The organism is Stenotrophomonas sp. 22692, from assembly GCF_052045015.1.
In the GTDB taxonomy this organism is placed as follows: domain Bacteria; phylum Pseudomonadota; class Gammaproteobacteria; order Xanthomonadales; family Xanthomonadaceae; genus Stenotrophomonas; species Stenotrophomonas geniculata.
Genome location: NZ_JBQEMR010000030.1, coordinates 1 through 46049 on the forward strand (window position 1 = coordinate 1; position 46049 = coordinate 46049).

General features: G+C 67.8%; 44 protein-coding genes. 15 read left to right on the plus strand and 29 right to left on the minus strand.

Annotated features, from left to right (window positions below):
- Positions 1-105: 105 nt before the first annotated feature.
- The 10 genes from ACTJJM_RS16420 to ACTJJM_RS16465 all read right to left on the minus strand — a co-directional run bounded on the left by ACTJJM_RS16420 (position 106) and on the right by ACTJJM_RS16465 (position 8621).
- The gene (locus tag ACTJJM_RS16420; protein WP_010486949.1) at positions 106-642 is read right to left on the minus strand and encodes a cytochrome b; all 537 of its coding nucleotides are present in this window, start codon (positions 640-642) and stop codon (positions 106-108) included.
- Positions 639-1742, minus strand: a complete 1104-nt coding sequence (locus tag ACTJJM_RS16425; protein ID WP_440865820.1) for a catalase family peroxidase — start codon at positions 1740-1742, stop codon at positions 639-641. Before ACTJJM_RS16425 ends, ACTJJM_RS16420 begins: the two co-directional genes overlap by 4 nt.
- Before the next feature lie 135 nt (positions 1743-1877).
- Positions 1878-3245 carry a leucyl aminopeptidase family protein gene (locus ACTJJM_RS16430; RefSeq protein WP_053442392.1) on the minus strand — a complete coding sequence of 456 codons (1368 nt, stop codon included), beginning with the start codon at positions 3243-3245 and terminating at the stop codon, positions 1878-1880.
- A 3-nt stretch (positions 3246-3248) separates the two neighbouring features.
- Positions 3249-3968, minus strand: coding sequence for an HAD family hydrolase (locus tag ACTJJM_RS16435; protein ID WP_029550770.1), 720 nt, complete (start codon positions 3966-3968; stop codon positions 3249-3251).
- A 73-nt stretch (positions 3969-4041) separates the two neighbouring features.
- Positions 4042-4509, minus strand: a complete 468-nt coding sequence (locus ACTJJM_RS16440; RefSeq protein WP_010486940.1) for a hypothetical protein — start codon at positions 4507-4509, stop codon at positions 4042-4044.
- Between the two features lie 91 nt (positions 4510-4600).
- Complete coding sequence (locus ACTJJM_RS16445; RefSeq protein ID WP_440865821.1) at positions 4601-5710, minus strand: AI-2E family transporter; 1110 nt, start codon at positions 5708-5710, stop codon at positions 4601-4603.
- Positions 5711-5777: 67 nt separating this feature from the next.
- On the minus strand, positions 5778-6245 hold the full coding sequence (locus tag ACTJJM_RS16450; protein ID WP_019337636.1) for a hypothetical protein: 468 nt from the start codon (positions 6243-6245) through the stop codon (positions 5778-5780).
- On the minus strand, positions 6242-6712 hold the full coding sequence (locus ACTJJM_RS16455) for a phage holin family protein (RefSeq protein WP_010486934.1): 471 nt from the start codon (positions 6710-6712) through the stop codon (positions 6242-6244). Before ACTJJM_RS16455 ends, ACTJJM_RS16450 begins: the two co-directional genes overlap by 4 nt.
- An 8-nt stretch (positions 6713-6720) precedes the next feature.
- Positions 6721-7086, minus strand: coding sequence for a hypothetical protein (locus ACTJJM_RS16460; protein WP_010486932.1), 366 nt, complete (start codon positions 7084-7086; stop codon positions 6721-6723).
- A 101-nt stretch (positions 7087-7187) separates the two neighbouring features.
- Positions 7188-8621 (minus strand): Do family serine endopeptidase, encoded by a 1434-nt coding sequence (locus tag ACTJJM_RS16465; protein WP_049455509.1) that lies wholly within the window; start codon positions 8619-8621, stop codon positions 7188-7190.
- A 490-nt stretch (positions 8622-9111) separates the two neighbouring features.
- Here ACTJJM_RS16465 and ACTJJM_RS16470 point away from each other — a divergent pair, with 490 nt between their 5' ends.
- Positions 9112-10005: a hypothetical protein gene (locus ACTJJM_RS16470; protein ID WP_049435203.1), complete on the plus strand. Its 894-nt coding sequence runs from the start codon at positions 9112-9114 to the stop codon at positions 10003-10005.
- Between the two features lie 107 nt (positions 10006-10112).
- Complete coding sequence (locus tag ACTJJM_RS16475) at positions 10113-10805, plus strand: hypothetical protein (RefSeq protein ID WP_010486925.1); 693 nt, start codon at positions 10113-10115, stop codon at positions 10803-10805.
- Between the two features lie 15 nt (positions 10806-10820).
- Here the strand turns inward: ACTJJM_RS16475 and ACTJJM_RS16480 are convergent, their stop codons facing one another.
- Both ACTJJM_RS16480 and ACTJJM_RS16485 read right to left on the minus strand, forming a co-directional pair.
- Positions 10821-11180 (minus strand): DUF1428 domain-containing protein, encoded by a 360-nt coding sequence (locus ACTJJM_RS16480; RefSeq protein WP_049455507.1) that lies wholly within the window; start codon positions 11178-11180, stop codon positions 10821-10823.
- 91 nt (positions 11181-11271) lie between these two features.
- Positions 11272-13674: a DPP IV N-terminal domain-containing protein gene (locus ACTJJM_RS16485; RefSeq protein WP_440865822.1), complete on the minus strand. Its 2403-nt coding sequence runs from the start codon at positions 13672-13674 to the stop codon at positions 11272-11274.
- A 211-nt stretch (positions 13675-13885) separates the two neighbouring features.
- Between ACTJJM_RS16485 and ACTJJM_RS16490 the strand changes: the two genes are divergently transcribed.
- Both ACTJJM_RS16490 and ACTJJM_RS16495 read left to right on the plus strand, forming a co-directional pair.
- Complete coding sequence (locus ACTJJM_RS16490) at positions 13886-14458, plus strand: OmpO family porin (protein WP_010486919.1); 573 nt, start codon at positions 13886-13888, stop codon at positions 14456-14458.
- Positions 14459-14648: 190 nt separating this feature from the next.
- On the plus strand, positions 14649-15338 hold the full coding sequence (locus ACTJJM_RS16495; protein ID WP_019337639.1) for a response regulator transcription factor: 690 nt from the start codon (positions 14649-14651) through the stop codon (positions 15336-15338).
- Positions 15339-15344: 6 nt separating this feature from the next.
- On the opposite strand, the gene ACTJJM_RS16500 is transcribed toward ACTJJM_RS16495, so the two are convergent.
- Entirely contained in the window at positions 15345-15782 is a 438-nt protein-coding gene (locus tag ACTJJM_RS16500) for a DUF6165 family protein (protein WP_049403467.1), read from the minus strand.
- A gap of 130 nt (positions 15783-15912) precedes the next feature.
- On the opposite strand from ACTJJM_RS16500, the gene ACTJJM_RS16505 reads away from it, so the two are divergent.
- Positions 15913-16611, plus strand: a complete 699-nt coding sequence (locus tag ACTJJM_RS16505; protein WP_053443780.1) for a TorF family putative porin — start codon at positions 15913-15915, stop codon at positions 16609-16611.
- Here ACTJJM_RS16505 and ACTJJM_RS16510 read toward each other — a convergent pair.
- Positions 16608-17756 carry an MFS transporter gene (locus ACTJJM_RS16510; RefSeq protein ID WP_265330720.1) on the minus strand — a complete coding sequence of 383 codons (1149 nt, stop codon included), beginning with the start codon at positions 17754-17756 and terminating at the stop codon, positions 16608-16610. The genes ACTJJM_RS16505 and ACTJJM_RS16510 overlap by 4 nt on opposite strands.
- 144 nt (positions 17757-17900) lie before the next feature.
- Here ACTJJM_RS16510 and ACTJJM_RS16515 point away from each other — a divergent pair, with 144 nt between their 5' ends.
- Positions 17901-18788 (plus strand): LysR family transcriptional regulator, encoded by an 888-nt coding sequence (locus ACTJJM_RS16515; RefSeq protein WP_053442395.1) that lies wholly within the window; start codon positions 17901-17903, stop codon positions 18786-18788.
- Here ACTJJM_RS16515 and ACTJJM_RS16520 read toward each other — a convergent pair.
- Complete coding sequence (locus ACTJJM_RS16520) at positions 18757-19224, minus strand: DUF1456 family protein (protein WP_005411992.1); 468 nt, start codon at positions 19222-19224, stop codon at positions 18757-18759. The genes ACTJJM_RS16515 and ACTJJM_RS16520 overlap by 32 nt on opposite strands.
- 84 nt (positions 19225-19308) lie before the next feature.
- Here ACTJJM_RS16520 and ACTJJM_RS16525 point away from each other — a divergent pair, with 84 nt between their 5' ends.
- Both ACTJJM_RS16525 and ACTJJM_RS16530 read left to right on the plus strand, forming a co-directional pair.
- Positions 19309-19797 (plus strand): hypothetical protein, encoded by a 489-nt coding sequence (locus tag ACTJJM_RS16525; RefSeq protein ID WP_019337644.1) that lies wholly within the window; start codon positions 19309-19311, stop codon positions 19795-19797.
- 100 nt (positions 19798-19897) lie between these two features.
- Positions 19898-20650: an SDR family NAD(P)-dependent oxidoreductase gene (locus ACTJJM_RS16530; protein WP_010486904.1), complete on the plus strand. Its 753-nt coding sequence runs from the start codon at positions 19898-19900 to the stop codon at positions 20648-20650.
- A 62-nt stretch (positions 20651-20712) separates the two neighbouring features.
- On the opposite strand, the gene ACTJJM_RS16535 is transcribed toward ACTJJM_RS16530, so the two are convergent.
- The 4 genes from ACTJJM_RS16535 to ACTJJM_RS16550 all read right to left on the minus strand — a co-directional run bounded on the left by ACTJJM_RS16535 (position 20713) and on the right by ACTJJM_RS16550 (position 24841).
- A complete protein-coding gene (locus ACTJJM_RS16535) occupies positions 20713-21615 on the minus strand; it encodes an SPOR domain-containing protein (protein WP_010486901.1) in 903 nt (300 codons plus the stop codon).
- 21 nt (positions 21616-21636) lie between these two features.
- On the minus strand, positions 21637-23325 hold the full coding sequence (gene argS, locus ACTJJM_RS16540; protein ID WP_010486900.1) for an arginine--tRNA ligase: 1689 nt from the start codon (positions 23323-23325) through the stop codon (positions 21637-21639).
- Positions 23326-23439: 114 nt separating this feature from the next.
- Positions 23440-24144: a RadC family protein gene (gene radC / locus ACTJJM_RS16545; RefSeq protein WP_049480365.1), complete on the minus strand. Its 705-nt coding sequence runs from the start codon at positions 24142-24144 to the stop codon at positions 23440-23442.
- A 70-nt stretch (positions 24145-24214) separates the two neighbouring features.
- Positions 24215-24841, minus strand: a complete 627-nt coding sequence (locus ACTJJM_RS16550; protein WP_019338987.1) for a response regulator transcription factor — start codon at positions 24839-24841, stop codon at positions 24215-24217.
- A 228-nt stretch (positions 24842-25069) separates the two neighbouring features.
- Between ACTJJM_RS16550 and coaBC the strand changes: the two genes are divergently transcribed.
- Genes coaBC through ACTJJM_RS16565 form a run of 3 tightly spaced genes read left to right on the plus strand, consistent with a single transcriptional unit; the run spans position 25070 to position 29160 of the window.
- Positions 25070-26332 (plus strand): bifunctional phosphopantothenoylcysteine decarboxylase/phosphopantothenate--cysteine ligase CoaBC, encoded by a 1263-nt coding sequence (gene coaBC / locus ACTJJM_RS16555; RefSeq protein WP_010486895.1) that lies wholly within the window; start codon positions 25070-25072, stop codon positions 26330-26332.
- Complete coding sequence (gene dut, locus ACTJJM_RS16560; RefSeq protein WP_021204751.1) at positions 26329-26802, plus strand: dUTP diphosphatase; 474 nt, start codon at positions 26329-26331, stop codon at positions 26800-26802. The genes coaBC and dut overlap by 4 nt, the downstream gene beginning before the upstream one ends.
- A 12-nt stretch (positions 26803-26814) precedes the next feature.
- On the plus strand, positions 26815-29160 hold the full coding sequence (locus tag ACTJJM_RS16565; RefSeq protein ID WP_171954716.1) for a phosphomannomutase/phosphoglucomutase: 2346 nt from the start codon (positions 26815-26817) through the stop codon (positions 29158-29160).
- A 291-nt stretch (positions 29161-29451) separates the two neighbouring features.
- On the opposite strand, the gene ACTJJM_RS16570 is transcribed toward ACTJJM_RS16565, so the two are convergent.
- From ACTJJM_RS16570 to pyrE, 8 genes are all read right to left on the minus strand, one after another.
- A complete protein-coding gene (locus ACTJJM_RS16570; RefSeq protein WP_019338804.1) occupies positions 29452-30165 on the minus strand; it encodes a response regulator transcription factor in 714 nt (237 codons plus the stop codon).
- Positions 30146-32806 carry a sensor histidine kinase gene (locus ACTJJM_RS16575; RefSeq protein ID WP_010486887.1) on the minus strand — a complete coding sequence of 887 codons (2661 nt, stop codon included), beginning with the start codon at positions 32804-32806 and terminating at the stop codon, positions 30146-30148. The genes ACTJJM_RS16570 and ACTJJM_RS16575 overlap by 20 nt, the downstream gene beginning before the upstream one ends.
- 51 nt (positions 32807-32857) lie before the next feature.
- Positions 32858-33508 (minus strand): potassium-transporting ATPase subunit KdpC, encoded by a 651-nt coding sequence (gene kdpC, locus ACTJJM_RS16580; protein WP_049412120.1) that lies wholly within the window; start codon positions 33506-33508, stop codon positions 32858-32860.
- Positions 33505-35562, minus strand: a complete 2058-nt coding sequence (gene kdpB / locus ACTJJM_RS16585) for a potassium-transporting ATPase subunit KdpB (protein WP_049412117.1) — start codon at positions 35560-35562, stop codon at positions 33505-33507. The genes kdpC and kdpB overlap by 4 nt, the downstream gene beginning before the upstream one ends.
- A 10-nt stretch (positions 35563-35572) precedes the next feature.
- Positions 35573-37282, minus strand: coding sequence for a potassium-transporting ATPase subunit KdpA (kdpA, locus tag ACTJJM_RS16590; RefSeq protein WP_440865823.1), 1710 nt, complete (start codon positions 37280-37282; stop codon positions 35573-35575).
- A 12-nt stretch (positions 37283-37294) separates the two neighbouring features.
- Entirely contained in the window at positions 37295-37387 is a 93-nt protein-coding gene (locus ACTJJM_RS16595; protein ID WP_005407770.1) for a potassium-transporting ATPase subunit F, read from the minus strand.
- A gap of 174 nt (positions 37388-37561) precedes the next feature.
- Positions 37562-38224: a hypothetical protein gene (locus ACTJJM_RS16600; protein WP_049480354.1), complete on the minus strand. Its 663-nt coding sequence runs from the start codon at positions 38222-38224 to the stop codon at positions 37562-37564.
- 18 nt (positions 38225-38242) lie between these two features.
- Entirely contained in the window at positions 38243-38902 is a 660-nt protein-coding gene (gene pyrE / locus ACTJJM_RS16605; protein ID WP_010486876.1) for an orotate phosphoribosyltransferase, read from the minus strand.
- Between the two features lie 162 nt (positions 38903-39064).
- On the opposite strand from pyrE, the gene ACTJJM_RS16610 reads away from it, so the two are divergent.
- From ACTJJM_RS16610 to ACTJJM_RS16620, 3 genes are all read left to right on the plus strand, one after another.
- Entirely contained in the window at positions 39065-39865 is an 801-nt protein-coding gene (locus ACTJJM_RS16610) for an exodeoxyribonuclease III (RefSeq protein ID WP_005412008.1), read from the plus strand.
- Positions 39862-41235: an AmpG family muropeptide MFS transporter gene (locus ACTJJM_RS16615; RefSeq protein ID WP_032128445.1), complete on the plus strand. Its 1374-nt coding sequence runs from the start codon at positions 39862-39864 to the stop codon at positions 41233-41235. Before ACTJJM_RS16610 ends, ACTJJM_RS16615 begins: the two co-directional genes overlap by 4 nt.
- 78 nt (positions 41236-41313) lie before the next feature.
- Complete coding sequence (locus tag ACTJJM_RS16620; protein WP_005420465.1) at positions 41314-41544, plus strand: hypothetical protein; 231 nt, start codon at positions 41314-41316, stop codon at positions 41542-41544.
- A gap of 118 nt (positions 41545-41662) precedes the next feature.
- On the opposite strand, the gene ACTJJM_RS16625 is transcribed toward ACTJJM_RS16620, so the two are convergent.
- Both ACTJJM_RS16625 and ACTJJM_RS16630 read right to left on the minus strand, forming a co-directional pair.
- Entirely contained in the window at positions 41663-42790 is a 1128-nt protein-coding gene (locus ACTJJM_RS16625) for an anhydro-N-acetylmuramic acid kinase (protein ID WP_100050039.1), read from the minus strand.
- A gap of 65 nt (positions 42791-42855) precedes the next feature.
- The gene (locus tag ACTJJM_RS16630; RefSeq protein ID WP_440865824.1) at positions 42856-44328 is read right to left on the minus strand and encodes a peptidoglycan DD-metalloendopeptidase family protein; all 1473 of its coding nucleotides are present in this window, start codon (positions 44326-44328) and stop codon (positions 42856-42858) included.
- A gap of 167 nt (positions 44329-44495) precedes the next feature.
- On the opposite strand from ACTJJM_RS16630, the gene tyrS reads away from it, so the two are divergent.
- Positions 44496-45707 (plus strand): tyrosine--tRNA ligase, encoded by a 1212-nt coding sequence (gene tyrS / locus ACTJJM_RS16635; protein ID WP_440865825.1) that lies wholly within the window; start codon positions 44496-44498, stop codon positions 45705-45707.
- Positions 45708-46049: the final 342 nt, after the last annotated feature.

The window sequence follows — 46049 nt, forward strand, 5'->3', positions numbered from 1 at the left end:
CTGGCGGCGCGTTTCTTTTGGTTACTTTTCTTTTCGCGCGAAAAGAAAAGTGACACCCCACCGCAGTCGCGGAAATGATCCGCCGGGAACGCCCGGCGAACCCGATCAATCCTTTCCGCGCGCCATCGCCTGGAACACGCCATCGCGCCGCACCCACAGGTGGAACAGCGCCGCACCCACGTGCATCAGCACCGTGGCGAACAACACATACGCCAGCAGGCTGTGCGCATTGCGCAACGCGGCATACAGCGCCGGAGTGTGCGGCACGATCGGCGGCAGGTGCAGGCCACCCCACAGCACGATCGGGTAGCCGCCGGCCGACAGCATCGCCCAGCCGATCAGCGGCATCGCCAGCATCAGCGCGTACAACATCCAGTGCGAGGCCTTTGCTGCCAGCACCTGCCAGGCGGGCAGGTCGGAAGGCAGCGGCGGCGGGCGGTGGCGCAGGCGGTTGTACAGGCGCAGCAGCACCAGTACGCCGATGGTGATACCCAGTGGGCGGTGCAGATCGATCAGCATCGGCCGCAGATGCAACGAGGCGACCATGGTCACGCCGACGAACAGCATGGCGATGATCATCAGCGCCATGGACCAGTGCAGCACCCGCGCCAGCAGGTTGAAGTGGCCGTTGCCGGTGTTCATCGTGCGGCCTCCTTCGGTTGCTCGACATTGCCGCTGGCGCGCTCGCGTTCGCGACGGTTGAAGGACTGCGAATACACCGCCGAGCGGGCGGCCAGGATCGGATCATCACTGCCGCGCACGCCACTGGGCAGGATCAGCGGATCGAAGTTGATCTGGCCGCACGCACCTTGTTCCTGCGACTGCATGCGGTCCAGGCTGAGTACGCCGGCCACCACCTGATCACGCGACTCGGGCCACGGCACCGACGGATCATCAATGGCATCACCGGGCTCGGCGGTGGTCACGACCAGGTTCCAGCGTACCGGGCCGCTGGCCAGGCGCTGCTGCAGTTCCTGGCTGAGGAAATCGACACTGGCCTGCTTGCGCGTTTCCGCATCCATCTCCACCACCGGCGCCTGTGGCTGCCAGCGCCAGCGCACGGCACGCTTCTGGCCCTGCGCGTTGGTGAACCAGAAGCTGTTGACGCTGTTGAAGGTGGTGTCGGCCCAGCTGCTGGTCCACGGTGCCGTCTTGGCCCACTGCTGGAACGCCTGTGCACTGGGGTACTTCGCCAGCACTGCAGCCATTTTCTGCGGGTTGGGCTTGCCGGTGGCCGGGTCGGGAATGGAAGCACGGGTCTGTTCGAAGAAGGCTTCGGCGTTGGGCACGGCGAAGAACCGGAAGCTGTTCATCGCCATCCGCCATTCCTGGCCGTCATCGCTGACCATCTGCACCGCCAGGCTGCGCACGCGTGCGGTGTTGTCGGCGCCGTAGGGGTCGCCGCCGCCGATCGACAGGCGGCCCATCACCGGTACGCGGCGCTGCGAGAACACGCGGGCGCTGGACAGGGTAGGGGCCTGCGCGCTCGGTTCGAACCAGCCGCTCACGCAGACGCCCTTGCTGTGCGCGCGTCGGAAGCCTGGATGGGCCGGGCCGGTGGCCTCGATGGTGTCGGTGAAGCGCTGCGCGGTCAGGCGGTTGCCGATCCAGCCGGCCAGCCAGGCGAAGGCCAGCGCGACCGCACCCAGAATGAGTGCGATCAGTGCGATCCAGGGCAGGGGGGAATGCTTGCGTGGTGCGCCCGGCGTCTGGCCAGCGCGGGTGTAGCGGAAGAGCGACATGGTCGGAGTCCTGCCTTCACGGAGCGTGTGGGTGGTCGACCCACACATCCTCGCAGAACCCTTCCAGGCCCGGTATTCAAATTTTCGTCAAGTTTGCCGGGGACGGCGTGCCGACCAAGGTCGGCACCCACCCGATCAGCTGTAACGCGCCTTCAGCATCGCCCATGCCGAGCGCAGCGCCAGCGCTTCGCCGCCGGCCGGGCGGCCCGGGCGCTCACCGTCGTTCCAGGCATACACATCCAGATGCGCCCAGCGCTGGCCGTCTTCCAGGAAGCGCTCCAGGTACAGCGCGGCGGTGACCGAGCCGGCCATGCGCGAGCCGGCGTTGGCCAGATCGGCGATGCCGCTGGTCAGGTAACGCAGGTAGGGGCGCCACAGCGGCATGCGCCAGACCGGGTCGCGGGTCGCATCACCGGCCTGCAGCCACTGCTGCGCCACGTTGTCGTCATTGCTGAAGAGCGCCGGCAGATCCGGGCCCAGCGCGATGCGCGCGGCGCCGGTGAGGGTGGCAAAGTCCAGCACCAGGTCGGGTTTCTGTTCGCTGGCGAAGGTCAGTGCATCGCACAGGATCACGCGGCCTTCGGCGTCGGTGTTGTCGATCTCCACGCTCAGGCCCTTGCGGGTGGCGATCACTTCGCCCGGGCGGAATGCATCCGGGCCGATCGCGTTTTCCACCGCCGGCACCAGCAGGGTCAGGCGTACCGGCAGCCCGCGTGCCATCACCAGGCCGGCCAGGGCCAGTGCGTGCGCGGCGCCGCCCATGTCCTTCTTCATGTTGCGCATGCCGTCGGCCGGCTTGATGTCCAGGCCGCCGGTATCGAAGCACACGCCCTTGCCGACCAGCACCAGTGCCGGATCGGTGTCCTTGCCCCAGCGCAGCACGACCAGGCGCGGTGAGCGGTGCGAGGCGCGGCCCACCGCGTGGATGGCCGGGAAGTTCTGCTTCAGCAGTTCGTCGCCGGTAATCGCCTCGACCTGCGCGCCGTGCGCGTCGGCCAGCGCGCGCGCGGCGTCTTCCAGCTGCTGCGGACCCATGTCTTCGGTCGGGGTGTTGACCCAGTCACGCACGCGCAGGCTGGCGGCGATCAGGTCAGCCACTTCGCCGGTCGGCTCGGCCACCAGGCGCGCCGGCGCACGGTGGCGCTTGCGATAGCGGTCGAAGCGGTAGCTGCCCAGGCCCCAGCCCAGCTGCAGCAGCGCCAGTTCGGCGGCCGGCAGTTCGCTGGCCAGCTGCCACACGCTGCCTTCCGGCAGGGCATGCGGGGCATGCGAATAGCTGTAGGCATCGGCACGATCACCGACACCGATCACCGCTCCGGCCAGGCCATCGGCGCCGGGCAGCAACGCCGTGGTGAAGGCACCGGCGGTGAAGCCCTGCGACGCCAGCCATGCCTGGGTGGCAGCCGACTGGCCGTCCTTCCAGGCCGCGAACTGCTCGCGGTCCAGCACGTACAGCGGCAGTGCTGCGGCGGTGTCGGCAGTGAAACCAGTGATCTCGCTCATGCGTCAGGTACTCCGGGATGCGGCAGCGTCGAGGTTGGCGTCCAACCAGTCGGCCAGGCCGGTAAGGGTGTCGAACTGCAGGTCCGGCTGCAGCTGCGGATGGGTCCAGGTGGCTGCGTCGCGGTTGATCCAGCAGCCGCGCAGGCCGGCGGCGATCGCCCCGGCCACGTCCATGTCGGCGTGGTCGCCGACGTGCAGTACCTGTGCCGGTGCCACACCCAGTCGGGTGCAGGCGGCGTGGAAGATGCTCGCCTCCGGCTTGGCCGCGCCGTGCTCGCGCGCGCCCAGCTGGAAGGCGAAATGATGGGCCAGGCCGATCCGCTCCAGATCGGCATTGCCGTTGCTCAGCGCTGCGACCGGTACCCGCGCGGCAATCCGCGCCAGCGCGTCGATCGCATCGGGGTAGCACTCGACCTGGTTGCGCGCGGCGAAGAACACTTCATACGCCGGCTCCAGCAGATCCAGGCTGGCGCCACTGGTGTGCAGCGCTTCGTGCAGGGTCAGCCGGCGCAGTGCGCTCAGGTCGTGATGGAGGTGCGGATGGGCGTGGTACAGGCGCTCGCGCAGTTCGCGCATTGCCGCCACCGGATACATCTCGGCCGTGGCGGGGCTGTTTTCACGCATCCACTCGTGCAGGACCAGGTCGATGCGGGCGCCGATCGGAGCGAACGGCCACAGCGTGTCGTCAAGGTCGAGGGTGATGGCTTGGACGGGGAAATTCACCCCGCCATTCTACCCCTGCCCGCGCGGGCTTTCATGCGGCGCGGCGGGCGGGGGGCGCTGGGGCAGGACGGGGTCAGCGCAGGTTGTACGAGCAGGCAATGGTGGTCTGGCCGTCGAACTGCTGCACGTCCAGGTTGTGCCGGCCCACTTCCTTCGTATAGGTGCCCGCCACCGGGTCGGACATCTTCGCCAGTGCCGCGATCTGTTCGACGCTCGCTGAGCTGAAGTACGCAGTGAAACTGTCGATGCCGTCCTCGCCGCTGTCGCCGTCATACGACTGCAGACGGTTCACGGGCTGGCCCAGCACCATCAGCGGCGTGGTCAACCGGAACTCGCCGCTGGATTCGCCGTTCTGCGCCCGCGCCGGGGCCGGTGCCAGCAGCCGGGCCATGGCGTCGAACTGCTTGGGCGTGAGGTGCCGCTTGCAGGTCACCGCGTCGGCAAGCTGGGTGCGTGCCTGGTCGGCAGTCGGGGGTGCAGCGGCGAGCGCGGGAGCGGCAAGGCAGGCCAGGGCAACGCAACGGGTGGCGAAAGAGATCATCCGAACGGATCCATCCGAAAAGGGGGCCATAGTCTGCCACTTCATTCCTGTTTCGGGTTCCGCCATCGGCGTCCTTCATTTACTGATGCCGTTATTCCAGCAGCCGTGCCCAGCCCTGCATGCCGTCCAGGCGTGCCAGCACCAGCTTGATGCAGACCAGCAACGGCACCGCCAGCAGCAGCCCGATCATGCCCCAGGCCCAGCCGAACACCATCAGCGCCAGGATCAGTACCAGTGGCGACAGCTTCATGCGACGGCCCAGCACGATCGGGGTCACCATCTGCCCTTCCAGGGTGTGCAGGCCCAGGTAGCCGGCGGCCGGCAGCAGGGCCTGCAGTGGGTCGCGGAACTCGACGAAGCCCATCAGCAGCATCAGCGCCACGCCGATCAGCGGGCCCACGTAGGGGGCGAAATTCAGCAGTGCGGCCACCGTGCCCCACAGCAACGCCTCCTGCAGGCCGATGCCGAGCAGCATCAGCACGCCAGCGAACACCAGGCCCACCAGCGTGTTGATCACGCTGATGGTCAGCACATAGCGCGAAACCTCGCGCTCGATCGAGCGCAGGATGTCACTGGTGAATCGCTGCTGCTGGCGGTTCGGGAACAGGGCGATGGCCGCGCGCTGCAGGCTCTGCCCATAGATCATGAAGAACAGCGTGAGCAGCACCACCGCCAGCACCGAGGCGGCCAGCCGCGGCGCGCGGGTCAGCATGCGATAGGGGTCGTCCATCTGGGTGCGGATCACCTGCACCTTGTGGTTGCTGTCACCACCGGCCACGCGGGCGAAGTTTTCCGCCGCCTGGTTGGCCTGCTGCACCGGTTTGGTCAGGTCCTGCACCTGGCGGGCGACCTTGCGCAGCTGCTGCGGTGCTTCCTGCGCCCATTCCATGGCCGGGCCGATCAGCTGCACCGCCAGCGAACCGGTCACGCCCAGGCCGGCGCCGAGGATCAGCAGTGCGCCGAGTGCGCGTGGAATCCACAGCTTCTGCAGCAGGCGCAGGATCGGATTGCCGACCAGCGCGAAGAACATCGCCAGCAGCACCGGCAGGATGATGTCCTGTGCCGCCCACAGGGTGTAGCCCACCGCCAGGGTGGCCAGCACCACCAGCGACATCGGTCCGCGCGGGCGCGATGCGGGCGGCAGCGGAACGTCGGGCTGTTCGGGGCCGGCCGGTGACGGGGACAGGAGGGACTCGCTCATCGACGCACCAACCGGGAAGGGGAGCGCATTATCCGCCGGCCGCGATCGGCGCGGCGGATTCCATGGTTCAACGTTCGGACAGCTCGGTGGCCGCTTCGGCCGGACGCGGTCCGCGCAGGTCCGGTTCCGGTCCTGGCTCCGGCACGGAGCGTGGTGCCGGTGCCGGCCGTGCTTCGGCAGCGGAGGCCGCCGCCTGTGCCTGTTCGCTGGCCTCGTCGGCTTCTTCGGCCGCGTCGTCAGCGGTGGCTGCGGCCTGCGCCGCCATCGCCGTGGCGAACGCCGCCTGTGCACTGGCGAACAGGTTCGAGACCGAGCCCACCATCTGCAGCCAGCGGGCACCGTTGACCTTGCCCGGCACTTCCAGCTTGCCGGCGATGAAGCCACCGGCCAGGCCGACCACCACGATGCGCAGCGGCGACCAGCCTTTTCGCCAGACGTCGCTGAGCGTGGACCAGTGGTCCTGGGTCTCGCCCAGACGCACGGTCACCACCTGTTCGCAGCGTTTCACCCGCCGTTGCAGCGCGCCGAACTTCATGGCTTGCCCTCGGGCAGCTGCACCTCGGCATCGGGATCGTCTTCGCTGGGTTCGTCGAACAGGCCCAGACGTGACAGCTGGCGCCGGGTAGCGTGCATGCCGGTGTGGTGGAAGAAGTAGGACACCCGCCAGATCGCATAACCGGTGACGGCCAGGCTCAGCAGCGAGGTGATCAGCAGGGCCTGCAGCCAGCTCAGGCCCCAGCTCTGCAGCAGGGCGATGAGGGTGGCGGCCATCAGCAGCCAGGCCGAGGCACCGAACACGATCGCCACGCCGGCCCAGGCCAGTGCACGACCGAACGCACTGCGTGCCATCGCGAAGTCGGCCGAGGCCAACCGGCGCAGCGAGCGCAGCGTGTGCTTGGCCGAATCGGCAGCGGCACGACCGGCCGCACCGACCTGGCGGATGCTCTCATCCAGCGGCGGGGTGGCCGCTGGATCAGGGGCTTGCGCGTTGTCTTCGCTCACGCCGCGGCTTACTTGTCGCTGCTGCCGCGGGCCAGCTTGGCGATGATCCAGCCGGCAGCGAAGGCAACACCGAACGAGGCCAGCGGACGTTCACGGATCAGCTCCGCGGCGCTGTCGATCAGGTCCTTGCCCTTGTCCATCAGCGCATCCACCTGCTCCTTGGCGGCGGCACCACCGAACTCGGCGGCGGCCAGGCCAGACAGTGCGCTGTCGGACAGTTCAGCCTTGACGTTGGCCTTGCCGATGCGAAGCTCGTCGGTCGCTGCGCCGGTTGCACCCTTGATTGCACCGCCGGCGGCCGACGCGGCCTGCTTCAGGTGGGAACCGGCTTCACCCAGGTGTTCCTTCAGGTTCTCGGTATTGGTGGGGCTCATCGAATCACTCCTGTTGCGATGGGGGAACGGGTGTCGGCGGTGCCGACCTGGACTGACAGCAATAGCATTGCCGGGGTATAGGGGGTGTTACGGCAGGGCGATCAGCGCATCACGAGCTGGCCCTGCTGCTGGCCATTGTTGCGCAGCACGCGTATCACCAGGGTCGGCGGGCGCTGCTGGAAGTTGGCGCGCCAGCTGGCCAGGTCGGCGAATTCGCCCACCGTGGCATCGGTGATGATGTCGCCCTGCTGCAGGCCGTTGCTGGCTGCGCGGCTGCCGCGCTTGACCTCGCTGACCAGCACGCCGCCGACACCGGACTGGCGCAATGACTCGGGCAGGTCGACGAAGGTGGCCCCGGTCAGGCGCGGGTCCAGGCTCTCGCCGGTGACCGCGCGCGCCTGTTCCTTCAACGTTGCCTTGATCTGCAGCGGCTTGCCCTCGCGGCGCACGTCCAGCGTCAATGCGCTGCCGACCGCGGCCAGGCCTTCCACGTTGTGCAGGGCTTCGGCGCTGTCCACGCGTTGGCCGTTGGCCGAGACCACCACGTCGCCCGGCTTCAGCCCGGCTGCGGCGGCGGCCGAACCGGCCAGCACGCGCGTGATCAGTGCGCCACGGGTTTCGCCCAGGCCCAGGCCCTGCGCGATCTGCGCGGTCAGGTTCTGGCTTTCCACGCCCAGCGTGCCGCGCACCACCACGCCGTGCTTGACCAGCTGGTCGACCACGCTGCGTGCCAGGTTGGAGGGAATCGCCAGGCCCAGGCCGATGTTGCCGGCCATGCTGCCCTGCGGGTTGAAGCTGGCGGTATTGATGCCGATCAACTGGCCCTGCAGATCGACCAGTGCGCCACCCGAGTTGCCCGGGTTGATCGACGCATCGGTCTGGATGAAGTTCTGGTAGCCCAGCCCGCGGATACCGCTGCGGCCCACCGCCGAGACGATGCCCGAGGTGACCGTCTGGCTGAAGCCGAACGGATTGCCGATGGCCACCACGAAGTCGCCCACGCGCAGCTGGTCGCTGTTGCCGAGCTTGATGTCGGTCAGGTTCTGCGCCGGAATGCGGATCAGCGCGATGTCGGTATCGCGGTCCGAACCGAGGAATTCGGCCTTGACCGTGCGCCCGTCGGCCAGTGTCACCTGTACGTCATCGGCGTTGTCGATGACATGGTGATTGGTCAGCACCAGGCCTTCCTTGGCGTCGATGATCACGCCCGAGCCCAGCGATTCGTTGATGCGTTCCTGCGGGATGTCCGGGAACAGGCGGCGGAAGAACGGGTCGTTGAAGAAGGGGTTGCGCACGCGCACCACCTGCTTGGTGTTGACGCTGACCACTGCCGGCATCGCCTTCTCCAGCATCGGTGCCAGCGACGGCACCGCCTGTCCGGCTACCGAGGCGGGCAATGCCGCCGTGGTCGGCAGCACCGCTGGCAGCGGCGCGGCATCGGCACGGTTGTCCAGGTGGGCATTGATGCCGGTGGCAACGAAGCCACCGAAGGCGGCGGCGATTGCGAGCGTGAGCAGGGTGGGAAGCGGTCGCATGGGAGTCGGTTCGCTGGCGTGGGTGGGGGCGGTTCGGCCCTACGGTAAAACAAGCTGAATGAGTGTGTCGCGATCTGGATAAATGCGCCATGAAAACCGGCGCCCGGAACGTGGGTCGGCATCGCCATCTGTGGGGCGGTACCGACAGAATAGGGCGTGCTTCTCAACGTGCCGACGTCTGCCGAAGCGCATGTGGATACAGGCCGATACTTGCGCAGTTCTGCGCATCCTGGTGCCGCGATGCGCCATATCGCACGCCTTTCGCTGTATTCGGACTGGTGCACGCAGGCAGCACCTGCCGCTACCCGGATCGTGCGGCGCAGCACTGAAAAAAAGGGGTTTCCTGTCAACCCACTGTGCTCGCGAGGGCGCCCGGCTACACCATTGCCGTCGCATCAGATGCGATTGCTCGCGCGCGCCCCGTTCCACGATCGTCAATGTCGGTATAGCATCGCCCCGTTTTGATACTTAAGGCCCCCAGGAGGGCAACATGAGCAACGGTAATGGTGTGTCGGTCGTGACCGACGCCGTCGAGAACGTCAAAGAAACCGCCACCAACGTTGGCGAGACCATCGCCCACGCTGCCGAAGACGCAGTGAAGTCGGTCAAGAAGACCGTCAAGCGCGCCACCAAGGCTGCCGGTACCCGCGTTGCCAAGGCCAAGAAGGCCGTGGCCAAGGTCGAGAAGACCGTTGCCAAGAAGGCCGAGAAGGCTGCCAAGTCGGTCGGCAAGACTGTTGCCAACGCCAAGAAGAAGCTGGAAGCCGCCAAGAAGAACGCCAAGGCCGAAGCCGCTGCCCTGAAGAAGGAAGTGGCCAAGAAGAAGGCAGCTGCAGGCAAGGCTGTGACCAAGAAGGCCGCCGCTGCCAAGAAGACCACCAAGGCCGCCACCAAGGCTGCCGGCAAGAAGGTCGCTACCGTGAAGAAGGCCGCCACCAAGAAGGCTGCCGTCGCGAAGAAGACCGTTGCCAAGAAGACCGCGGCCGCCAAGAAGGTTGTCGGCAAGAAGGTCGCTACCGCCAAGAAGGCCGTGGCCAAGAAGACCGTCGCCGCCAAGAAGGTCGCTGGCAAGAAGGCCGTGGCTGCGAAGAAGGTTGTCGGCAAGAAGGTTGCCGCCACCAAGAAGGTCGCCACCAGGAAGACCGCTGCCGCCAAGAAGGTTGTGGGCAAGAAGGCTGCTGTCGCCAAGAAGGCCGTCGGCAAGAAGACCGCCGCTGCCAAGAAGGTTGTCGGCAAGAAGACCGCCGTTGCCAAGAAGGCAGTTGGCAAGAAGGTTGCCGCCACCCGCAAGACGGTCGCCAAGAAGGCTGCGCCGCTGAAGAAGGTCGCCGCCAAGAAGGCTCCGGCCAAGAAGGCCGTGCGCAAGGTCGCCAAGCGCAAGTAATCGCGCCGTGACCGAAGGCCCTGCCACCCCCCGGGTGGTGGGGCCTTTCGCGTTTCTGGGACGCGGTCTGGGGCAAGATGCAGGTTGTTCCCGCCGGAGCCCCGGGCATGCGTGGTATCGACTTCAGTTCCTGGCAGGGCGTGCTGTCCACCTTGGCCGGCCTGGTCCTGATCACCCTGCTCGGCGTGGGCATCCGCCTGCTGGTGATGCAGACCCTGCAACAGCGCCGCGAGCGCGAGAACCGGCAGATCAACGAACGGCTGCGCACGCTGATGGCGGCCTACAAGACCCTGGGCGGTTCGTTCACCGGCGAACTGGGTGTGGATCCCAGCCATCGCCGTGACCTGCGCCAGCGCGAGGATGCCGAGGGCATCGCCGAGCCCCGTTCGGATCGCGCGCGCCGCATCCGTGATGCCGTTGAAGCGGCGTTGTCGGACATCCTGCTGCTGGGCACCGACGAACAGGTGCGGCTGGCCGCGCGTGCCGCCAATGAACTGGCACAGGGGCGGCCGGTACATACCCACGAACTGGTGGTCTCGCTGCGCGACTTCGTGCGCGAAGCGCTGGATCTGGCGCCGATTCCGGCCGACCTGCAGATACCGCCGCAGGGGCCGACCCGGCCGGGTGGCGCCAGTGGCGGCGGCAAGGGCCGCAACGAGGGCGATGCCAAGGGCGGTCGTGCGGGTGGAGGAGGTGGCGGTGGCGGAATGGGCGCTGGCATGGGGGGTGTCGGCCTCGGCGCCGGCGCCGCTCTGGGCGCCGGCCATGCGTCTGCCAGCGATGAAACGGACGCGCGCTGAGCACGTCCGCCCGGTTCAGCGCGTCAGCTCGTAGAGCGGCACGAAGCCGCCGTAGATCATCCGCGCGCCGTCGAACGGCATCGGATTCTTCGCAGGATCAAACCGCGGGTCTTCCATCATCTTCTTCATGCCGGCGTCGCGGGTCGGCTTGTCCGGCCATTCGATCCAGGAAAACACCACCGTCTCGTCCGGCGTGGCTTTCACTGCGCCGAAGAAGTCGGTGGTCTTGCCGTGCGGCACGTCATCGCCCCAGCACTCGACCACGCGCAGCGCGCCGTATTCGATGAAAACGGGATCTCCTGTGCGTGCGTGGGCGAGGAACTTCTCCTTGTTGGCGGTGGGCACCGCCAGGACGAAACCATCGATGTAGCTCATTGCCTGCCTCCGGATGGACCGTGCCGCATGCACGGCCTTCAAGTACCCGACGAACCAGGGCGTCGTGGATCGACACCCTGTGTGCGCCTGTTCAGCCCGGGCCACCGGGCAGCGGCGCCAGCACCGTATCCGGTGGCTGCTGGCCGGCCAGGTGGCGCACGAAGTAGTCCCACATGCGGTGCGTGTAGGTGGCGTCGTTGCGGAACAGTTCGTGGTCCTGCCGGGCCAGGTACAGCAGGTCGTAGCTGCGCTGGGCCTTGTTCAGGGCGGCGGCCAGCTGCAGGGTCAGCGCCGGTGGCGCGTTCTCGTCCAGTTCGCCATAGACCAGCAGCAGATGCCCGCGCAGGTTGCCGGCCAGTGCCGCATTGTCGAGCCCGGCAAAGGGCGCCGGCACGCCTTCGGCAGTGGGCGTGGCCGGCAGCACCCCACCGAACAGCCGGTCCATGCCGTGCAGGGCGCCGCCGTACATACCCTGGAAATTGTGGCTGCCAGCCGAGGCCACGCCCACCTTGTAGAACGTGGGATAGCGCAGCAGGGCGCGCGCTGCACTATAGCCGCCGAACGAATGCCCGTAGATGCCGACCCGCTCCAGGTCGATGCCCGGGTAGCGTTCGCCCAGCTGGCGCAGCGCAGCCACATGGTCATCCAGCTGTACATCGGCGGCGCCCAGGAAGCTGCTGTCATGGAACGCCTTGTCGCGGCCACCGGTGCCGCGCGCATCGATGCTGACCACCATGAAGCCGAGTTCGGCCAGGCTGGCGCGGGATACCGGATTCAGGGCAGACACCGCCTCGGCGTAGGTCACCGGCGCATTGCTGATGAAGGAACCACCGTACATCGCGTCGATCACCGGGAAGCTGCCATCATCGCGATAGTCGCGGGGCAGGTAGACGGTGGCGAAGATCGGCGTGCGTCCATCGGCGGCCAGCAGCCGTTCGCGCCGTGGTGCGCGCCAGCCGGCAGCAATGATCGCGCTGTCATCGGCTGTTTCCAGCACCATCACTTCACGTCCGTCATCGCTGGCCCGCAGCACGGTGCGTGGTGGCTGGTCGAGACGGGAAACGGTATCCACCAGATACCCACCGCCAGGCGACAGCGCCTGGGGAGCGCGCCCCCCGAACAGCGCGCCGGTACCGGCATCGGCCATGTGGTCGTTGCCATCGGCGGCCAGGCGCTGGATCGGACCGCCCTGCAGCGATACCCGGTACAGGCCGCGCACGTAGGGGTCGCCACCGTCGACGCCACCGGCGCTGAAGTACGCCCAGCCACCCGCAGCGTCCACACCCAGCAGGTCACGCACCACCCATTTGCCGCGGGTGAGCTGGCGCAGCACCTTGCCATCGGACAGGCGCACCCGGTACAGATGGCCCCAGCCATCGCGCTGCGAGAACCACACGGCGGTGTCCTGCCCGGGCAGGATGGCCACCGCTGGCCGGTTGTAGGAATACACGTTGAGCTGGAGGCGAGTGTCGCTGGCTTCTTCCACAACCGTGCGCAATGCACCGCTGTTGGCATCGATCTCCACCAGGCGCAGCCTGCGCGGCGTGCCGAAGTGCGCGATCACGGCATACAACCGATCGCCGTCCCAACCCAGGATGCCGGCCTCACTGAGCGTGTTCCAGCCCTCGGGCAGCGCGATGTCATGCTGCCTGCCGCTGGGGATATCGATCACATACAGGCTGTCGCATACCTGCTGTGCATCGCCCAGTACCCCCAGCTTCACGGTATGCACGCGCGGCCGCGCGCTGTGGGTCGGGCTGCTTTCCAGATAGGGATAGTCCTGCAGCGCGCGCTCGTCGTAGCGGATGCCGGCTGCGTAACGGCCATCGGGTGACCAGCTCACCGCAAACGGTCGTGCCGGCATCCGGCCCTGACGGCGTGGAATGCCGCGCAGGGTGAAGTCCGGCAGTACGCCATAGCCATGCCCAGCTTCACCGCCCTGGGTCAGTCGCTGCGGCGCCGCTCCAGAGCGCTGCAGCCACAGGTTGTGGTCGCGTATCTGCAGCCAGGCATCACCGCCGGGCGACGGCAGTGCATCAGCCGGCGGCAACGCCTGTTGTGCGGCCGTGCACTGCAGGCGTGGCCATTGGCAGTTGATCTCCGCCTCGCCGTTGAACTGCAGGCGCAGGCCATCATCCAGTACCTGCACGTTGTTCAAGCGCAGGCGTGGCCCGCTGGCACCCAGAGGTGCAACTGCGGCGTCCAGCGCATGGGGTTCGAACAGGATCTGGCGCGTAGCCTGGATTGGATCGACCAGTATCGCCTGGCGCCGGCCCTGTGTGTCTTCGCGTTCGTACCAGAAGCGCCCATCGGCCAGCCACTGGGGCAGGACCGATGCATTGCGCAGCGCACCGCGCAGATGACTGTCATGCACGCGTTCGGCGCGCTGGTAGTCAGCCGCCTGCAGCGCGTGCGCAGCATGGATCGGAAACAGGGAAGCGCAGGCCAGGAGGGCGGCGCGAACAGGCATCAGCAGCGGATCGGAAACGTGCAAGGCAACCTCCTGTTGCAGTCGGTGACGAACCACAAATGCACGCGCGCCGCGCGCGTATGCCAGAGACAGCCTGAATCAAGCCAAAAAATTCAGCAATGCGAAGAACGCTGTTTTCAGGGAGCGTTGTGGCGAATAACGGAGAATTTACATTCCCGATGCGATGGCGCCCTGGCGCTGCTGCACACCATAAGAAAGTAAAAGGTGTACCCCCATGAAGAATTCGCTGATTGCTCTGGCCCTGGCCGCTGCCCTGCCGTTCACCGCCTCGGCTGCTGAGAACCTGTCGTACAACTACGCCGAAGCCGACTACGCCAAGACCGATATCGACGCGTTCAAGGCCGACGGCTGGGGCGTGAAGGGTTCGTACGGCTTCCTGCCGAACTTCCACGCTTTCGGTGAGTACAGCCGCCAGGAAATCGACCACACCAACATCAAGCTGGACCAGTGGAAGATCGGCGCCGGCTACAACGTTGAAATCGCCCCGACCACCGACTTCGTTGCCCGCGTTGCTTACCAGAAGCGCGACCAGAAGCACGGCCTGGACTTCAACGGCTACAGCGCTGAAGCGGGTATCCGCACCGCCTTCGGTGCCCACGCCGAAGTCTACGGCATGGTCGGCTACGAAGATTTCTCGAAGAAGCACGGCATCAATCCGGAAGGCCAGTGGTACGGTCGCCTGGGTGGCCAGGTCAAGCTGAACCAGAACTGGGGCATCAATGGCGAGCTGAAGATGAACCGCGACGGCGACAAGGAATACACCGTCGGCCCGCGTTTCAGCTGGTAATAGCTTCCTCGGCGCGCCTGCGCGCTGAAGATGCCTCGACAGGCCCGGCTCATGCCGGGCCTGTTGCGTTGTGACGACCCGAAACCGCAGCTGAGCATGTTCCGGGGCCGCTGCTGCGTTGCAATAAATTGGATTCCGCTGCTCCCGGCGCGGGCCTACGGTGGGCACTTCGTACCGTCGGATCCATGTGATGCCGCCTGCCGTTCCCGCTCTGCCCCTCGATCGGCCCCTCGATCGGCCCCGCCGCCTGGCAATGCTGGCGCCGCATCCCGTGCTGCGCCTGGGGGTGGAGGTGGTGCTTTGCCAGCACGGTGGCGTGCAGGTCTGTGGCAGCTTCACCCGCGAAGGTGATCTGCTCGATCTGCTGCAGCGCCAGCCGGATGGCATCGACCTGTTGCTGATCGACCTGCTGGCGCCGTGCGGACCCGAACAGGGCCTGGCCCTGTTGCGGCTGTTGTCGCGGCGCTGGCCGCTGCTGCCGGTGCTGGTGCTGTCTGCGCACTGCAATGCCAGCACGGTGACCATGGCGATGCAGGCCGGCGCGCGCGGCTTTCTGTCCAAGGGAACCACGCCGGAGATGTTGCGGCGCGCAGTTGACGTACTGGCGCGTGGCGGCCGCTTCGTGCCCCCGGAGTTGCGCACGCAGTTGAGCCGATCGCGCATGCGGCGCACACCGGCGCCGGTGCTCACGCCCTTGAGCCGACGCGAGCGCGAGGTGCTCCGGCTGGTCCTGCAGGGCTGCACCACCGGGGAGGTGGCGCGGCGCTTCGGGCGCACGGCCAGTACGGTCAGCACGCAGAAGCGGACCGCCTACGAGAAGCTGGGCATCCACAGCGATGGTGAGCTGTTCCGCATCCGGCACCTGCTCGAATGCGGATGAGCGGACTTACTCGCCCTGGTACTGTTTCTCTTCCACCAGCGCCGAACCGGCCACGCGGTTGATCTCGTTCTTCACCTGCACGCGCTCACCATTGGTGCCATAGACACCGCGTGCCAGCTGGATGAAGGCATCGTCGAATACCTGGGCCGCTTCCTTGTCGCGCAGCTGGTCCTGGATGTCCCACATGCGCTCGTTGATCGCCTTCAGCTGCTGCTGCAGCGCGGCCAGGGCCGGCTGTGCCTGCAGCTGCTGCTGCAACAAGGGCAGCAGGCCGTCCAGTTCGGTGCGCACGTTGGCCAGCTTGGCCGCATCGTCGATGCGCTCGGCCTTGATCTGGAGAATGGTGATCTTGTCGATCAGCTCGCCGATCGATACCGGGGTCAGGATGGCGTCCACGCGGTTGGTTCCTGGAAACAGGGCGCCATGATACCGCGCTGCTGGCATGTGGCCCCGATCCGCGGGATTTACGCCGAATTTGCGCCACGGGCCCGGCAGCACCCTCGATCCGTTACGGCCACCGCCTCGACACTGCGTTCCCGGCGGCGTGACCGCCTTCGACGAGGAACACAGTGCAGTGAACAGCAAGGGGATGATGGCGGCGGTGGTGGCCGCCCTGGCAGGGCTGCTCGGAATCGGCAGCGCGCAGGCACAGGTACAGGTCAGTGGCAGTGCGGCGTTGACCAGTGACTACGTGTGGCGTGGCAGCTCGCAGAGCGACGGCGACCCGGCGGTGCAGGCGGGCGCGAAGGTTTCGATCCCATCGGGTTGGTACGCCAGCGTGTGGGGCTCCAACGTTTCGTTCAAGCCGGACAACGGCGCGCGCAGCGAGTTCGACCTGGTGGCGGGCTGGTCCGGTGCGCTGGCCCCGGACTGGACACTGGATGCCAACCTGACCCGCTACATGTACCCGGGCACCGGCCGCGCGCTGGACTGGACCGAACTCAATACCACCGTGACCTGGAAGCAGCGCGCCTGGTTGCAGGTCGCCCATTCCAGCGATGCATTGGCCGGCGGCCATCGCGGCACCTATGCCCAGTTGGGCGTGCGGGTACCGCTGCACGAGCGGTTCCGCCTGGAGGCGGCGGTGGGCCAGTATTGGCTGGCCACCGCGCAGGGTCCGGATTACCTGCATGGCCAGCTCAGTGCCATCGCCTCGCTGACCCAGGCATGGGAGCTGCGTGCCACCGTGCATGACACTGACAGCGCGGCCAAGCGCCTGTTCCCGGGCAATGCCGGGGGGCGTTGGGAGCTGGCGCTGCAGGGCAGCTTCTAGTTCGACGACACCGCCTGGCGCGCACGCAGCGCGCCGGGCAGCCACAGCAGCAGGGCCAGCACGGCCACCGTGGCACCGGCCACGCAGACGCCGGTCCAGCCGAAGCGCTGGTAGACCTGCGCCGACAACAGCGAACCCAGCGAACCGCCGATGAAGTAGCCGGTCATGTAGCCTGCATTGAGGCGGTTGCGCGCTGCCGGTTGCAGTGCATAGATCAGGTTCTGGTTACTGACGTGCAGCAGCTGCGCGGCCAGGTCCAGCACCACCACGCCGATCAGCAGCGCCAGCAGCGAGTGTGCCGACAGCCCCAGCGGCAGCCACGAGAGCAGCAACAGCACCAGTGCGATGGCGGTGGCGCGGCCGGTCTGCCCGCGGTCGGACATGCGGCCGGCCAGGCCAGCCGCCAGCGTGCCGGCGGCGCCGACCAGTCCGAACAGGCCGATGGTGGCGTCGCTGTAGGCGTAGGGCGGTTGTGCCAGCAGGAACGCCAGTGGCGTCCAGAAGATCGCGAACATGGCGAAGCTGCAGGCGCCCAGCAGCGTGCGCTGGCGCAGCACCGGTTCCTGTACGAACAGCACGCCGATCGAGCGCAGCAACGCGAAGTAGCCAAGGCCGGCGCTGTGGTGGAAGCGCGGCAGGCCGCGCTGCAGTGCCAGTGCGGTCAGCACCAGGGTGCCGGCGGCGATCGCGTACACCAGCCGCCAGTCGCCAAGGCTTGACAGCAGTCCCGCCACGGTGCGTGCCAGCAGGATGCCCAGCAGCAGGCCGCTCATCAACGTGCCGACCACGCGACCGCGATGTTCCGGCGCGGCCAGCGTAGCGGCGAACGGCACCAGCACCTGGGCCACCACCGAGAACAGGCCGGTGATCGCGGTGCCCACCAGCAGCCAGGTCAGCGACGGCGCACAGGCACTGATCACCAACCCGCCCGCCGACAGCAGGCTCATCACCACGATCAGGCGGCGGCGTTCGAACAGGTCTCCCAGCGGCACCAGCAGGATCAGTCCGGCGGCATAGCTCAGCTGTGCGGCAGTAACCACCATGCCAACCTGGCCGAACGGCACACCGAAGGCATCGGCAATGGTGTGCAGCAGCGGCTGCGCATAGTAGTTGCTGGCCACGGCCACGCCGGTGGCCACCGACATCAGCAGCACCTGCCATCGGTGCAGAGGGGGGAGGGACGGACTCACGCGGTGTTCCAGAGAAGCGGGGTGCACAGTGTCCGCCTGCTGCAGCGATGATGGAAATGAATCATCATCATCCCTGTCATCTGGAAACGAGATAGCAGGGTGAACCTCAAGCAGCTCGAGTTTGCCGTCGCCCTGGCCGAGGAAGGCAACTTCACCCGCGCCGCCGAACGCTGCCATGTGGTGCAGTCCGCACTCAGCCACCAGATCGCCGCACTGGAGCAGGAACTGGGCACGCCGCTGTTTGAACGCCTGCCGCGCCAGGTGCGGGCGACGGCAGCGGGTGAGGCGCTGTTGGTGCACGCACGCCAGGTGCTGGTCAGCCTGCGTCACCTGCGCGCCGACGTGGCCGCGGTCAGTGGTGAGGTGCGTGGTCTGCTGGCGATCGGGCAGATCTCCTCGCTGACCGATATCGATGTAGTGGCGATGCTGGCAGCTTTTCAGCAGGCGCACCCGCAGGTGGAATTCCAATTGCGGGTGGACAAGAGCGAGGACCTGATCGCGCAGGTGCAGTCGCGCGACCTGGATGTGGCGCTGGTCGGGTTGTCACCCTCGGCCGGCCTGGACGGGGTCTGCCACCAGATGCTGCAGGAAGAAGACCTGGTGGCGGTGCTGGCGCCGTCGCACCGCTTGGCCCGGCGCAAGCGGCTGCCATTGACCGAATTGCAGGACGAGGCGCTGGTCGACTTCCCGCGCGGCACTGGTGCGCGGCGGCAGACCGACGATGCCTTCGCCGCCGCTGGCCTGTCGCATGCGGTGCGCTTCGAGGTCAATCTGATGGAACTGATCGAGCGCTTCGTCCGCCATGGGCTGGCGGTTGGCATCGTGCCGACGTTGATTGCCGAAGGCTTTGAAGGCGTGGTGCGGATTCCGCTGCAGCCGACCCCGACCCGCCGCGTGCACCTGGTCTGGCAGCGGCTGCCGACACCGGCGGCGCGGGTGTTCGTCGAGGCCGTGCTCAGCCGCGCAGGCGCAGGCTCAGGCCCTTGAGGAAATTGCGCAGCATCTGGTCCAGGCAACGCCGGTAGTTGGTGTGGCCGGGCTGGCGGAACAGCGCGCCCACTTCCGACTTGGACACGTTGAAACCGGCGCTGGCGAAGATCTCCATCAGATCGACGTCGCGCAGCTGGAACGCCACGCGCAGCTTCTTCAGCACCAGGTTGTTGTCGATGCGGGTTTCCACCGCACGCTGCGGCTGGCTCTCGTCGCGACCGCGCAGGTGCACGATCAGGCCATCGAGGAAGTGCGCCAGCGCGCTGTCGCTCATCGCCTCGAAACCGGCTTCGTCCTCGCGGCGCAGCCAGGCCTTGACCTGCTCGGGATCCACGGCGAAGGCCGGGTCGGCCATCTGGCACAGGGTCACCACGTGGTGGTCGCCCAGGTCCAGGGAGTAGCGCACGCTGCGCAGGACATCGTTGTTGATCATGGCCCAATTGTAGCGGCCCCTGGCGTGTCACCGGATTGTCATCGAACTGCAGCATCGTGGGCACTCGTTCGCTGGGACCCTTGCATGCGCCGGTATCTGTTTTCCGCACTGCTGCTCGCCAGCAGCTTCGCTGCCTTCGCCCAGGACCGCTTCGTACCCGTCGAGCGGCGCCTCAGTGCATCCCAACTGGCCGAGGTCGGGCTCAGTCCGGCGCAGTTGCAGGCACTGAACCGGGTACTGCGCGAGGCCGAGCGCGCGGCCACCGGGCCGACGGCAGCGGTGGCCCCCGCCGCTGCGCCGCTGCCTGCCAATGTGCCGGCACCGGCAGCAATGCACTTGGGCCTGGAAGAAGGACCGGTCAATGCACGCGTGGTCGGAGAGGTCGCAGGCTGGCAGCCCGGCACGCTGTTCACCCTTGATAACGGCCAGCAATGGCAGGTGATGAAGGGGCAGATGAAGCTGCGCAAGGTGCTGCAGTCGCCGCAGATCGCCGTTGTTCCAGGAATTTCCGGGCGCTGGTTCTTGCAGGTCGACGAAGACCTGCCCAAGGCCCGGGTATTCCGCGTGCGCTGAGCCGCGCACGCCTCGGGCGTGGTCAGCCGGCATCGGCAACGCAGGGGCCGGCCGACGGTGCCAGAATGGGCGTCCGGTTTTCCCCCCCTGGAGTTGCCTGATGACCCGCACTGTCCTGATTACCGGCGCCACGTCCGGCTTCGGCGCCGCCGCCGTCCACCGCTTCGCCCAGGCGGGCTGGAAGGTGATCGCCACCGGCCGCCGCGGTGAACGCCTGCAGCCGCTGGTCGAGCGCTACGGCAAGGACGTGGTGCACGCGGCTGCCTTCGACATCCGCGATCCGGTGGCGATGGAAGCCGCGTTGCTGGCACTGCCGCCGGCCTTCGGCGAGATCGATCTGCTGGTCAACAATGCCGGCCTGGCGCAGGGCACCGCGCCGGCACAGAGCGCCAGGCTGTCGGACTGGATCACGATGATCGACACCAACATCACCGCGCTGGTGACCCTGACCCATCGCCTGCTGCCGCAGCTGGTGGAGCGCAAGGGCGCGATCATCAACATTTCCTCGGTGGCCGGCGTCTACCCGTATCCGGGCGGCAACGCCTACGGTGGCACCAAGGCCTTCGTCAGCCAGTTCTCGCTGGGCCTGCGTTCGGACCTGCATGGCACCGGCGTGCGCGTGACCACGATCGAGCCGGGCATGGCCGAAACCGAGTTCACGGTGGTGCGTACCCATGGCGACCAGGCGGCGTCGGACAAGCTCTATACCGGCGCCAACCCGATGACCGCCGAAGACATCGCCGAACAGATCTTCTGGGTAGCCAGCCTGCCGCCGCACCTGAACATCAATCGCCTTGAACTGATGCCGGTCAGCCAGTCCTTCGCCGGTTTCCAGGTCGCCCGCGAAGGCTGACCTGCTTCGCGGGTCCTGTAGAGCCGAGCCTATGCTCGGCTTTTTCGTTCACAGCGGCAGGCTTACTGCGCCTTGATCGCCATCGCCTGCAGGCCGGTGCCGTCCAGCTTCTGCTTGGCTTCGGACAACTCGCCGGCACTGCCATACGGCCCCATGCGCACGCGGTACACGGTCTTGCCGTTGATCTGCGCCGATTCCACGCGTGCCGCCAGGCCCATCATCGCCAGCTTGGCCTTGGTCGCTTCGGCATCGCCGGAGGCACCGAACGCACCCGCCTGCAGGATGTAGCGGGCGTTGTCGGCGGCGGCCGGCGCAGCAGCGGCCGGGGTACTGGCCGCGGTCGGCGGGGTTTCCGCGCGCGCTGCCGGAGTGGCGGCGGCGGCGCTGGTCGACGCCGTCGGCGTGCTGGCCGGAGGCGTTGCCGCAGCCGGGCGTTCGCTCAGCGGTGCCGGCAGCGGACGGCTGGTGGCGGTTACCGGTGCGGTGCTGGCCACGCTGGCGGTTGCTGTCGGTGCCGGTGCAGCGGCGGCGGCCGGAACCGGCTTGCCTTCCAAAGCCGCCTGCGCGCGCTGCGCTTCGGCCTTGGCCCGGCGCTGGTCTTCGGCACGCGCGCTGGCGGCCAGTTCGGCGTCGGACATTTCAACTTCCTTGCCCGGCAGCAGGGTGTAGAAGTCGTACTGGGTGGCGGCCGGCTTCTCCGGTTCGGCCGGCTTCGGCGTGGCCGGCTGCGCGGCCGGCTGGGCGCCAACATCGCTGTCGGCATCCGCGACCGGGGCCGGCTGCGCGTTTGGGTTCGGCTGCGGACCGGCGCGAAGGAAGCCATCGCCTTCGCCCTTGAACAGGTTCGGCGCCGCCAGGAACACCACGGCTGCAATCGCCACGCCAGCGACCAGCCACACCCATCCGGGTGTTCCCTGGCTGCTGCTGTTGCGTCGTGCCTGGTTTTTGCCGCGTCGTGCTGCCATGTGTACTGCGTCTCCTGATGCTTACATTTTTTCCGGGGCGCTGACGCCCAGGAGTTCGAGGCCGTTGGCCAGCACCTGGCGCGCGGCGCAGGCCAGGGTCAGCTTGGCGTTGCGGTCGGCGGCGTCATCCACCAGCACCGGCGTCCCGTGATACCACGTGTGGAACGCGTGCGCCAATTCACGCAGGTACTGCGCCACCAGATGCGGTTCCAGCGCCACGCCGGCCGCCTCCACCACTTCCGGGTACCGCGAGATCTCGTTCATCAGCAGCAGCGAAGCGTCGTCGGCCAGGCGGCCGAGGTTGGCCAGGCCGTTGCCCTGTTCGTACACCAGGCCCTTCTCCTGCGCCTGGCGCAGCAGGCTGCAGACGCGCGCATGCGCGTACTGCACGTAGAACACCGGGTTGTCGTTGCTCTGCTGGCGGGCCAGGTCGATGTCGAAGGTCAGCTGCGAATCGGGCTTGCGCGCGATCAGGAACCAACGGGTGGCATCGCGGCCGGCTTCCTCGATCAGGTCGCGCAGGGTGAAGTAGCTGCCGGCACGCTTGGACAGCTTCACTTCCTCGCCGCCACGCATGACGGTGACCATCTGGTGCAGCACGTATTCCGGCCAGCCCTGCGGAATGCCCACTTCCATCGCCTGCAGGCCGGCGCGCACGCGCGCCAGCGAGCCGTGGTGGTCGGCACCCAGTTCGGTGATCGCGCGCTCGTAGCCGCGCTGCCACTTGGACAGGTGGTAGGCCACGTCCGGCACGAAGTAGGTGAAGGTACCGTCGGACTTGCGCATCACGCGGTCCTTGTCGTCACCGAAGTCGGTGCTGCGCAGCCACAGCGCGCCACCTTCTTCATAGGTATGACCCGACGCCTGCAGCTTGGCCACCGCTTCGGCTACCTTGCCGTCGGCGTACAGCGAGCTTTCCAGGAAATAGATGTCGAAGTCGACGCCGAACGCGGCCAGGTCCAGGTTCTGCTCGTTGCGCAGGTAGGCCACCGCAAACCGGCGGATCGCCTGCATGTCGTCCGGGTCCTTGGCGCCGACCACGGTGCTGCCTTCCAGGTCGACGCTGGCGCCGGCCATGTAGGCGCGGGCGACGTCGGCGATGTATTCGCCGCGGTAGCCACCTTCCGGCCAGCCGTCCTGGTCCGGCGCGATGCCCTTGATCCGCGCCTGGGTGGACAGCGCCAGGTTCTCGATCTGCACGCCGGCGTCGTTGTAGTAGAACTCACGCTTGGCGTTCCAGCCGTTGGCGTCGAGCACACGTGCCACGCAGTCGCCGATCGCCGCCGCGCGGCCATGGCCGACATGCAGCGGGCCGGTCGGGTTGGCCGACACGTACTCCACGCCCACCGTGCGGCCATTGCCGGACAGATTGCGGCCGTAGTCGTGGGCTTCCTTGATGACCGAGGCGGCTTCGCGCTGGTACGCGGCCGGGGCCAGGTGGAAGTTGATGAAGCCGGGGCCGGCGATCTCGACCTTGCTGACGTCCTCGCTGCGCGGCAGCGCCTCGACCAATGCCTGTGCCAGTGCGCGCGGATTGCTGCGCGCGGCCTTGGCCAGCAGCATCGCGGCGTTGGTGGCGAAGTCGCCGTGGTCGCGGGTCTTCGGGCGCTCGACCACGAAGTCCGGCGGCAGGGAGTCGGCGGGCAGGGTGCCATTGGCGCGCAAGGCTTCGATGCCTTGGCTGATCAGGGCGCGGAGGAGATTTTTCACGAGGCCTGCTGTGAGAATGAGCGGCGGAATCGCCCATTTTAGCGCAGATACCCGCGCCCACGCTGACCAGAACATGCCTGTGGGGGCGGCCGATGGCGCCTGAAGGGGCCGTGCTCAGCCGAACAGGCGCGGCTGGGGCGCGGACAGAAGGCCCCGTTCAGCAAATGAAACGGGACGGCCCTCGCCCACCACGAAGTGGTCCAGCAGGCGCACGTCCACCATCGCCAGCGCCTGCTGCAGTTCGTCGGTGATACGGGTATCGGCGCTGGAGGGTTCCGGGTCGCCGGAAGGGTGGTTGTGGCTGAGGATCACCGCCGCCGCGTTGTGCAGCAGGGCGCGCCGCACCACTTCGCGGGGGTAGACCGGTGCGGCGTTGATGGTGCCGTGGAACAGTTCCTCGCAGGCGATCAGGCGGTGGCGATTGTCCAGGAACAGGGCCATGAAGATCTCCCGTGCCTGCCCCCGCAGGCGGTGCTGCAGATAGCGTCCGACCGCGGCCGGGTTGTTGCCGACCGCTTCGCCGTGTTCCAGCTCGGCGGCCAGGTAGCGGTGGGCCAGTTCCAGCCCGGCAGCCAGGGTACAGCTGCGCGCCGGACCCAGCCCGGGCAGGCGCGCCAGCTCCCGCGCGGGGCGATCGAGCAGCACCCGTAACGGGCCATGCGCCTGCAGCAGGTCGCGCGCGGTCTGCACGGCATCGCGGCCACCGAACCCGGAGCCGAGAAACAGGGCCAGCAGCTCGGCGTCGGAAAGTGACGTGGGCCCGCGCGCGATCAGCTTCTCGCGGGGGCGTTCCTGTTCGGGCCAGTCGTGGATGGGCATGCCTGCATCATCGCCAGCTTCGGCGGCATCTCCCATCGGGGCTTGCCGCGGGCCCGGGTCGGTCGATGCCTCAGTCGCGCCGGGTCTGCAGGTAGTCGAACAGTTCCTGGTTGTTCTGCAGGCCCAGCTTGCGCTTGGCTTCGGCCTTCTGCCGGCTGATGGTCTTCGGGCTGCGCCCACAGCGCTCGGCGACCTGGTTCACGTTGAGACCGGCCGCCAGCAGCTCCAGCACTTCCTGCTCGCGTGCCGACAGCGGCGCCGGCTCGCGCGGAAACAGCAGGTCGCGTGCCTGCAGGTGGTGGCGCAGCTGCTGGGAGACGAATACCTGCCCCGCCATCGCGGCGTTCAGCGCCTGGGGCAGTTCGGCGAAATCGGCGCACTTGTCGACCAGGCCACTGATGCCCTCCCGAAGCAGTCCGTCCAGCAGGCCGGGATGACGGGCGCCGGTCAGCACCACCACCGGCAGGCCAGGGCGGCGCATGCGCAGCGCGTCGATCAGCTCCGGACCGTCCGGGCCGGCACCCGGCATCGAGAGGTCGGTCAGCACCGCATCGCAGTCGTGCTGGTCCACCAGCTCCAGCAGCTGGGCGCCGTCACGCGCACTGCCGACGATGTCCATCAGGTGGGTCTGCAGCACGACACGGATGCCATGCAGGACCACGGGATGGTCGTCGGCGATGATGATGCGTGGATGCACGAGGCTCCTCGAAGGTCGAACAGGCCACGGCGGGCGGCAGCCAATGCCTGATTCTGCAAAAGCACAGAGACGTAGGGGTATAGGAAAGGTCCGAAACTGTTACCGGGTGAATCCCGGGTCAACGCAGGCGGATTCCATCTGCTGATAGCCGCCCGCTATGTGCGCCCTGTACCGGGACATTACCGGCCATCGGGTAAGCTAGCGCCCTCGTTTGCACAGGAATTCCAGGTGGCTGACTCCCCCAACGCTTCCCCCGCGCCGGCGCGCGCGCTGGAAGGTCAGAAACTGCTGTTGTGTGTCGGAGGCGGGATCGCGGCGTACAAGGCGCTGGAACTGGTGCGGCGCCTGCGCGACGCCGGTGCCCAGGTGCAGGTGGCGATGACCGCCGGTGCCCAGCAGTTCGTCACTCCGCTCAGTTTCCAGGCCCTGTCCGGGCAGCCGACCCGCACCACGCTGTGGGACAGCGCCGCCGAACAGGCCATGGGCCACATCGAGCTGGCCCGCTGGGCCGACCGCATCGTGGTCGCCCCGGGGACCGCCGATCTGCTGGCCCGGCTGGCGCAGGGCCATGCCGATGACCTGGTCAGCACGTTGTGCCTGGCCAGCACCGCGCCGTTGACGATCTGCCCGGCGATGAACCACCGCATGTGGCTGCATCCGGCCACCCAGGCCAACATCGCCCTGCTGCGCCAGCGCGGCGCGCAGGTGATCGGCCCGGTCGACGGTCCGCTGGCCGAGGGCGAATCCGGTCCCGGCCGTCTGGCCGAGCCCGGCGACATCGTCGCCGCGCTGGCCGCCAATGGCAGTACCACGGCGGCGGCTGCCGCACCGGAAACCCGCGCGCTGCAGGGCCTGCGCCTGCTGATCAGCGCTGGCCCGACCTATGAAGACATCGATCCGGTGCGCTACGTCGGCAACCGCAGCAGCGGCAAGATGGGCTTTGCCCTGGCCGCGGCCGCCGCGACGATGGGCGCCCAGGTGGTGCTGGTCAGCGGCCCGGTGCAGCTGCCGACGCCGCCCGGCGTGCAGCGCGTGGACGTGCGCTCGGCCGCGCAGATGCGTGATGCCGTGCTGAAGTCGCTGCCGGCCGACATCTATATCGGTGCCGCCGCGGTGTCCGACTACACACCGCGCCAAGTGGCTGCGCAGAAGCTGAAGAAGACCGCCGACAGCCAGTCGCTGGTGATCGAGCTGGTGCGCACGCCGGATATCCTGGCCGAAGTCGCCGCGCAGACGCAGTCGCTGAAGCTGGTGGTCGGCTTTGCCGCCGAAACCCACGACGTGGAGAAGTACGCACGCGGCAAGCTGGTCGACAAGCGCCTGGACCTGGTGATCGCCAATCAGGTCGGCATCAGCGGCGGCGGTTTCGAGAGCGACAACAACGCCGCCACTGCCTTCTGGCAGGACGGTGAACAGGTATTCCCGGCCACCTCCAAGCGCGAGCTGGCCGAACAACTGCTGGCGCTGATCGCGCGGAGACTCCAGGCATGACCCAGGCTTTCACTTCCCAACCGCTGCAGGTCAAGCTGCTCGATCCGCGCTTCGGCGACAGCTGGCCGCTGCCGGCCTACGCCACCGAAGCCAGCGCCGGCATGGACCTGCGCGCGGCGCTGGATACCGCGCTGACCCTGCAGCCGGGCGACACCGCGCTGGTGCCCAGCGGCCTGGCCATCCATATCGCCGATCCGAACCTGTGCGCGGTGATCCTGCCGCGTTCCGGGCTGGGTCACCGCCACGGCATCGTGCTCGGCAACGGCACCGGCCTGATCGACGCCGATTACCAGGGCCCGCTGCTGATCAGCGTCTGGAACCGTGGCCGCGAGGCCTTCACCATCGAGCCGGGCGATCGCATCGCGCAGCTGGTGGTCGTGCCGATTGCCCGCGTCAGCCTGCAGGTGGTGGATACTTTCACCGACAGCGTGCGGGGAACGGGTGGATTCGGCCATACCGGGGTGCGTTGACAGGGGACATCGATGAGCGGCATCGGGGAAGGACAGCGGGGACGGTCGTTGGGACGCAGTGCGCCACTACTGGGGGTGCTGCTGGTCCTGCTGGCTGGCTGGTTCGGATGGAGCGCGGTGCAGCAATGGCGCCAGGAGGCCAACGGCCAGGCGCTGGAAGCTGCGCGTGACCAGGCTGTGCAAGGCCTGCAGGAGGCCGCTGCCGGCCAGCTGAAGCAGCTGCAGCAGCAGCTGAAGAACGAGCGCGTGCAGCAGGCGCTGCAGGCCGGCGATGCCGCTGCGGCGGCCCTCGCGGTCCGCGAGAGCTGGACCGGCGTCGAGCACGCCGAAGTACTGACCGCCGATCTGGCCAACGCCTACGCCGACCCGGCGACCTTCGGCTATGCCCGGTTGGCGCTGCTGGAAGCCGCATTGGCCGAGACCGGTCCCAGCCTGCGCGTGGTCCGCGATGGGGGTGGCAATCGTCTTGGCCTGGCGGCACCGGTGCCGCTGGGCAGCCTGGGCCCGGCAGTGCTCTACGTGCGCCAGCCATTGCTGCGACTGACCTCGCCGCTGGACCAGGTGAGTGCGCCATCGGCCGGTTTCCTTGGCCTGCGCCAAGGCGCGCATGACCTCGTCGCCCAGGGCGATGCCAGCCTGGCCGAAAGTGCCGAAGCATTGGCGCGGCCGATTCCGGGTACACCGTTGCGGCTGGTGGCCGCGGTACCCAATGTCGAACCCGGTCCGCTGGGCCTGGGTTCGCTGGCCAGCGCCATCGTTGCGCTGCTGCTGGCGTTCATCGCCGTGCTGCTGGTGGTGGGTCGCGGCCGCCTGCCGAAGACGCTGCCGCTGCCGCGCCGTGCGGCCGTGGCGGAAGCGGATCATGGCCCGACCCTGAGCGAGAGCCTGCAGATGGCGCCGCCGCCGGTGGTCGAGGCCAGCACAACTGAAAGTGCACCGCCGCCCCCGCCGCCGGTTCCGGCCGAGGAACTGGCGGCCGGTATCTTCCGCGCCTACGACATCCGCGGCGTGGTGGGCAGCCAACTGACGCCGAAGACGGCGGCGCTGATCGGCCAGGCCATCGGTACCGTGGCACTGGAGCAGGGCCTGCGCGAGGTGGTGATCGGCCGCGACGGCCGTCTGTCCGGCCCGGAACTGGCCGCAGGGTTGGCCGAGGGCCTGAGGCGCGCCGGTTGCGCGGTGATCGACATCGGCCTGGCACCGACCCCGGTCGTGTACTACGCCGCCTTCCATCTGCGCACCGGCACCTGCGTGGCGGTCACCGGCAGTCATAACCCGCCCGAGTACAACGGCTTCAAGGTGGTCATCGGCGGCGAGACGCTGTCCGGCGATGCCATCACCGATCTCTACCAGCGCATCATCGAAGGCCGCCTGGTACAGGCCGCCGAGCCGGGCGATTACCAGCAGCGCGATGTCAGTGCCGACTACATCCAGCGCATCGCCGACGACGTGCAGCTGGACCGCCCGTTGAAGGTCGTGGCCGATGCCGGCAACGGCGTCGCCGGTGCGCTCGCACCGCAGCTGCTGGAAGCGATCGGTGCTGAAGTCATTCCGCTGTACTGCGATGTCGACGGTACCTTCCCCAACCATCATCCTGACCCGAGCGAACCGGCCAACCTGGAAGACCTGGTGCAGACGGTCAAGCGCTTCGGCGCCGACCTCGGCGTCGCCTTCGATGGCGATGGCGACCGGCTGGGCGTGGTCACCGGCGAAGGCAGGATCATCTATGCCGACCGCCTGCTGATGCTGTTTGCCGCCGATGTGCTGATGCGCAACCCCGGCGCGATGGTGATCTACGACGTGAAGTGCACCGGCAAGCTGTCCGACCACGTGCTGCGCAATGGTGGCAGCCCGCTGATGTGGAAGACCGGGCATTCGCTGATGAAGGCGAAGATGCGCGAGACCGATGCCGAGCTGGCCGGCGAGATGAGCGGCCACTTCTTCTTCAAGGAGCGCTGGTTCGGTTTCGACGATGGCCTGTATGCGGCGGCGCGCCTGCTGGAGATCCTGGCCCAGCGCGAGGAGACCCCGGATGAGGTACTGGCAGAGCTGCCGGAGATGGTGGCCACGCCGGAGCTGAAGGTGCCCGTGGCCGACGGTACGCCACATGCGCTGGTGGCGATGCTGGTGGCGGCGGCGCAGTCGCCGGACAACCCGTATGTGGGCGGCCGCCTGTCGATCATCGACGGCCTGCGTGTGGACTTCCCCGATGGCTGGGGCCTGGTGCGTGCCTCCAATACGACGCCGGTGCTGGTGCTGCGCTTCGAGGGCAACGACGAGGCGGCACTGGAACGCATCCAGGCGCTGTTCCGCAGCCAGCTGCAACCGGTGCTGGGCGAGACCCCACTGGGGTTCTGAGGTGGGGCCGGGCTGCGCCCGGCACCCGCCGAATCAACGTCAACGTCAAAGGCCGGCTATCCGTGGGATGGCGGGGCGGTGTCGGAGTGCGGGGACGCAGCAAGTACGTCCCTGTAAGCTTGGCAGCCGCATCCATGCGGCTGACACCCCGCACTCCGACACCGCCCCACCCCTGACAATGTCCTGGAGCTGTTGGTAGGTGTCGACCTTGGTCGACACAGTAGATCCACGCCATGCGTGGATGTTCTTCCGAATTCGCTTTGGTGGGTGTCGACCTTGGTCGACACACCCTCACCCCTTGAACCGCAGCCCCACGCCCGGTTCGGTGAACAGGTAGCGCGAATCCAGCGCCGAATCGCCCAGCTTGTGCCGCAGCTTGCCGACCAGGATGCGCAGGTAATGGGTGTCGTGCTGGTGGGTCGGCCCCCAGATCTCCTGCAGGATCTGCGGCTGGGTCACCACTCGCCCGGCATTGCGCAGCAGCAGCGACAGCAGCGCGTATTCCTTGCGGGTCAGCGCCACCGGTTCGCCATCGAGCGCCACTTCACGGCGCACCAGGTCCACATGAAGATGGCCATCGTCGAACACCGGTGGCGTGCCATCGCTGGGCACGCTGCGCGTGCGCAGCAGCGCCCGTACCCGCGCCATCAGCTCCTGGGTACCGAAGGGTTTGGTCACGTAGTCGTTGGCGCCGTTGTCCAGCGCACGCACCTTCTCGGTTTCGCCGGCGCGCACGGTCAGCATGATCACCGGCACCTGGCTCCATTGCCGCAGCTGCTCCAGCACCTCGTGGCCTTCCATGTCCGGCAGGCCGATGTCCAGGATCACCAGGTCCATGTCTTCGCTGGCGGCCATCTCCAGGCCTTCCTGGCCGGTCGCGGCCTGCCGCACCTGGTAGCCCTGCGCGCGCAGGCTGATGTCCAGGAACCGGCGGATCTGGGTTTCATCATCGATCACCAGCACGCGCGCGGCCGGCACGCTGGCATCAATCGGGGTCGGGCTCATCGTGGGAGGCTGGCTTGAGCAGGGGCAGGGTGATGCGGATCAGGGTACCGCGACCGTCGCGTCCGGGCAGCGCCTGCACGCTGCCGCCATGCGCGCCGATCATGCCCTGGCAGATGGTCAGGCCCAGGCCGGTGCCGTGGCGGCCACGGTCGCCGCGCTCGACGCTGTAGAACATGTCGAAGATGCGCGCACGCTCGTCATCGGGAATGCCGGGGCCGGCATCGATCACGTCGATGCGCAGCTGGCCGTCCAGCTCGCGCGCCTGCACCTGCACGGCGGCATCGGGCGGCGAGAACTTGGCCGCGTTTTCCATCACATTGAACACGGCCTGCTCGACCAGCGCCGGGTGCACCCAGATCGGCGCCAGCGTGGAGGGAATATCCAGCTCCAGCCGTACCTTGGGCTGGTAGCGCTGCAGGCGCCGCGCCGCCGAGCCGATCAGTTCGTCCACGCCGATCCAGTCGCGGTTGATCTTCAATCCTTCGTGGCCGAGGCGGGTCATGTCCAGCAGGTTCTGGATGTAGCGGTCCAGCCGTTCGCCCTCGACCAGGATGGTGTCCAGCAGGGCACGGCGATCGGCTGTATCCATCGCCGTACCGTAGCTGGCCAGGCTGTCGGCCGAACCGATCATCGCCGCCAGTGGCGAGCGCAGATCGTGCGATACCGAAGAGAGCAGGGCCGAGCGCAATCGCTCGGTCTCGTTGCTGACGTGGGCCTGTTCCAGTTCGGCCACCAGCCGCGTGCGCAGCGCGGCCTGCGCGATGTCATCCACCATCGCTTCGGCCAGCTGCCGCTGCTCGGGCAGCAGGCGCGCCTGCGCGCCGGGCAGGTACAGGCCGGCCACGCCGATCGCGCGGTCTTCGCCATCCAGCAGCGGCAGGAACCACCATTGCGCGCCGGCCAGAGTGTCGGTGAAGCGGCCGCTGGGCTGGCCGTGGCGCAGCGCCCAGTCGGCGGCGGCCAGATCGGTATCGCCAGGCTGGCTGCGGCCACCGGTTGCGGTATCGGCGCCGATCCGCAGCCACGCCGGCACGTCCATGGCCTGTTCCAGTGCATGCCGACCCGCCTGCGCCACCTCGCCGTTGCCGGCGGCACTGGCCAGCTGGCGGCCCAACTGCTGGCGCGCACGCGCATGGCGGTTGGCGGCACGCAGCGCGATCACCTGCATGCGCAGGCGCGAGGCCAGGCGTCCGGCCACCAGCGCGGCGGCCAGGAACAGGAACACGGTGATCACGCCCTGGCGCGCGCCGATGGCGAAGGTGAAGCGTGGCGCGATGAACAGGAAGTTGTAGGCCAGGAAGCACAGGATCGCCGCCATCACCGCCACGCTGGCGCGGGTGCGCGCCGCCACCAGCACCACCGCGACGATGAACACCATCGACAGGTCGGCCATGCCCACCCAGTGTTCGGCCAGCCACGCCACCGCACAGGCCAGCGCGGTAGCGATCAGGGCTTGTGCCGGTTCATGACTGATACCGCGCATTGGCGGCAGCAGGCTCTCGCGGCGCGAGCGTGCGCGTGCCTGCGGTGTGCTGATGATGGTGATCTCGTAATGCGCGCCACGCTGGATCAGCTGCTGGGTCAGGGTGCGGTTGAACATCCGTGCCAGTGGACGTTCGCGGGTCCGGCCCAGCACCAGGGTCGACACGCCGTTGTGTGCGGCATGGTCGAGCAGGGCATCGGCGATGCTCGATCCATGCAGCAGTTCGGCGTCGCCGCCCAGGCGCCTTGCCAGCGCAAAGGCCGCATCGATCTCGCGCCGGGTCGCCTCGTCCTGGCGCCGGCCCTGCACGGTCACTACCGTCCACGGCGCGTCACGGCGCTCTGCGATGCGCCGCGCCACGCGCACCAGGTATTCGCTCTGGCCGCCGCCATCAATGGCCACCAGAACGCCGCGACGCAGGGGCAGATTGCCTTCGCCACGCGCGGCGCGGGTTTCGCGCAGGCTGCTGTCGACGCGGTCGGCGGCCTCCTGCATCGCCAGTTCGCGCAGCGCGGTCAGGTTGGCCGGTGAGAAGAACGCCTGCAGTGCCTGTGCGGCCTGTTCGGGCACATAGACCTTGCCCTGCTGCAGGCGCGCGATCAGTTCGCGCGGCGGCAGGTCCACCAGCACGATGTCGTGCAGTCGGTCGAGCACACCGTCCGGCACGGTCTCGCTGACGCGTACGCCGGTGATGCGCATCACCACATCGTTGAGGCTTTCCAGATGCTGGATGTTGACCGTGGTCCAGACGTCAATGCCGGCGTCCAGCAGCTCCATCACGTCCTGCCAGCGGCGCTCATGGCGGCTGCCCGGCGCGTTGCGATGGGCCAGTTCATCCACCAGTACCAGCGCTGGGTGCCGCGCGAGCACGGCATCCAGGTCCATCTCCTGCAGGGTGTGGCCGTGGTAGGCCACCGCTTTCAGCGACAGCTGCGGCAGGCCCTCCAGCAGCGCCTGGGTATCGGCGCGGCCGTGGGTTTCCACCAGCCCGACCACCAGGTCAACGCCGCGGCGCAGCTGTTCCTGCGCGCGGGTCAGCATGGTGTAGGTCTTGCCCACGCCCGGCGCCGCGCCGAGGAACACGGTCAGCTTGCCGCCGGCTTCGCGTTGCAGGCCTTCGACCAGGGCATCGGCCTGGCGGGTACGCGCATCAGTCATGGGTGCCGCTGTCATGCCCGCCATTGTGCGCGCAGCCGGTGCAGGCCGGCATCACGGCGCCTTGGCCGCGTGGTCCAGCGCGAAGTTCAGCGTCACCACGTTCACCCGCGGCTGGCCGAACAGGCCCCACTGGCGGCCTTCGGTATGCGCCTGCACCAGCGCTTGTACGCGCGCCACCGGCAGGCCACGGGCACGCGCTACGCGTGCCACCTGCAGCTGAGCCGCCGCCGGCGACAGCTGCGGATCCAGGCCGCCTGCGGACTGGGTGACCAGATCCGCAGGCACCTGCGCCGGCGCGACACCTTCGCGTGCGGCTACCGCAGCCGTGCTGGCAGCCACGCGCTCGGCCAGTGCCGGGTTGCTGCGCGCCATGTTGGAACCGGCCGCGGCCATCGGGTCGTAGTTGGCGGCCGACGGGCGCGCCTGGAAGTAGCCGTCACCGGTGAACGGCTGCGACAGCCATGCCGAGCCGCGTACCTGGCCGTTGCCATCGCGCAGCAGGCTGCCCTCGGCCTGGGTCGGGTAGGCCAGGCCGGCGAAACCGGTGGCGATACCGGCGTAGACCGCGCCGGCCAGCAGCAGCGTGGCCAGGCCCAGGCCGATCGCCGGGCGCCAGCTTGCGCCATCCTGCAGGCTGGCCACGCGGGCCTCGGCTTTCTGTTCGCGGGGAAGGGAAGACGAAGTGGAAACAGTACGGTTCATGCGCCGAATACCAGGACAAGAAGGAGGTCGATCGCCTTGATTGCCGCGAACGGCAGCAGCACGCCGCCGAGGCCGTACACCAGCATGTTCCGGCGCAGCAGCGCCGTTGCGGTGGCCGGGCGGAAGCGCACGCCACGCAGGGCGAGCGGAATCAGGGCGGGAATCACCAGGGCGTTGAAGATCAGCGCCGCCAGCACGGCGTTGCGCGGGCTCGACAGCTGCATCACGTTCAGTGCGGCCATGGTCGGAACGGCAGCGGCGAACAGCGCCGGCAGGATCGCGAAGTACTTGGAGACGTCGTTGGCCAGCGAGAAGGTGGTCAGCGCGCCGCGGGTGATCAGCTGCTGCTTGCCCACTTCCACCACCGCCAGCAGCTTGGCCGGGTCCGAATCCAGGTCGACCATGTTGCCGGCCTCCTTCGCCGCCTGCGTGCCGGAGTTCATCGCCAGGCCGATGTCGGCCTGGGCCAGCGCCGGGGCGTCGTTGGTACCGTCGCCGACCATCGCCACCAGGCGGCCACCGGCCTGCTCCTGGCGGATGCGCGCCAGCTTGTCTTCCGGCCGCGCTTCGGCGATGTAGTCGTCCACACCGGCCTCGGCAGCGATGGCGGCGGCGGTCAGCGGGTTGTCACCGGTGATCATCACCGTGCGGATGCCCATCGCCCGCAGCTGCGCGAACTTCTCGCGCATGCCATGCTTGACCACGTCCGACAGCTCGATCACGCCCAGCACGTGGCGGCCCTCGGCCACCACCAGCGGGGTGGCGCCGTTGCGCGCGACCTGCTCGACACGACCGGCCAGCTCGGCCGGCACGTTGCCGCCCAGCACCTGCACGTGGGCACGGATCGCATCGGCGGCACCCTTGCGGATCTGCCGCCCATGTTCCAGGTCCACGCCGGACATGCGGGTCTGGGCAGTGAAGGCCAGGTAGTCGGCATGGTCCGGTTCGGCGGTGGCGCAGCCCTGTTCGCGCGCAAGGCGCACGATCGACTTGCCTTCCGGGGTCGGGTCGGCCAGCGAAGACAGCAGCGCCGCTTCACGCAGCTGGCTGGCATCGATACCGGCCAACGGATGGAAGTGGCTGGCCTGGCGGTCGCCGTAGGTGATGGTGCCGGTCTTGTCCAGCAGCAGCACGTCGACGTCGCCGGCCACCTCCACCGCCTTGCCCGACTTGGCCAGCACATTGGCGGCCAGCGCACGGTTCATGCCGGCGATGCCGATGGCCGGCAGCAGCCCGCCGATGGTGGTCGGGATCAGGCACACCAGCAGCGCGATCAGCAACAGCGGGTCGACTTTGACGCCCACGGAGGCGCCGATCGCAGGCAGCGTCGCCACCACCACCAGGAAGGTCAGCGTCATCGCCGCCAGCAGCAGGGTCAGCGCGATCTCGTTCGGGGTCTTCTGGCGGTTGGCACCCTCCACCAGGGCAATCATCCGGTCCAGGAAGCTGTGGCCCGGCTCGGCGGTCACCCGCACGATGATCTGGTCGGACAGCACCTTGGTGCCGCCGATCACACCGGAACGGTCGGTGCCAGCCTCGCGCAGCACCGGTGCCGATTCGCCGGTCACCGCCGCTTCGTTGATGGTGGCCAGGCCCTGCACGATCTCGCCGTCGGCCGGCACCAGCTCACCGGCACTGACGATCACATGGTCGCCCGGGCGCAGTTCGGCGGCGGGTACCTGGGTTTCGGCCGCGCCCGGCTGCGGCGCAGCCAGCCGGCGCGCCACCAGATCCTGGCGGGCACGGCGCAGCGAGGCGGCCTGGCCACGGCCGCGGGCTTCGGCCACGGCCTCGGCGAAGTTGCCGAACAGCACGGTCACCAGCAGGATCGCGGTCACCGCCAGGCCGAAGCCCAGCGGCGCATTGCCGGTCAGGGTGACGATCGCTGCCACGATCGTGCCGGCCATCACCACCGCCATCACCGGGCTGCGCACCAGATGCATCGGCGACAGCTTGCGCACCGCCTCGATCAGCGCACGGCGCAGGCCGGCGGCATCGAGCAGGGCAGGGCGCGGCGCATGGGAACTACGGGTTGAACTTGCATGACTACTCATGGGGGTGTCCTCAGTGCAGTCCCAGGCTCAGGTGGTCGGCAATCGGGCCGAGTACCAGCGCCGGCATGAACTGCAGCACGGTCAGGATGACGATCACCGAGACCAGGGTCAGGGCGAAGGTCGGGGTTTCGATCTGCAGGCTGCCGGCAGACTCCGGCGCCTGGCGCTTGGCGGCCAGCTGTGCGGCCACCACCAGCGGGATGATCAGCAGTGGGAAGCGGCCCAGCAGCAGCACCAGCGAGCAGCTCAGGTTCCACCACAGCGTGGCGTCACCCAGCCCTTCGAAGCCCGAACCGTTGTTGGCATAGGCCGAGACGTATTCGTAGAAGACCTGGCTGATGCCATGGAAACCGGGGTTGGACGTGCCCGCCAGGCCGGGTACGGCCAGGGTGATCGCGGTGAACACCAGCAGGGTGATCGGCTGCAGCAGCACCAGCAGGGCCAACAGGCGGACCTGTGGCGTCTCCAGCTTGCGGCCGAACAGTTCCGGCGTGCGCCCGGTCATCAACCCGGCCAGGAACACGCCCAGCAGCAGGTACACGATGAACTGCTGCAGGCCACAGCCAATGCCGCCCCAGATCGCGCTGACCAGCATGTTGACCATCGCGATGCCGCCACTGAGCGGCGCCAGCGAATCGTGCATGCCGTTGACCGAGCCGTTCGAGACCTGGGTGGTCACCGCCGCCCACAGCGCAGTGCCGTCGGCACCGAAGCGCACCTCTTTGCCTTCCATCAGCAACGGCGTGGCGGCGCTGGCGCTATGCCCTTCGCTCCACATCATCGCGCCGGTGGACAGCAGCGACATGCCCAGCATGCAACTGAACACCAGGGCGCCGAAGCGGCGCCGGCCGGTGAACGCGCCGATCATGAAGATCACCGCCATCGGCACCAGCAGGATGCCGACGATCTCCAGCGTGTTCGACAGCGGGGTCGGGTTCTCCAGCGGGAAGCTGCTGTTCGGGCCGTACCAGCCGCCACCGTTGGCGCCCAGCTGCTTGGCCGCGACCATCGCCGCTACCGGGCCCAACGGCAGCTTCTGTACGGCCATGCCGGCACTGGCATCGATCGGTGTGGCCTGTGGGCCACCGGCCATCGTCGATGGCACGCCCTGGCTGGTCAGCACCAGCGTCCACACCAGGCACAGCGGCAGCAGGAAGCGCACGCACAGGCGCACCACGTCCACGTAGTAGTTGCCTACCGCCACCTGGCGGTCATCGCCGCTGCCGGTGGCCGCCGCAGTCTGCGGCGCACGCGAGAACAACGCGCGCAGCGTGGCCACCGCCAGCGCCAGGCCCATCATCGGCGTCACCACCTGCAGGCCGGTGATGCCGGTCATCTGCGAGAGGTAGGACAGCTGCGCCTGGCCCGAATAGTGCTGCTGGTTGGTGTTGGTCAGGAACGAGATCATCGTGTGCAGCGCGGTGTCCCAGCGCATGTTCGGGATCTGATCCGGATTCAGCGGCAGCCAGGCCTGGGTCATGAACACCGCCTGGGTCAGTACCGCGACCACCACGTTGCTCAGGACGAAGGCCAGCACGTAGCCGCGCCAGGACATCGAGCGCGATGGATCGACGCCGAACACCCTGTACAGCGGCTTCTCGATCCAGTGGAACAGCACGTCGACCTTCATCGGCGTGCCCCGCATCACGCGGGCCAGGTACAGGCCCAGCGGCCACGCCAGCAGCAGGCTGGCGGCAATAATCACAAGCATTTCAGTCATGGCCGGCTCCGCTCAGAACGACTCGGGCCGCAGCACGACATAAAGAAGATAGGCGGCGGCGACCAGCACCAGCACGCCACACAACAACGACAGCCAGGGGGACATTGCAATAGCGTCCTGGTGGAACCCCTCCACCTCAGGTCGTCATCGTCGTCCTGCCCCCCATAAACGCACTACGCGCCGGACTGGGCCGACGCGTAAAAAGTGCATAAATTCCGTGGGCCAGGCCGTAACCAGGCCAGGGGTAGCGCCGGGCCATGCCCGGCGGCAGGAGCGTCGTCAGCCTGCCGGGGCAGCCGGTGCCACGCCCTTCAGCTCGCGATAGCGCTGCAGGGTGCTTTCAATTTCGGCCTTCAACGCCTGCTGCTGCTGCAGGAACCCGGCCTGCAGGCGCTGCTGCGCCTGCAGCTGCACGTGCCGCTGGCGGATCGCCTCGGCCTGCTTGTCGGCCACCTTGGCACCGGCCAGTTCGCGGTCACCGGCCGCCGACAATAGAGCCACCAGCGACTCACGCAGGCTGGTGACGTTGTACTCGGCCGTCTTCAGGTTGTTGTCCAGCACTTCCTGGCGCTCGGCGAACACCCGGCGCAGGTCGTCCTCGCTGCCATAGGTGGTCAGCATCGCCTGCTCGGTGCGCTGGCGGGTCTGCTCGGCCATCAGATCCAGCTGCTGCTGCGCGGCCACCGTGCTGGCGGCGGCGCGCTCTTCGTCGGTCAACGCGCGCTGGACCTGCGCATTGCGCAGGCCACTCTTCGCGTTGAATTCCTCGCGGGCATGGTTGACCGCATCGGCCGGCAGCGAATCACTGCAGATCCGCTCCTTGCCCTCGTTCCAGCAGTACAGCTTCTTCTCCACCTTGTCGCCACCCCGCGACTGCGCCGGCAGCGTGAACGGCACGGCCAGCAGCAGGCCGGCAAAGAGAACAGCAGGAACTCGGGACATGACCTTTCCCCTGGTCGGTCAGCGGATCGAACGGACGCCGTACTGGGCCCGGTAGGCTTCCAGCGGCTGCCGGTAGCCCACAAGTTCCGGGTTGCCGGAGGCGAAATCAAGCAGATCGGCCAGCGATGCCACGGCGATCACCGGAATGCCGGCCTCCTCGGCCACCGACTGCGCCGCCGAACGGCGATCGGTTTCCGAAGCGATCTCCTGGCGGTCAAGCGCCACCACGATGCCGGCCGGGGTGCCACCGGCAGCGCGAATGATGCCCAGCGCTTCGCGGATCGCGGTACCGGCGGTGATCACGTCGTCGACGATCAGCACGCGCTTGCCATTCATGTCGGCGCCGATCAGCTGGCCGCCTTCGCCATGGTCCTTGGCTTCCTTGCGGTTGAACGACAGCGGCAGGTCGCGGCCACGCTGGGCCAGCTCACAGGCCATCGCGGTGGCCAGCGGGATGCCCTTGTAGGCCGGGCCGAACACCACGTCGTACTTGATTCCGGTGGCATCGATGGCATCGGCGTAGCAGGCGCCAAGCTGCGACAGCAGCGAACCGGAGTCGAAACGACCGGCGTTGAAGAAATAGGGGCTCAGCCGGCCGGACTTGAGGGTGAACTGGCCGAAGCGCAGCGCGTCGGCGGTCAGGGCCAGCTGCAGGAAACGGTGGCGGTGGTCGCTCATCAAAACTCGATTCATCTTCATTTGGAGCATAAATCCTAATCCAGCTGGGCGTTTCGCGCTCGTCCGGACCCGTGTGAAGGGCGTCGCGGCCTGGCCGGGCAGACTGCGCAGCCCCGCGGGCAACCGGTATGCTTGCCCGGTTTCCTGTCGTAGGTCCCTTGCATGCGCATCATCAGTTTCAACGCCAATGGCATCCGTTCCGCCGCGACCAAGGGCTTCCTCGACTGGTTCCGTGCCCAGGACGCCGATGTCCTGTGCATCCAGGAGACCAAGGCCCAGGAAGACCAGCTGACCGACCCGATGTTCCGTCCAGACGGGCACCACTGCTTCTATCGCGACGCCATCACCAAGAAGGGCTACAGCGGCGTGGCGATCTACAGCAAGCGCGAGCCGGACCAGGTCATCACCTCGCTGGGCTGGGCGCCGTTCGACGACGAAGGCCGCTACATCGAGGCGCGCTACGGCAACCTCAGCGTGGTCTCCTTCTACATCCCGTCCGGCAGCTCGGGCGACCTGCGCCAGGGCTTCAAGTTCGAAGTGATGGAATGGCTGCGGCCGATCCTGGAGGAGTGGGCGCGCAGCGGCCGCGACTACGTGCTGTGCGGCGACTGGAACATCGTGCGTTCGGCGCTGGACATCAAGAACTGGAAGTCCAACCAGAAGAATTCGGGCTGCCTGCCGGAGGAGCGCGACTGGCTCAACGCCCTCTGCGCCGACCACGGCCAGGCCACCGATGTCGCCGCAGGCCGCGGCTGGGCCGATGCCTACCGCCTGCTCAACCCCACCGGCGAGGACTACACCTGGTGGAGCAACCGTGGCGCCGCCCGTGCCAACAACGTCGGTTGGCGCATCGACTACCAGTTCATCACCCCGGGCCTGCGTGACCGCCTGCGCAGCTGCTCGATCTACCGCGACGAGCGCTTCTCCGACCACGCGCCGTTCACCGTGGACTACGACCTGTGACCGAGGCCGCCAAGCCGCGCCGGCCGTGGCAGCAGGTGGTTTCCAACCTGAGCCAGCGCAAGGTGCTGGCGATGCTGCTGCTCGGCTTCAGTTCCGGCCTGCCGATCTATCTGGTGGGCAACACGCTCGGCTTCTGGATGCGCAAGGAAGGCATCGAGCTGAGCACGATCGGCTTCCTGTCATGGGTCGGGCTGGCCTACACCATGAAGTTCCTGTGGGCGCCGATCGTCGACAAGACCGACGTGCCTCTGTTCGGTCGTTTTGGCCGCCGCCGCGGCTGGATGCTGCTGTCGCAGCTGGTCGTAGTGGTGGGCCTTGTCGGCATGGCGCTGGTCCAGCCCAAGGGCGGCCAGATCCAGTTCCTGGGCATCGCCTGGCAGCACATCGTCGTGTTCGGCGTAATGGCCGTGATCGTGGCGTTTGCTTCGGCCACCCAAGACATCGTCATCGATGCCTGGCGCATTGAAAGTGCTGACAACAGCGAGCAGCTTGGCCTGCTGACCTCATCCTCGGCATTGGGCTACCGCACTGCCTTGCTGGTCACCGATGCGCTGATCCTGATCATCGCGGCCCGTGTTGGCTGGCAGGTCTCCTACGAGATCATGGCCGTGCTGATGGCGCTTGGCGTGGTAGCCGTGGTCATGGCCCGTGAACCCGCGCGGGAAGTGGCTGCTGTGCAGGCGCAGGCGACCTCGCTGTGGACACCGCGCGGATTGTTCGACGCCGTAGCGGGACCGTTCATCGCCTTCGTCCGCGAGCATCGCAGCGGCGCGATCCTGATCCTGGTGGCCATCAGCGTCTATCGCATGGCCGACTTCGTCATGGGGCCGATGGCCAACCCGTTCTACGTCGATCTCGGCCTGGACGAGGACACCGTGGGCGCGGTGCGTGGCTCGGTGGGCCTGGTCGCGACCTTCGTCGGCATTGCTGCGGCGGGCCTGGTCTCGGTTCGCTGGGGGGTGCTGGCGGCGCTGATGGTGGGTGCCGTGCTGGGGCCGGCCTCCAACCTGGCATTTGCCTGGCTGGCCTATTCGGGCCCAGACACGACCCATTTTGCGGTGGCCATGGCCATCGACAACTTCGCCAGCGGTTTCGCCGGTACGGCGCTGATCGCCTATATGTCCAGCCTGACCAGCATCGGATACACGGCAACCCAGTACGCGCTGCTGAGTTCGTTCTACGCGATGCCCGGCAAGGCGCTCAAGGGGCTCTCGGGGTGGTCGGTACAGACGCTCGCACAGGGCCGGACGCTGCTGGAAGGCTACGCGCTGTTCTTCGTCGGTACCGCGCTGGTGGCGATCCCGGTGGTGATCCTCTGCGCCCTGCTGATCCTGCAGCAGCGCCGTCGCCAGGCCGCCAGCGCCACCTGATTGCCTGCCCGCCCGGTCTGCGGGATCATCGCCCCCGACGCGCCGAGGGGGCGGTGCCTTGCGAACGGGGAAGTGAGCATGGCCGACGTTGTGCTGCGGGACCTGGACCCGCTGCTGCTGGAACGCATCCGACGTGTCGCGGTCGCCCGCGGCTGGACCCACGAACAGACCTGCGCCGCCTTGCTGGAGCAGGGCCTGTTCAGCAGTGAACTGGAGGTTCGCTCCGGCTTCGGCGATCCCGAAGTGGACGCGCTCTCCGACGCCATCGCCGCCCTGCAGGCCTTGCCCGCAGGGCAGGGCTTCGATTAGCGGCCGCGCCGCAATGCTGTAGAGCCGAGCCCACGCTCGGCTGCTCTTCGCCGGCCCACGCCAAGCCGAGCATGGCTCGGCTCCACAACGGCGCCTTACATGCGCCGATGACGCCACCTCACGCCAGGTGAATCGCCCCGAGGATCCGCGGCCCCTTGGCCCCGGTCACGCTCGGCAGGTTGCCGGCCAGCCCGTCCATCGTCCGCTGCGCCAGCCACGCAAAGCCCATCGCCTCCACGTACTCTGGGTCCAGCCCGTGCACCGCGCTGGACTCCACCTGTACCCCCGGCAGCCGCGCCGCCAGGCGCTTCATCAGCTGCCGGTTGCGCACACCGCCGCCACAGACCAGCAGGCGCCGGGTCCGCGGCTGCTGCGTCAGCAGCGCATCGGCCACCGTCGCCACGGTCAGCTCCAGCAGGGTGGCCTGCACATCGGCGGCAGCGTATTGGCCTTCGCCCATGTGGGCCTCGGCCCAGGCCAGGTGGAACTGCTCACGGCCGGTGCTCTTCGGTGGTGGCAGCGCGAACCACGGGTCCGAACGCCAGCCGGCCAGCAGGCCCTCGTCCACCGCGCCGCTGGCGGCGTAGGCGCCGTCGGCATCGAAGGTGCGGCCGGTGTGGCGCTGGCACCAGGCATCCATCAGCGCGTTGGCCGGGCCGGTATCGAAGCCACGCACCGCACCTTCGCGCGGGATCAGGGTCAGGTTGGCGATGCCGCCCAGGTTCAGCACCGCACGGTCCTCATCGGCGGCGCCCAGCATGCCCAGGTGGAAGGCCGGCATCAGCGGCGCACCATGGCCCCCGGCGGCCACGTCACGGCGGCGGAAGTCGGATACCGTGGTGATCCCGGTCAGCTCGGCGATGCGGTTGCCATCGCCCAGCTGCACGGTGAAGGCGGGGGTGGCCAGCGGACGATGGCGCACGGTCTGGCCGTGCGAGCCGATCGCGCGGACCTGGCTGCGGTCCACGCCGGCCTCGGCCAGCAGTTGATTGGCGGCTTCGGCGAAGTTGATCGCGATCCGGGCGTCCAGCTCGCCCAGCTCCTCCAGCGAGTCCAGCGGTCCGCCTTCGCCCAGCGCCACCAGCCGCGCACGCAGCACAGGCTCCCAGCGGGCGGTCAGCCCGTGCACGAAGCGGCAGCCTCCGCCAGCGGGGAACTGCACCAGCGCGGCATCGATGCCGTCGGCGCTGGTGCCCGACATCAGGCCAAGGTACAGGGGGGCGTCAGCGTCGGCAGTCGTGTTCATGGCGGGCATAAAAAAAGGACGCGGCAAGCTTGGGCTGCCGCGTCCTTCCTCGTCAACGCAGGGGTTCAGCCGCGCTTGCGGCCGGTCGCCTGCTTGTCCTTGGCGCTGGCCACCTCGGGGACGGCCTCGTCGCGGCTGGTCGGTGCCGGGCTGGCGTCGGCGTAGATCAGCTTCTCCATGCCCTGGATGCGGGCCATCGCCGGTGCGGTCTGCGCGCGGAAGGCGACCAGCTCGGCGCCCTTCAGCGGCTCCGGCGGCGGCATGGTCACGGTCAGCGGATTGCGGTGCTCGCCGTTGACGCGGAATTCGTAGTGCAGATGCGGGCCGGTGGCCAGGCCGGTCGAGCCGACATAGCCGATCACCGTGCCCTGGGCCACGCGCTGGCCGGTCTTGATGTTCGCAAAGCGCGACATGTGCCCGTACAGGGTGGTGTGGCCGCGGCCGTGGTCGAGGATCACCACGTTGCCGTAGCCGCGCTGCACGCCGGCGAACTGCACGCGGGCATCGCCGGCGGCCATGATCGGGGTGCCGGTGCGCGCAGCGTAGTCCACGCCCTTGTGCATGCGCATCTTGCCCAGCACCGGGTGCTTGCGCGCGCCGAAAGTCGAGCTCAGCCGCGCGAACGGGATCGGCATGCGGATGAAGCTTTTCTTCAGCGAACGGCCGTTGATGTCGTAGTACTCGGACTTGCCGTTGCGGTCGAAGCGGAAGCCGGAATAGGTCTTGCCACCGGTGGTGAAGGTCGCCGCCAGGATCTTGCTGGTGTCCACCTTCTCGCCTTCGCGCCAGGTTTCATCCATCACCACGCTGAAGCGGTCGCCCGGCTGCAGGTCCTTCGAGAAGTCGATGTCGTACTTGAAGATGTCGTCGGTCATCGTCGCGATCGCCGACGGCGACAGCCCGGCGCGTCGGGCCGCGGCATACAGTGAACTGGTGATCTCGCCGCTGGTGACCACGGTGCGCGTGGAGGTCTCGCGCTGGGTCACCTTCTCCTTGATGTCGTCGCCGGTCAGGCTCAGTTCCACCCGGTTGTCGGCATCGCGGTCGAAACGGATGCTGCGCAGGTCACCGGACAGCGGCATGTCGAAGGCGATCTCGGCGCCCGGGCGGAGCTTGGTCAGCGCCTCGCGTGCACCGGGGTGGTCCAGCACCCGGTGCAGGGTGGTGGCCGGGATGCCCGCCTTGTCGAACAGATCGCTCAGGGTCTGGCCGCGCTCCACGCGCAGCACCTGCCAGCTGTCACCGGGCACCTGCTGCTGGCGGGCCATGGTCAGCGGCGGCAACGGCAGTGCCAGGCTGGTATGGCTGTCGGCAAAGGGGGCGTCGATGGTGTGCGAGAAGCCCGGGACGATCGTTGCCACCAGGGCGCCGATGGTCGCGAACAGGCTGGCGTGCATCCAATGGCGGCGGGTCCAGCGCTCATTGAAGGCGGCGGGAAGATGTTGCCTGAGCTTCCGATGCAGGGCGTTGTCGTGCAGGACGTGGAGGCGTTCCTGGAAGCGCTGCTTGCGTGCGCGGCCTTGTTCGGAATTGTGCATCGGCGGTTTTTTCCTGGCAGCCCGGGAGCGCGGGCCTGATCGCCGGTTACCATAGACACCTGAGAAAACCGCGTCAAACCCTTGTGCCCATTGGCTTTTGTGAAGCCAATCGGGTTAACTTTGCTTTAACACCCCACACAAGAATCGGCGTTGCCGGGAGTAGTCACGTGTCCTCGATTGAAGAAGCCCTTGCCCTGATCGGCCGCGGTGCCGACGAGATCCTCAAGCTCGAGGATCTGCGTGCGCGCCTGCAGGAAGGCCGTCCGCTGCGGATCAAGGCCGGCTTCGACCCAACCGCGCCCGACCTGCACCTGGGCCATACGGTGCTGCTGAACAAGATGCGCCAGTTCCAGGACCTCGGCCACCAGGTCGTTTTCCTGATCGGCGACTTCACCGGCATGATCGGCGACCCGTCCGGCAAGAGCCTGACCCGCAAGCCGCTCAGCCGCGAGGACGTGCTGGCCAACGCCCGTACCTATGAGGAGCAGGTGTTCAAGGTGCTGGACCGCAGCCGTACCGAAGTCCGCTTCAACTCGGAGTGGTTCGGCAAGATGGGCGCGGCCGACATGATCCGCCTGGCCGGCCAGCACACCGTGGCGCGCATGCTCGAGCGCGATGACTTCTCCAAGCGCTACGCCGCCCAGCAGTCCATCGCCATCCACGAGTTCCTGTACCCGCTGGTGCAGGGCTACGACTCGGTGGCCCTGGAGGCCGACGTCGAGCTGGGCGGTACCGACCAGAAGTTCAACCTGCTGATGGGCCGTGGCCTGCAGGAACATCACGGCCAGAAGCCGCAGGTGGTGCTGACCATGCCGCTGCTGGAAGGCCTGGACGGCGTCAACAAGATGTCCAAGTCGCTGGGCAACTACATTGGCATCAGCGAACCGGCCATCGACATCGTCACCAAGACCATGAAGGTGGACGACACCCTGATGTGGCGCTGGATCGAGCTGTTGTCCTTCGACATCAGCCAGGCTGAAGCCGTGCAGCTGCGCGAGCAGGTGGCCAATGGCGGCCTGAACCCGCGCGTGGTCAAGCTGCGCCTGGCGCGTGAGCTGGCGACCCGCTTCCACGACGCTGCGGCGGCCGAGCAGGCCATTGCCGGCTGGGAAGCGGCGGTGACCGGGCAGGGCGACATCACCCAGCTGCCGCTGCAGGACGTAGCGATCCCGGCCGAAGGCCTGCGTATCGCCGCACTGCTGACCGCGGCCGGACTGACCCCGAGCAACTCCGAAGCCAACCGCAAGCTCAAGGAACGCGCGGTCAAGGTGGACGGCGAAGTAGTGGAAGACGGCCAGCAGGTGCTGCAGCCGGGCTTCGAAGGCCTGCTGCAGGTCGGCAAGCGCACCTTCGCCCGCGTGCGCCTGGTCGCCGCCTGAGACAAAGGAAGGGCCGGCGCCAGCCGGCCCTTCCTTGATGCTCTTGTAGAGCCAAGCCCGCGCTTGGCTTGCTCTTCGAGCGGTCCTCCCCCAGCGCGACGGATGAACAGATGCAACATCCGTTGAAAAAAATCGCCACACCCCCTTCACAAATGATGGGAATAGGGACATACTTCTCCTCCCCCGTCGCAGGGGTCGCCACCAAGGGGCTTCAGCGACATCAGGGCGCCCACCACCGCCGAACGAGATGATCGAACGAGGGTGTTGACGGACTGAAAAAGTCTGGCATAATGGGCGGCTCGCTACGAAGGAAACTTCGCAGCACACGGGAACGGCGCTGAG

Bases quoted from the DNA above. Each gene is read 5' to 3' on its own strand.
- ACTJJM_RS16425 (WP_440865820.1), bottom strand. From the start codon at position 1,742: ATGTCGCTCTTCCGCTACACCCGCGCTGGCCAGACGCCGGGCGCACCA.
- ACTJJM_RS16450 (WP_019337636.1), bottom strand. From the start codon at position 6,245: ATGAAGTTCGGCGCGCTGCAACGGCGGGTGAAACGCTGCGAACAGGTG.
- ACTJJM_RS16470 (WP_049435203.1), top strand. From the start codon at position 9,112: ATGAGCAACGGTAATGGTGTGTCGGTCGTGACCGACGCCGTCGAGAAC.
- ACTJJM_RS16600 (WP_049480354.1), bottom strand. From the start codon at position 38,224: ATGTCCCGAGTTCCTGCTGTTCTCTTTGCCGGCCTGCTGCTGGCCGTG.
- ACTJJM_RS16530 (WP_010486904.1), top strand. From the start codon at position 19,898: ATGACCCGCACTGTCCTGATTACCGGCGCCACGTCCGGCTTCGGCGCC.
- ACTJJM_RS16460 (WP_010486932.1), bottom strand. From the start codon at position 7,086: ATGAGCCCCACCAATACCGAGAACCTGAAGGAACACCTGGGTGAAGCC.
- ACTJJM_RS16625 (WP_100050039.1), bottom strand. From the start codon at position 42,790: ATGAACACGACTGCCGACGCTGACGCCCCCCTGTACCTTGGCCTGATG.
- ACTJJM_RS16525 (WP_019337644.1), top strand. From the start codon at position 19,309: ATGCGCCGGTATCTGTTTTCCGCACTGCTGCTCGCCAGCAGCTTCGCT.
- ACTJJM_RS16490 (WP_010486919.1), top strand. From the start codon at position 13,886: ATGAAGAATTCGCTGATTGCTCTGGCCCTGGCCGCTGCCCTGCCGTTC.
- ACTJJM_RS16420 (WP_010486949.1), bottom strand. From the start codon at position 642: ATGAACACCGGCAACGGCCACTTCAACCTGCTGGCGCGGGTGCTGCAC.
- ACTJJM_RS16520 (WP_005411992.1), bottom strand. From the start codon at position 19,224: ATGATCAACAACGATGTCCTGCGCAGCGTGCGCTACTCCCTGGACCTG.
- radC (WP_049480365.1), bottom strand. From the start codon at position 24,144: ATGCCCATCCACGACTGGCCCGAACAGGAACGCCCCCGCGAGAAGCTG.
- ACTJJM_RS16480 (WP_049455507.1), bottom strand. From the start codon at position 11,180: ATGAGCTACATCGATGGTTTCGTCCTGGCGGTGCCCACCGCCAACAAG.
- dut (WP_021204751.1), top strand. From the start codon at position 26,329: ATGACCCAGGCTTTCACTTCCCAACCGCTGCAGGTCAAGCTGCTCGAT.
- ACTJJM_RS16430 (WP_053442392.1), bottom strand. From the start codon at position 3,245: ATGAGCGAGATCACTGGTTTCACTGCCGACACCGCCGCAGCACTGCCG.
- ACTJJM_RS16565 (WP_171954716.1), top strand. From the start codon at position 26,815: ATGAGCGGCATCGGGGAAGGACAGCGGGGACGGTCGTTGGGACGCAGT.
- ACTJJM_RS16465 (WP_049455509.1), bottom strand. From the start codon at position 8,621: ATGCGACCGCTTCCCACCCTGCTCACGCTCGCAATCGCCGCCGCCTTC.
- ACTJJM_RS16445 (WP_440865821.1), bottom strand. From the start codon at position 5,710: ATGAGCGAGTCCCTCCTGTCCCCGTCACCGGCCGGCCCCGAACAGCCC.
- kdpC (WP_049412120.1), bottom strand. From the start codon at position 33,508: ATGAACCGTACTGTTTCCACTTCGTCTTCCCTTCCCCGCGAACAGAAA.
- ACTJJM_RS16495 (WP_019337639.1), top strand. From the start codon at position 14,649: ATGCCGCCTGCCGTTCCCGCTCTGCCCCTCGATCGGCCCCTCGATCGG.
- kdpA (WP_440865823.1), bottom strand. From the start codon at position 37,282: ATGACTGAAATGCTTGTGATTATTGCCGCCAGCCTGCTGCTGGCGTGG.
- ACTJJM_RS16610 (WP_005412008.1), top strand. From the start codon at position 39,065: ATGCGCATCATCAGTTTCAACGCCAATGGCATCCGTTCCGCCGCGACC.
- ACTJJM_RS16475 (WP_010486925.1), top strand. From the start codon at position 10,113: ATGCGTGGTATCGACTTCAGTTCCTGGCAGGGCGTGCTGTCCACCTTG.
- ACTJJM_RS16500 (WP_049403467.1), bottom strand. From the start codon at position 15,782: ATGCCAGCAGCGCGGTATCATGGCGCCCTGTTTCCAGGAACCAACCGC.
- ACTJJM_RS16575 (WP_010486887.1), bottom strand. From the start codon at position 32,806: ATGACTGATGCGCGTACCCGCCAGGCCGATGCCCTGGTCGAAGGCCTG.
- ACTJJM_RS16440 (WP_010486940.1), bottom strand. From the start codon at position 4,509: ATGATCTCTTTCGCCACCCGTTGCGTTGCCCTGGCCTGCCTTGCCGCT.
- ACTJJM_RS16570 (WP_019338804.1), bottom strand. From the start codon at position 30,165: ATGAGCCCGACCCCGATTGATGCCAGCGTGCCGGCCGCGCGCGTGCTG.
- ACTJJM_RS16595 (WP_005407770.1), bottom strand. From the start codon at position 37,387: ATGTCCCCCTGGCTGTCGTTGTTGTGTGGCGTGCTGGTGCTGGTCGCC.
- ACTJJM_RS16510 (WP_265330720.1), bottom strand. From the start codon at position 17,756: ATGTCGGTGGCCACCGGCGTGGCCGTGGCCAGCAACTACTATGCGCAG.
- kdpB (WP_049412117.1), bottom strand. From the start codon at position 35,562: ATGAGTAGTCATGCAAGTTCAACCCGTAGTTCCCATGCGCCGCGCCCT.
- ACTJJM_RS16620 (WP_005420465.1), top strand. From the start codon at position 41,314: ATGGCCGACGTTGTGCTGCGGGACCTGGACCCGCTGCTGCTGGAACGC.
- ACTJJM_RS16535 (WP_010486901.1), bottom strand. From the start codon at position 21,615: ATGGCAGCACGACGCGGCAAAAACCAGGCACGACGCAACAGCAGCAGC.
- pyrE (WP_010486876.1), bottom strand. From the start codon at position 38,902: ATGAGCGACCACCGCCACCGTTTCCTGCAGCTGGCCCTGACCGCCGAC.
- ACTJJM_RS16630 (WP_440865824.1), bottom strand. From the start codon at position 44,328: ATGCACAATTCCGAACAAGGCCGCGCACGCAAGCAGCGCTTCCAGGAA.